Here is a 57,050-nt window from a genome sequence, read left to right on the forward strand (position 1 = left end):
AATCGAGAGATTCATAAGAAAACGTCATCCTTTCTAGTCTAGCTTTTTTAGAAAGAATAACGTTTTTTTACACTTGGGGGTAGTGAAGATTTTTAAGTTGATGGGCATGAGTATCCCTCCACAATCAATTTAAACGCTTTCAAATGTGATAGAGGTAAAATGAATGGCCATTCGTTTTTGTCAAAAGAAAAAGACCCACAGCTTGCACGCTTCTATATAAATTTATATAGAAACAATGAAATGTGGATCTCTACTTTTCTCCGTCACGTTTATTAACTTGTCTATAATGTTAACCGTAAATGAAAGCGGTGTCAACGAAAAAATTCACATTTTCGTCACTTTTTTTGGTAATGTTTCCATAATTCGCGTTTTGATGTCGTAATTGCTGTCGCACCAGCGTTTAAAGCTCTTTCCACATCTTCTACAGTACGAATAAAACCACCTGCTAAAATCGGTACACCAGTACGCTCTTTCACTTCAGCGATAACGTCCGTTAATGCTCCAGGAAGTACCTCAATATAATCCGGTTTCGTCTTATCTAAAAGATTGCAGCTCTTCTCCATCGCACTCGAATCGATTAAAAAGATGCGTTGTATTGCCACAACACCTTTTTGCTTCGCCTTCATAATAACGCTCGCCTTTGTTGAAAGTAACCCGTACGGTCTAAACTCCTGACATAAATATTCCGTCGCATGCCCATCACTCTGCAAACCATGAATTAGATCCACATGTAAAAACACCTTTTTACAATATTGCTTCGCAAGCGATATAACACTCTTCAATTGGCCGACATGAATATCTAAAATAACGATATATTCATACGAACTATGTAATAGCTTTTCCAAATCTTTAATTTGCCTCACTGCCGGCAAAATTTTCTGTTCATGAAATTCCATTCTATACGTCCCCTTCTTTATGTCATCCTATCCTTTATAGTACACAATTTAAGTGAAAAGAACAGCTAGTGTCGGGGATTTCTTTCAAATCTTTCTCTTATCTATATATTTTCTTCAACTTATCAGAACCTATACCACCTATAATCATGAATACAAGGGGCAAAAGATTCATTACATATGGCGCATCTGCTACAATTGTAATACTTGCTCCAGCAAACTTATTTAGCATCCATACAACGATTTTTGCAATAAATAAAAATACTCCTATTATAAATAGACTATCCAAAAACACCTTCCATTTTGGATACGCCAATTGCTTACTATCTTCAATTACTTTCTGCGTCAATTCTTCATCACTCCTTAGCAGTTCATCAATTGTAATACCGAACAGATCACTTAAATGAATAATAATTTCAATGCTCGGATAGTTCTTTCCCGTCTCTCATTTCGAAACAGATTGCCTGCTCACATGAAGTTTTTCAGCCAAATCATTTTGCGACCAATTTCTTTTTTCCCTTTCTTCTTTTAAACGCTCACTAAAAATCATACTGTGTTTATCACCTCTCTATGCCCATTATGTTCAAATAAATGATGAAGAGTAAAGCTAGTTATCGTTGCATTTCCTGCGCAACTTATGCGTTACAGCTTATAATGGCGCTATTTTATATGTATCTTCCCTATACTATGCTCCAATAATAATTTCCCGAACAATAATACAAGGGACGGATACTAATAAAGTGAAACTTTAATCAGCCCTCACCAATCGGACTTTTACGGACAGCCCGCCCCCCACCTAACTTCTTTACTTCAGCTGAATTTTGAGGTGGGGGTCTTACTACCCGGCAAATAGCGGGATAAAGACTAGATTAGGCATAAAAAATACGCCATCCCTTCTTATCAGTCTCCAGAAAGAATAACGCAATTTTTCATTTTTACTCATCACTTTTCGGACTATATGAAAACCCCGGATATTTCACAACAGGCCACTTCTCCTTACGCAGAGAATCCATTACTTGCGGGCCAACATGTATATTACTCTCCACTATTTCTTTAGGAGTCAGTGCCATCCATTGATTTAACGATACATCTTCAAAACGATTGCTTCTGAACATCTCTAAAAACCATAATGTTTCGGTACCTGTATTTTGAATATAATGCCCCGTCGCAAACGGTACATATCCGACATCGCCAGCTCTATAATCAAATGTACGAGCGGTACCATTTCCAAGAAACACAGTCATTCTCGCTTCCCCCGTCAAATAATATTGCCATTCATCATTATTCGGGTGCCAATGAAGTTCTCTCATTCCGCCAGGCTCAACCTCAACGAGCGCTGCTGCGATTGTTTTGGAAATAGGGAAATTTGTGGAATCTACAATTCGAACGCTACCACCAGGCGTCTTAATCGGCTTTTGTTTTAACAATTCATGTTTAAATGTTAAAGGAACTTCTCCTTTCGGTGATTGAACTTCCTGACTTTCAAGGGAACCTGGCACCTCTCCTTGATAAATATAAACTTGATCTGAAGGGATAGAACGAAAAGCACTCTCAGGTACTCCAAAATTAGCCGACAACACCTCTTTTGGCGTATGCGCAAACCAATCAGAAATAGCTAAAGTAGATAAATCAGAAAAATGTCCATCATCGAAAACGAGTAGAAATTCACAATGTTCCAATCCTTGAATGGAATGCGGAATACCAGGCGGAAAATACCAAAGATCACCTGGTCCAACATCAGCAATAAAATTCCGTCCATTTTGATCAACAGCCGTTATGCGTGCCCGTCCTAAAAGCATATACGCCCATTCCGCTTCTTTATGCCAATGTAGTTCTCGTACTCCACCGGCCGTTAAACTCATATTTACTCCTGCAATCGTCGTCGAAACCGGTAGTTCTCGAACAGTAATCTCCCGAGACCACCCGCCTTGTTTCAAAATCATAGAAGTGTCCGAGAATGAAAACTTCAAGTTAGGAACTAACCCTGCATCCGTTATAGGCGGAACAAGCATATTCGGATTTTGAATATCCCGCATAACATTACGAGGTCCAGAATCAATCGCACCTGCTCCGTCGCTGCGGATTGGTTGTGGCACATTCCTTCCTGCTTCATTAACAGTACGTTTCTTCATGATTACACTCCTTTTTCATCCGGTTATGAAGTAAAAAGCCTCCATCATAGTGTATGAATTGGGCTTTGAATGGTTACTTTTACTATAGATTCGGCAATTTTCGCTCTAACAGTCTACTACCCATTACTATTTAAAACAGAAGATGGACAACAACGACTTTCCTTTGTCATACTGATTACACCCTTTTTTAGAGGCCAATATTAACACTCTCTTTTTAAAATTCCATATCAAAATCCCTTATATTATTAACAGCGACAAAAAGGAATACCATTCTATCCAAATAGAACAGCATTCCTTTTTATAAACAGTATTTAAAAATTATTATTTAAGGTATTTCCCCAAATCATCTAAGTTTCTCGTATGATTTAGAATGATTACATACTCAACTTCAACTTCTGTTACTACCATTTCTAGTACTTGATGGACTTCAATATAATCATTTTCATATTCTTTTGCCGAAGATACAATCTCTTCTAAGGTTCTTACAAATGTTTCAGCACTCCAGTCTTTTGTTGACAACGCCACATAGGTTTGAAATTTTTTTGTATTCATGTTAGTTCTTTAAGTACAATGGGAATTGTGTACTTCTTGATGAGTCAGAATGATTGATTATAACCCTATGATGACTTGTTGATGAATCAGAAGTGCTTACATTACCATCAAATTGTTTAGCATAAGTTGTTGTTCTGTTACCCTTGTTATCCGTTTGACTCCACTTATTTTCATAATTATGCATTGTTTCCTCCCTTAACTTCTTCACGTCAACATCTCGACCATACTGAGTTTTGCTAGAAGTAGATTTTTCTTTTGGATTATATTTATGTCTATTATAAGCGTGTTCGTTAATAAAGTTAGATTTATTTGTTCCACCATTTAATTTATATGGTACCTTTGGACTCGAACCTTTCCCTGGTTTCCCTGGTTTTTTCTTTTTAACTAGAGAATCAACTAGGTTGTCATGTGTAGTGACTTCTTTTACGGAGGTTATATTCCCTCTAGCATCTGTTCGAACAGATAGATCAATTGATTCCTCTATACCTTGTGTATTTTTCCAATAAAAAGTTACCTGATTGTCAGTGTTTTTTGTAAATGTATCTTGAATTTGATTTAGTTGATACATATCAATTTTTTCAGATGTAACTTTATCTAAACTAATTTGTTTTGGACTGAAATTTTCTTCAGTAGCGGCGGATACAGCTCCTGTGAATAAAAGGCTTAAACTTAGTGTGGCGGCCGTTGTTAAATTAAGAAATTTACTTTTTTTCATAATACATCCCTCCTGATAACGTTAAAACTATATATTATATTATTTGAATATAAATTACTCTCTAGTAAAAATCAATTACATTTTCATTTTTACGTTAATCTATTTGATTATCTAAAAATACATATACTCAAGAAAACCAAAGTACATATAAAAACAGGCCATAATATAGATTTTTTCTATATTATGGCCTGTTTTTGTTTCCATTCGCATATGCACATTGGCTTTTTGTGATAGCTAACAGCATCCATTTGGTTCTTCCTCTACTAAATGAGATGCTTTTAAAACGATCCTATAATTCTTCAATATTACTACTTCATAATTGATCTAAATTCACTATAAAAAATGAAGTTAGGGTTTCTTTTCTATATGTAGTAAAAATATATTAAGTAGCAGGTGAGTTTGAAATAAAATCACGATATTAACAATGTAACTGGAACTGCAGCAGCTATTAGTTTCTTCACTTTCATACCTCATACTCCTTAAAGTAATTTACTCTTAGTTGGTTTTGCTACCGATACTCTTCGCTGCTTCTTCAAACAGTTTTGAACCTTCTTGTGCTTTACTTAATGATTGATGCATTTTACTCTCGTCTTCTTGGTCTAATGCATCAAAGAGAAGTTGGAAACAATCCGCATACAGTTCCATCGATTGCTTTATCTTCACTTGTTCTCCCTGTAATTCAGGAGGTGCTTGTAGATTCTTCAGTTTCGTTGCAGTTGCCTTTGCTCCACCTAAACTCAGTTGTACTTCACTTTTCTTTTGTTTGTATGATTTTACGTCTGAATCTGCTATTCCTTCAATTAATTTCATTGTATTTTCAATTTGAGTAGCACTATTTATGATTTCTGCCTTGTACCTTTCAACATCTGAACCAGTTACCTTGCCAGTTGAAGAACTAGAAGAAGTTGAATTATTTGAAGAGGAACTTTGTTGACTACTTGATGAACTACTATTTGTACCTTCACCTTTCGCTACAGATAAGCTATCCTCTTTCTTGCTATCAGTTGACTTACTCTCTTTTTCAGTAGCCTTACTCTCTTTCTCTACCTTTTGCGTTCCTTCTTTCTTTGGTTCAGCTTTCTTACCATCAGTTTCAATTGTAATACAACCACTCAATAACATAACTGGTAACGCCAAACTTACTAATTTCTTTGCTTTCATGATTACTAATACCCCTTTATTTGTAAAATGTAGTGCAAACAAGTTAATATACTTAACTAATAAATTTCCCCCGAGTAATTTATTAAAATCTACTATCCATAGATTTCCTGTATATTCATAATCTTTCCATATATATCATTTTACAAAGAATTACATATTTGGTCAAAGGGATTTATGTAGTTCTTAAAAGGAAATTTTAATCGCAAAGAAAAGAAGCTAACAATAAATTGTTAACTTCTCAGCTTAAGGAAAAAATAGTATCTTTCCTTATCTTCTAATATCTAGGTTGTGATTGAATATTTGTAAGATGAACATCGTACATATCAATGATTTCAAGAAATCTATCAGCTTCACGGAAAACATGGTCTGCCAATAATGGATGAATGATGCTCTTTATTTTACATTGCTCAATTAAATCACGTGCTGTTTTCTTAAAATCCCGAAGAGATGCAACTGACACGCGATTTTGATCTAAAAATTGATCTAAAAGAGGAGCTGTTTGGGATTGTGGTTTCATAGATTCTAAGTCAATTGCTTGATACATCAATTCATCAAAATCATTGCTAAAATTCCGTGCTGTATCTACAAGCTTTCTTTCTGATGGATCAAGAAGATGGCCAATAAATTTAGCATGGTCTGCCATAATCCTTAAAAAGAAAACATTTTCTTTAATAATAGCATCAGGAAGAGCATCTAATTTACCTTCATTTAATTGTATTAAACGTTTTCTAAAATAATCAGCTTCCCTACTTGTATGGTCAACTAAAAGTGGAAAGTTATTTTGTCCTGGCAATTTACATGTGAGAATTAATCCTAAAATTTTTCGTTTAAATCCCCAAATATTAGTTGCGGCTTGTTGTACTTCTGCACTAAACCTTTTGATTTGCTCAGGATCTGTTTCATTTGTATAGGAATGCGCTATTTGTTCAATATGTTCAAACAACCGATAAAATTGATTCGCCTCTTCAATTAATTGAGTATCCTCACATCTAAATCCCAATCGAAGAAAAAAAGAATGCTCCTTCATGATTCTAGACCAAAAACGAATTTCATTTAATGAACGCTCAACAAACATTACAGACGTAACGCCTGTATCAGGATGTAATGAAGTTTCATCCCTATGCATTGTTAATCCCCTCCCAGTAAAATCCCCGCTAGTTCCATTCTTATGAGGAAAAATATATATAAATGCCATCAATAAAAGTTTATGATGACTCTCTTATACATGTAAAATTAAACTAATATAACCTTAGCTTGATGAACATATACTGCTCCCCCAGAAGAAAAAAGCTACCACCTAGATGTAAAATCCTACTAGGTGGTAGCCTTTCAAAATTTCTATTAAAGCAATACCGAATCTTTATCCCTATCCTGATTACGTTTCTCGCGCTCTTCTTCTAAGCGCTTCATATACACTTCGCCTTCTTTTTCGATAAACTCATTATCCATATCTTGCTCTTTTTTCGAAGTATATAAAACCATGTAGCCACTTAGTACAATCCCGACAATTACAAGATAAACCCACCATGGTAAAGTTTCCAAATCACTTCATTCCTTTCCTTAGACAAGCCTTATTAGTTTCACTTTATGAGGAAAGAAGTGGATTTATGCTTAAAATTTTTATTGTGGATGCTTCGCGAAAAATGCTTGTACATATTCCATAAACTCAATTGGTTCCTGACGAAACGGTGCGTGGTATCCTTTTTCAATAATATGAAACGTACTATTTGCAAATAGCCCATGATACAGTTCACCATTTTTCCAAGAAACACTTTTATCATGTCGTCCCCATATAATTAAAGTCGGTACCTTAATTTTATCAGCTTCCATCGCAATGCGGCGCTCTCTCATTTTCGTAAGCTGATCATAATGCTCTTTATCATCACGACTATTTTTTACTTCATTTTTATTATACTTCGTAATCTCAGTTACAGTTTGTAAGTCCGTCGATAGCGGTGGTACTTCATAACTTTCTTTTTGTTGGAAAGACTCTATCCCTGTAGCATCCGCCAAGATGAGATGCGTGACTGCATCCGGATATAAATACGCTAAATTAAGGGACATCTCTCCGCCCATCGAATGGCCGAGCACCGCAAACTGATCGTATCCGAGCTTCTTCATTAACTTATAATATAAATTCACTTGCGCAGGAAACGAATACTGAAAATCAACCGGCTTAGAAGAACGCCCAAACCCTAAAATATCAACCGCAATAATCGTATGATCTCGCACTAGTTCCGGATAAATATCACTAAACCCATCAGAAGAACCACCAAACCCATGCAACATAAGTAAAGGAGGTTTTCCCTCACCAATTTGTTTAAAATAAATCGTCTGTCCATCAATTTGCGCCATACTCTCTTTCGTATTCAGCTTCATCATAACAGTATCTTTCACTTCTCCAACCTTCGCAATCGGCTTCTCAACGAAGTTACAAACAATTAACAAAACGAGCACAATACCGCTAATCATATAAAACTTAAACCTTTTCAAAGTTCCCGTCTCCTTTCTCTTGTTGCTATTTAAAGTTTTTACATTTTTTGGTTATTTTATGTTCTCTTTTTAATTGTAACTAAAACAGTTACAATTATACTAAAAAAATATAACTCATTTCTGTTACTAATGGTTATTCTGTAACCATTATAGTTACGTATTTAAAGTAAGTCAATTCTTTTCTCTACATGACCTGAAAATAGAAAAAGGGACTTCATGTTGAAGTCCCTTTCTTTGTTATTATAGTTGGCTTACTCCGCCGTCGCCTTTATTATCTGCTGGTGCTCCGCCTGTGTCACCAATGTTAACGTAGTCTGGTCTTGCTGGTGCTCCGCCACCATCACCTTTATTAAGTGCAACTGAATTAAAATCATGAAATCCTAGAGATAAAGTAAATGCGAACCCTATTACCGTTAATACAATTTTTTTCATTATTTTAACGCTCCTTTTATCATTTGTTTTTTTCTTGCTTCTTTACTCATATGATAATATTCGCTAGATTTTTCATGATTTTTTTCATAATAAAATTTATCTGCTAAGCGTTCCGTATACTCTTGAATACAATCAAATAATTCTTCTTTTTCAAAATAAGAAATCGCATCTAAAATAACATTTTCAAACTCACCAGTAGTCGCATTCATTTTATTTAAAATCATGAATCGGTATTGATACTCTTGATTTTTTAACTGATTACAAATACGTAACCCTTTATTTATTAACGACTCTGCTTTTTCTAATTCATTTAGTTTTAGGTATTCGTCTGATTCCAAGTATAGTGCTCGAAAATGATTAGGAGATTTCTTTGTTACTTCTGATAAGTGACGGATAGCTAACTCAGATAAATTTTGATTCGCGTACAATAAACCTAAATTATTTCTAACCATTAATATATATTTTTCATGATTAACTTGTTGGAAAACATTCAATGCTGTATTAAACGTTTCTTCAGCGAACTCGAATTGTTGTAAATCAATATAACACAACCCTAACATATTGTCGCACAACGCAAGATTAATTTCATAACCTGGTTGTTTTAAAAAAACCTCTTTTGCTGTTTTTATTTGATCAATCGCTAACATTTGTTGATATGATTGGTTATAAAGATATCCATAACGATAATTAAACTCCGCATGTTCTATCGGATCGGCAATATATTTCAATAACTTCTCAGCTTGCTCATACTGTTCTTTCGCTTCGTTATAATTTGAAATTAATGTGCAATGAAACCCTTTAAAGAAGTGATAATAATAAGCTAAAAAGCCCTCTGTTGGAATTTCGAAAGATTCCACTTTATCAAAACTATCTTCTCTAACTGAAATCCAATCAACTAATGCATCATATCTAAAATTCAACAACGCATGATAAAGCAATACCTCCTGATCCACATCCAACCCACTAATCTTACTTTCAATCTCCTCTTTCATTTCTGTGGCCTTCTCTATGTTTTGCTGCAACATTACACGATACCAATCATCTAAAGAATGTTTCATTTGCTCCCGCGTTACTACATCTGCTCCCATACACTCGCATCCCCTTTTCTCCAAAATTACAAAATTAGGATTTTTATACAATTATCAAAATTGTATATTACCACTCCTTTTCTATGCATTGAAAAACAATTATCAGAAAATTAAATATTCAAATTAATTATACCAAAGTTTTCCTTTTTGATAACTTGAGAAACAATTGTCAGAAAACTTACTAGAATAAATAAAAAAGCAAGTAGTTCCAGCAATCCGCTAAAACTACTTGCTCTATTTTTACTCTTTAATAAATTCCTTCGTACTTCTCACTGTATCAATTGGACGAACTAATTTTTCAATTTCTTCACGTTTTGGCTCTAGGAATGGAGGTAAAGATAATTTTTCACCAAGTGTTTCGTATGGCTCATCTCCCATAAATCCTGGGCCGTCTGTTGCAAATTCAAATAAAATTTGTGGTGCAACTCTTGCGTATAATGACTCGAAGAAGTGACGATCTACATAACCCGATGAAGGAAGCCCTACACTACTGATTCTCTCAATCCATTCTTCTAATACAGCGCGATCTTCTACGCGGAATGCCGCATGGTGCACTGTACCAAAACCTTGTTGTGCTTCAGGAAGAACTGTATTATGTTCTACGATGACAGATGCACCGTTTCCACCTTTATTCACTTCAAATAAATAGAATTCTCCTTCTTGCGCAACCTCTTTAAATAATAAAACTTTTTCTAACACTTCTTTGAAGAAACTAAAGTTTGCAATACGGATGAATACAGGCCCTAAACCAGTAATTGCATATTCTAATGGAACTGGTCCGTTTTGCCATGGTGTACCTGATTCGATCCCTTTATCAAGTTCATCTGAGATTAATTGATAGCGTTGGTCATCAAAGTCAACGAAAGAAAGAGTTTTCTTACCAAATTGCTCTTTAATTCCTGTATGTTCTACTTCAAGACGGTCAAAACGTTTTACCCAATATGCTAACGCTGCATCAGTCGGAACACGGAATGAAGTTTTTGAAATTTCATTTGTACCGTGTACTCCTTTTGGAATACCTGGGAAGTCAAAGAATGTCATATCTGTTCCGGCACTACCTTTATCATCTGCAAAGAATAGATGATACGTTTGAATGTCATCTTGGTTTACTGTTTTCTTAACTAAACGCATCCCTAAAACGTGAGTGAAAAACTCATAGTTCTTTTCTGCACTACTTGTAATCGCTGTAACGTGGTGAATTCCTTTTAATTGGTTCATTTTATATTCCTCCAATAGTTTTAAATTTTATTTTATCTTTTCTCTACTATTACTTCTCTTCAATAGGTGCTAAATTCGCTTCAATTTCTGCTCGCTGACCTTCTAAGAATGGTGGTAAATCAAGTTTTTCTCCTAAATGTTCCACATCTCCATCAACTGTAAATCCTGGGCCATCTGTCGCAATTTCAAATAGGATTCCGTTTGATTCGCGGAAATATAAGCTTTTAAAATAGAAACGGTCGATGATTCCTGAAGAATGGAAGCCTCTTTGTTTCACCTGTTCTTCCCAATAAGCAAGCTCTGCATCGTTTTTCACGCGAATTGCTAAATGGTGAATGCTGCCTCGGCCCGGCTTTTCAGTAGGACCATCTAAATATTTCACAACGATTTCTCCAAAAGCCTCTCCTTTAATGGACTGGAAAATTGCTTCTTGATCATTTCGGCTAACCTCTGTATAACCGAACATCTCTGTAAGTGTACTCGCCATTTTATCAAGTCTACGCACTGTCATTTCTACAGAACCCATTCCTTGAATTTGATGCTTTGCAGGAACTTCTGATTTCTCCCAAGTTTCCCAGTGCTCTACTTTTTCTCCGTTTGAAACGAGTAGTACTAAGCGAAGACCTTCAGCATCCTCAAATTGTAAAGCAGGACGATTTGCATATGTTGTCATTTCACTATGTTTCACATCAAATTTCTCAAATCGTTCTTTCCAGTAATGTAAGCTTTCCTCTGAAGGAACGAGTAATCCAATTCGAGTAATCGCATTCGTACCGCGATATGTTCTTCCTACTAATGGAATTTCAAAAAATGATAATTCCGTACCTGGACTTCCTGTTTTATCTCCATAAAATAAGTGGTACATTGACGGATCATCTTGGTTTACTGTCATTTTCACACGACGTAAGCCAAGCACGTTTTTATAAAAGTGATTATTTTCATTTGCATTTTTCGTAACCATTGAAATGTGATGATGCCCTTTAATTTCATACATTGGTTATTCCTCCGTTTCGTTTTACTAGTCAAGTGATAACTAAAAAAATAACATTTCCCACAACTAATATGGTTTTTAGCTTTTCAATTTATTCTTAATTATATTTTTGTAAATTCATCTTAGTTTTTACTGTATAAGTTACTTTGTTTTAATCAAAAACAACTGAGTGTATGTTTTCATATGACTCAATCGCTTTCGTTACTATCACTTTACACCTCAAGTGATTAAAAAGCAAGTGATTTATCTCAAATTCGAGATATTTTTTGTATCATATTATTTACTTCCTATAAAAACAGCCTCACTAAGCATATTAAAACTTAATGAGGCCACTTTATTCACACTTTTAATTATGGAACGACGGTTTATAGAACGAACGATTATCAAGAGCGAAGACACGCTCTGTATATTCGCCTGGTTTTGTGCGTCCTAATGCGCGGTCCATCATGTTCATTTTTGCATCTAAGTTATCGATGTAATGCAGAATTTCTGCTTCTTTTACTAATGGTGGTTTTGGACTACCCCATTCTGCTTTTCCGTGGTGAGAAAGGACGATGTGTTGAAGAATTAATACTTCTTCTGCATCGATTTGCAATTCGTCTGCCGCTTTACCAATTTCGTTCACCATAATCGAAATATGGCCTAGTAAGTTTCCTTCTAACGTATACGTTGTAGAAATTGGGCCAGATAATTCAATTACTTTACCAAGGTCATGTAAAATAACGCCTGCATATAGTAAGTCTTTATCTAATGATGGGTATAGATTTGAGATAGCTTTCGCTAAATCAAGCATTGATACGACGTGATAAGCTAGTCCAGATACGAACTCGTGATGGTTCTTTGTCGCTGCTGGATAGTCTAAAAATTCGTTTTGATGCTTATTTAATAAATGTCTTGTTAGACGTTGAATGTTCGGGTTTCTCATTTCAAATATGTATTGCGTAATTTTCTCAACCATATCTTCTTTTTTCACTGGTGCTTTTTCTACGAAGTCTGAGATGTCTGTTACTTCATTTTCATTCGCAACACGGATTTGTTTCACACGTAATTGAATACGTCCTTTGTAGTTTAAAATATCTCCAGCTACTTTCACGATTGTTTCCGCTACATATTGTTTCTCAACTTCTGGTGATACGTCCCATAACTTCGCTTCAATATCTCCACTTGGATCTTGTAAGATTACTGTTAAAAATGGCTTTCCATTGCTTGCGATACCTTTTGTCGCTGTTTTAATTAACAAGAAAATATCGACTTGTTCACCAACTTCATACTCTGCAATTTTCTTTTTCATTCGAATTCCTCCACCAAATCAGTTACTTTTAGTATAGCACACTACAACTCATTTTCTTTACGCATATGTGTTAATTTTATAATCTGTTTTTCTGTAAAATACGCGAGTAAATGCGCATGACATGTAAAGAATATGACTTGTCTATCCTTTGCAATTTCCTTTATAAGTTCAATCGTTCGATTCGTCCTTACCGCGTCAAAGTGCACGAAACTATCATCAATAATAAATGGATAATCATGCTCAAATGTTTTTGCTAGTGCAAATCTCAGCGATAAATACAACTGCTCCGCTGTCGCTTGGCTTAGTTCATGACTGTAAAAACGCATACCGTCGTTACGTTCAACGATGAACGGTTCTGCCTCTGACGGCGAAAAGATTTTACTATATCTTCCGCCTGTTAAATAGACGAAATACTCTTCTGACTTTTGTAAAATACGAGGAAGATGTACTTCGTGATAATATTGCTTCGTTTTCGTTAACACCGTTTTTGCGACCGCATAAGCAGCCCACTTCTTCACTTGTTCACGCACTTGCGCTTTTTTCATTTCCCATTCATGCATTAAATCACCGTACGTACTACCTTCTTCTAAATTCGCAATTTCCATACGATGTTTCGCAATACGCTCTGTCAGTTCTTTCTCTTGCGCCAGACAGTTTTGCACGACTGTCAGTTCTTGCTTTAATTTTCCGTCATAACCGTCAGCTTCGTAATGTTCAGCTAATGATAAACTCGTTAAACGCTGTTCTAACAGATCAATTTGCGGTAATAAACGCCCCACTTGTTTCTCTGCATCTTCACGTTTTTCCGCTAGTTTACCCGCTTCTAAAAACATCTCTTCATCTGTAGACGCTGCAATATGCCATAAACCATCTCGTTCTATTAGTAATTGCTTTAATTGTTCTTGCATAAACTCATATTCTTCTTGCCATTCCGCCATTTTTTCTTTTAACTGCTTACAAGTTTGGCGCTTCTCTTTCTCATTTTGCATACGGCTTTGTGCCTCGTGTAGCTTACTATACTCCGCACTACCGATAACAGTTTCTAGTTTATGTTCAAATTGTGAAATCATTTCATATAATGAAGATTTTCGCGTGCCTTGTTTCTCTAATTCACGATATAATTGCTGCATTTTTTCAATACGCTCAAACGCCGGCAATATGTGTGCATACGTATAAAATTCAGGAAACATATAGCGCGTTTTATATGCATCGACTTGTTCTCCCGCCTGGAACGTTTCTCTCTCCCATTCCTCATACGATGAAACGACTTTATCATACGCTCGCTCCAACTGCTGTAACTTATAAGACTCACGCTCAAATAATTTACGTATCTCTTCATCTTTTTCTAACTGATAGCGTACAGACATCGCTTCTTCACTTTGTCTCCCGCCGGCACTTTGCTGAAGTGTAAGTAGCTCTTCTTGTAATCCATTTGATGGATCTTTATATAAAACAAGAGCGAGAACAATTCCTACAAAAACAATGACACTAATAAATAAGAGCGCTCGGTTATCTATAAATAAGCTTGTGAATAAAACGCCTGTGTTAATAAGAAGTAACAGAAGACAAACTCTTTGCCACTGCTTTTTCTTTTGCTTAGCTGCTCCTGCTTTCTCTTCATACTTGCGCTTCATTCTCTCTGCGCCCATACCGATAAACGCCGCATCTTGGAACGATTTCTCTTTCTCAACTAACACATTTCTCTCTTCATCCACTAACATTTGTTTCTTAATCTGTCTTATATTTTCTTCTTGTTCTTCTAATTGCTCTTGCGCTACTTTAAAACGATCATCGAGCTGTGCTTTTTGCGTTTCTAATTCGCGCGCCTTTTGCACTGTTTGCGTAATTAACTCTTTCGTTGCCAAACTCATATCAAATGAAAGAACTGTTTCCTTTTCAAAAGTAGCACCAATTTGTTGTTCTAGTTCTGCCAGTTCTTCTTTTATATTCGTAATATTCCCGCTCATATCACGCATTTCTTGGCGTGCATTTTCGTAAGACATATGCTGCATACGAAGTTCTTCTACATAACTTTCTTTTTGTAAAAACTCTTCATCTATTTGAATCGAGGCAATTTCCGATTGCACTGTCTGGATTTTCTTGTGGAGCGAATCAACTTGTAACTGAAGCGGCTCCATTTTCGCCTTCATTGCTTCATAACGCGCCATTCCGTTTACAGGAAACTGCCCGCTCTCGTTCTCTAACACTTTCTCATGCGCACGTTTTTCAATAACGAGTGGCTCAAGCGCTGCTAATATTTCATAATCTTGCTTTCGTTTTTCTGCACTCTCTTTTTCCCCGCGAACAGAAGCAAGCTTCTCTTCACTTTCTTTTAACTGCTCCACTTGTTTTTCATACGTGCCAATTTTCCCTTACCACTCTTTCATCTTCTCTTCAAGTTTCTTCATCTCTTGCAATGACACGTTAATTTCTGGTTTACGACCACTCGGCTTGAAGCGCTGGTCCATTTCTTTTTCTAGCTTTTTATCTAACTGCAATAGCGCATCACTTCCGACTGCACTTGCCGAAAATAAATAATTGCCAATATCCGCTTCGCCAAGCTGATGAATGTTTTGAAGGCCATGCATATCAAATGAAAAGACAGATTCAAATAAACTTTCATTCATCCCGCTTAATATATCGTTTAAAATTTCTTCTCCGCCCGTTTTCCCGTCTTCAAAATAAACGGTCACCTCGCCAGCTGCCGTCTTTGGCAATCGCTCAATTTTCAAACGACCGTACTGCTCTGTTTGCACAGTGATCGCACCGCCATATTTCCCGCCTTCTTTCGGCTCATAACGGCGCTGTCCTCTCGTCGGAAAACCGAATAAAATACTTTTCATAAATGAGCGAATTGTCGATTTCCCCGCTTCATTTTCACCGTATAACACTGTCAGCAAGGAAAGATCCATTTCCACATTTTCTAATTTTCCGTACCCATAAATATGGAGTTTTTCAATTCTCATTTTTTATCCCTCTCTTGCTGGAATAATTGCTCTAAAATAATATTTTCTGCTTCCTTTTGAATCTCTTTCTTCTCTTCTTCTGTAAAAGATTCAATACTATTACGCGCTACAGGAGATGTCCAAATAGTGCGCAATACTCCGTCCATATTGCTGAAAGCTTCTAACTCCTTTAGCACACTACCTACGAAATGATTTTCCGCTTTCAAACGTTCGATTTCCGCAAAAGAAACCGTCTCATTTTTCCACTTCATCGCATATACAAAATCTTTTCGCTCTTCGCCAGATGCTAAAATGTGAAAAATCTCTTCCACGCGCTTTTCGTCACGCAAATAAGGTGAAAGTGGACCTTGTCCTGTGAATACGACAGTTAATAGCGTACCTTCCTCTTCTCTTCGGCATTCATTCATCGCAGTAGATAGGCTCGTCATAAGTTCATCAACAGTTTCAAGTCTATCAATACAAACTTCGATTTCATCCCATACAACATCTGCCGTATGGAAAAATGAACACTGCGTTCCTTGTTTCGTAAGTTCAATAAGGTACGCACCCTTCTCGCCTGTTTCCTTACGATGACGACCTTGTATGTTCCCTGGATAAATAATGCATGGTTCTTCTGATAAAATTTCACGTTTATGTATATGGCCAAGAGCCCAATAATCAAACTGTTTTTCTTTCAACTCACGAATTTGAAACGGTGCATAGCGATTATGCTCTGCATCTCCTTCCACACTTCCGTGAAGCATGCCAATATGAAAAGGCGCATCACTCATTTTCGTATACTGCGCTGTCATATTATCCGTTACCGCTTGCTGCAAATAACTAAAACCATAAATAGAAGCTAATAGCTCACCATTTTTATAAAATGATTTCTCTTCTACATAAGGCTCAGTAAATACATGAACATTTTCCGGAAACTCAATTGCTGCCCAGCTTCCTCCTAAATGATCATGGTTACCGTGAATAATAAAAACAGGGATATCGTACTGCGAAAGTCTCTTCATTTGCTCACGCACAAACACTTGCGCCCTCAAACTTCTCGTCTCCGCATCATACAAATCCCCAGCTAGTAATACGAAATCAACGCGCTCTTGAATTGCTTTATCAACAATACGCTCAAATGATTCAAACGTACTTTGCTTCATTCTCTCCCAAACAGACTGCGCAACATTCATCTCCATCCCTTTAAACGGACTATCCAAATGCAAATCAGCCGCATGTATAAACTTTACTTGTTTCACAAATAACGATCCTTCCTATCTTTCAAAAGTTTCATTTTATCAAAATTAAAATCGCTGAAAACTAATAATCATCGAGAATAAAAATATTCTCGATGATTAAAGTTTCATTCTATTTTACCACGCAATGTCATATATTTCTTTGCATATTGTAGCATTTTATGTCAAAATAATTATAAGATTCTGATTTTAATTATTGGAGGGAATTTTCATGGGAGTATACGTTCTAACAGTCTTTGAAAAAGATGGTTCAAAAGCATTAGACGAATCATTCGAGGCGGCAACTGAAAAAGAAGCAAAAGCAAAAGGTGAATCTATCTTACAAGAAAAAGGATTGTATGAAAAAACACATCGCTGTACATCTACTGCAGGTAAGCTCGTTTTATTCCAGCGCTAAAAAAAAGAAGCGTCATCCGCTTCTTTTTCACTCTACTATATCTTCGTCACACCACGTAAACACCACATCTAGAATGCGATTACCGATACGTACGCGTTTATTCCATTTACCTGTTTGGATCTGATGTTGCAATTCAGCTTTCATCTTTTCCGTCCAGTCGTGAATCGTTTCACTACCGTCGTACGGATATACGCTCGGAAACTCTTTCTGCAGTAGATGCAAGCTCTCTGCATCAAAATGAAAATGGAAGAAGTAGTTTGCTGTAAGCGATGGTTCTTGCAATCGTAAAAAATGATCATCAATTTGCTTTCTATTTCGATAGAAAGTAAAGATATTCACTTTACCGCTAGTAATTTGGTCAATTTGAATTTCGTGCTTCTCTATAATCACGTCTTGTCCACCTCGTTGTATACTATCTTTAGTATATATGTCTTTTGCAACAAAGTTAACCATTTTCGCGCGAAATTCATTTCCTTCATTATAATTCCTGTACCTCCATATGCAATCAGGATAAATAAAAACAAAGTTGAAGGGGAGCGATCACATGTATTTCGGAAGCAAAGGTTGGTATGTAAAAGAACTTAAAAAATTAGGTATCCGTACTTATGAAGGTAAAAAACTAGAATCTTATCGTACGCATGTGTTGTCTAGTTTACTTGAGAGAATGAAGAGAGCTTCGGCTTAATAGAAAAGTAAAAAATGAAGTGAACACGAATAGTGGTATATGATAAAAAACACCTCCTAAATTCGCATACTAAGTATGCAAATTAAATGGAGGTGTTTTTATCAGTTTTCATAAAAGATTTTTTGCTTCCGCTGGAACGGATACGTTTTAATCTCAGCTGTATCTAAATCTTCATTGAATAAATGAATAGCTATAATTTGTCTACAATCGTAAGTATGGTAATAATATGTTCCAGACTCCATACACATTGCACTTGTATAGATCGTATTATCTAATATACCGTCTTCTGTTATTACTGCCCCCTTAGGAACCTCACAGTTTGATAAAATATGAAAAATAGCCGATATCCCCTCTTCTTCGTTCTCTATACTTTGAATGTTTTGTTTGCCATATGCTGCCCGTACAAATCTTGATGGCGGGGTGAAATCTCCAGGAAGCCCCATCGTTCCTGAACCTTGGCCAAAAGCACTTAATGGTACATCTCCCCACTCCGTTGGCGCAAATGGCTGCGATTTAAGACCAATATATTGTCTTAAATTTTGTAAATGCCAATTAAACTCGGGACTATTAGTCATCACTCCTATTGGATTGTCATACACTTTTATTCCATCAGCTGTCGGCTCAAGTACAATACACGCTCCCGATTTATCTGCTAAAATCCAATGTAGCGGTGGCGTAATTCCTAAAACTGGTAATGGCACATCTATAAAGGCAATGTTATCAATAGATTTTCTTACCTCTTCAACAGAATTGAACTGCGTGAGGCTCCAAGTCACAAAATCAAATGGCGCTACATTCGTTTTATTGCTATCTATATGATTACTATAAGTAGCGAATCCTGGGAAATAGAGAGTTGCACATGTCATACCAGTTTCATTTACTCCGTCCGCCATCATGACCCTTCCTCCAAAATTAATTCCCATTCCGACAACAGCCTTTTTCGCTCGGATCGTTTCACCAGTTATATTGTTCCACTGATAACGCCGAGGAATGATTATTACTTCTTGATTCATATCTAATGTGAAATCCATTGTTCTCCCAAAAAGATGCTGGAAATTTTTTGTTTGTAACGTCAAACTAGTACACATGAAGAAATCCCCTCCATTTCATAGTTATATACACATTTTATAAAATTCTGATAAATACGTAAATTAAAATCTATTTTACTTACCATTGTACAAACCCTATTTATCATTAACAAAATAACCACCCAAACTAAAAATGCTATAATAAACCCAATGAAACTAAGGGGGCAAATTACTTTGCTTGGAACATGCATTCAATTTCATAAGTTTGGCAATCCAAAAGACGTATTACAAGTTGAATATAAAAATATAGAACCACTGAAAGATAATGAAGTTTTCGTTCGTATGCTAGTTAGACCGATTAATCCATCTGACTTAATTCCAATAACCGGAGCGTACGCACATAGAATCCCTTTACCTAACATACCTGGTTATGAAGGTGTTGGTATTGTAGAAGATGTAGGAGCTTTTGTTTCTAGAGACCTTATCGGTAAACGTGTGTTACCGTTACGCGGGGAAGGTACTTGGCAAGAATATGTGAAGACATCAGCTGATTTTGTAGTCCCTATTCCCGATTCTATTGATGATTTTACCGCGGCACAAATGTATATTAATCCCCTTACGGCTTGGGTTACATGTACGGAAACGCTAAACTTACAACGGAATGATGTTTTGTTAGTGAATGCTTGTGGATCCGCTATCGGGCATCTTTTTGCGCAGTTATCGCAAATTTTAAATTTCCAACTCATTGCCGTGACAAGAAATAGTAAACATACAGACGAATTACTTCAGCTTGGCGCTCATCATGTAATTGATACTTCGACTGCCCCGCTTTATGAAACCGTTATGACATTAACGAACGGGCTCGGCGCGGATGCTGCAATTGATTCTATCGGGGGACCGGATGGAAATGAATTAGCTTTCTCCTTACGTCCCAATGGGCACTTTTTAACTATAGGACTTCTGTCAGGAATACAAGTAAACTGGGCAGAGATTGTCACGAAAGCAAAAGTGCACGCGAACATATTTCATTTACGACATTGGAATAAAGAAATGTCACCTTATAAATGGCAAGACACGTTTCGTCATTTAATTCGCTTAGTAGAAAATGAGCAATTACGTTTTATGAAAGTCCATTCTACGTATGAATTAGCGGATGTGAAAGCGGCAGTTGATGTTGTACAGTCCGCTGAGAAAACGAAAGGGAAAGTTTTTTTAACGAATTATTAAATTGAGTACATTCAACTATCAATCCATTTAGTAGCATAGAATTTTAAGTAGCTTATGTAATTTAATTAAAAAAGCGAAAGGAGATTCTAACATGTGGTTACTCAAAGCAATTGCGCCTGTTGTAATAGCCGGAGGAATTGTAGTATATGTGATTGGTAGCCTTAAACATAAATATAACAACGGTAACTTAGGTAAGAAAAAATCAAAAAACGCTCAAATTTTATTAGACAGTTTAATACCTATGGGAATGCTTGTTGGCTGTATAATCGGTTTAATTTTCGGCATGTTTTTCCCAGATTATTCACTTCTTGCAGTGAGTTTAGGATCTGGAATCGGCTATTTATTGGGGTTTTTCGCCTATGAAATTTATAGCAAGACAGGAAACAACCTCTCATAATCCAAAAAGAATAAGCGGAACAGTACATAGTAGTCATATACAATATGTACTGTCCTTTATTTTTGTATCAACACTATCACCTTACCTTTCGCCTACTATACACCTTTTTGATTGATTTTCCTCTCCTCCACCTTTTGCATATCCGCTTTTTTATTTTCATTGGATCTATATCCAAAGTAAAGTAGCGCACATGTAATAATAGAACCTACAATGTATCCTAAAAAACATCCTAACCAAAACATAGTGTAACCGCCTCCATTCATAATAAATTTTATGTAATATAACTCTTTACATACTCCATCGTTTATTTCTATTAACTATACACTTTCTAAAATTATTCATACCACTAATTCTCTTCGTACCTCAAATAGCAATTTTATTATTTGTCATAAAGTTAACACCTTCTTCAAATACAAAAAATTCCATTTACTTGCTTTTTCTCAAGAAATAATATACTACATTTGAAATAAGCGAGCGAGTACGTCGGCTCTTCTCTATTTTAACTTTAGTCATGAACAAAAGAAAAATAAAAAACCCCCTCAAAGCATAAACTTCAAGGGGTGAGCCTGTTTTTTATTTACTTATATACGTACAGCTGTACCACTTACAGCAACCATTAACATTCCATCACGAACTACTTCGTAATCTACGTCAACACCAACGATAGCGTTCGCACCTTTTTGTTTTGCAAGTTCTTTCATTTCGTCCATTGCGATATCACGAGCTTCTTTTAGCTTACTTTCATAAGAACCAGCACGACCACCGACAACATCACGAACAGAAGCGAATAAATCGCGGACAATATTTGCACCCATAATAGCTTCACCATTTACAATATCGATATACTCAATAATTTCTTTACCTTGAATTCCAGACGTTGTTGTTACAATCATGACTGACACTCTCCTAATAAGTTGTAGTTTTAATTAGCTTTCTTATGTCTTTATTATGACACGGAACAAACAACTAATCTATTGAATTACCTTACAGGAATGTGACAGTTTTGTAAGAATGAAACGCGCATTATGTTTCATTTTAATAAAGCGCTTTAAAATTAGGATACATAAACGACTCTTTATTTTCTTTCCAGTCCTTTTCTACTTCTTTGAAAGTTGGTCGTCCTAATTTTTCATTGTTTTCATGTTTACGAAACCATTTCTTCACATACTGGTCTCCATTTTTATTTTGAACTGTACAAAGGAAACTATTACTGCTATCCTTTAATATTTTTACAATCACGAAAAGGCACCTCTTCCCTTTTAAATAACAGAATAGAACTTGATCTTTTACTATAAGCCCTTCCTCTCTTATAGTCATACGACTCCTCGGCCGCGCCAAAGTTGTAAGATCAAAAAATGATATTCACTTTGTTTACATTTTATTTAAAGAAATCAGAGTTATAGGCATTATGCTTATCAAATATTTTATAGATTTCTAACTTATCATCTAATTTTGCATCTACTAAAATTAATATATTGCCATCGTAAATATATTCTTCATACTTTTTAGCATGTTCTTCTGGAATTCCTAACCCTATAAATGCTCCTATTAAACTTCCAGCTCCTCCGCCAATACCGGCTCCTCCAATAGCTGCTGCGATCGGTCCTGCTGCTACGATTGGACCCATTCCAGAAACGGCAAGTATACCAAGACCTGTTAATAAACCACCGAGTCCGCCTGCTACTCCTCCTGCCACAAGCCCTGTTGCTGAAAAGATATCTGCTTTATGTGCAGTTTCATGATTTACTTTTTCACCCGATTTTTCTTCAAGGTGTTCAATTTCCTTCTGATCTTTTGCAATAGCTGAAATGTTATCTGCTGAGTATCCTTTATCATTTAATTCATTAATAACGAGTGCCGCATCATCAATTGTTCTAAAAACACCTACTATTTTTCTATCTACATTCATAACTATTAACCTCCTAAAGTTTTATATAATATATTTTTATTTTTCTTCATTTCTGTATACACTAATTTTCTTATTAACATAACCATTTATGAAAAAAGCGAATAGTAAAAGCACTACAAGTGAACTACTTAACAAGTAAATTAAATCAAATGTAATATTAATCATCATTTCATTCATGTATACCAGGCTCCTTTTTATTTAAAGTAAAAGTATATTTTGATAGACTAATCTACTAAACATAGACATCTTACAATTCATCTTCAGTCAATCTCTTTGTAGTATATGTATACCCTTCCTAACCTTTTCTAAACGTAAAAAACTATAATTATATTTTTTCTTATTTATATGTTTAACATTTTTTAAAACGGGTATGTTTATATTGTTATGCTTACTATATGGAAAGGAATATTACGATGAACGCCATTCACTCTACTACTATTTCTTATAATGAAACACCTACAATAACTCAAATTCATCATTTTTATGCTTTAATGACAACATTTCAAACAAATGTATTTATAAGTAAACACGGAACACTTACTTCTATTAAAAACTTAAGCACTCTAGTATCCTTTTTCCTTACTGTAAAAAAGAGAGATTTTGTATTATTTATTTTTGAAGGAATAGATGCAAAAAGAGCTTTAAGAACACTCTTCCCTTCTTAAAAGTTTTGTTATCCCCTATTCCCTCGATTGTTACTTTTCATATATAGTTTTATATTTCAAAATGATTTCCTCTATTAAAAAAGAACCCCCTAATACAATAGGGGGATTTCTAGTTTAGCCTTATGAAAACTGATATAATATATATTACGTTTTTCATTCTTTAAAATAGAAAAGTTTTAATAACCTTGAAGGTAGGAATTTTTAATGAACTCGAAAGCAAAATTTAGTATTCGCTACAAAATTATGGCTGGTTATTTAGTTATCATTTTGTTCTTACTTGTTTCTTTCATTATGTTGAACAATGAGATTTCTAATTTACAAAAATCTCGTAATTTTATTATTGATCACGATTTTAAAGTTCTCAATTTAACAAATCAAGTGGAGAAAGATTTACTAACAATTGAAAATAAAGCGAAAGGGTTTATCATTTCTAATAATCCAAATTACGTACAATCTCTTAATTCTGCGGAAAAGGATTACGAAAAGCATTATCAAGATCTTTTCTCATTATTAGAGGATAACCCATCTCAGCAAGAAAAATTAAAACAGATTAACGAAAATATTATTAGTTGGATAAATAAAGAGATTCACCCACTCATTGCAAATAATAATAGTAATAATGTACAAACAATCGACACGACTCAAATTCAGTCATTACAGTCACAGGTAACTAACTTCCGTAGCACTGAGGAGCAATTAACGAAAAAAAGAGCAGCACAATTAGATACTGAAAATAATAAATTAGAGATTTGGTTATACAGTTTATTGTTCTTACTTTCTTGTATTTCTATTATCATTTCACTCTATATTTCGAATTCCATTACAAAAACGATTAAAAATGTAATTCAAGTTATTAAATCCATTTCTTCTAAAGAAAAAATCACGGAAAGAATTCATGTAAACACACGTGATGAAATAAAAGATCTTGCTCATACAACGAATCACCTACTAGACGAAATATCGAAAAGAGAGTGGTTACAAACGGAGCTTGCAGAATTAATTTTAATGTATCAAGGTGTATCTTCTATTGAGATGTTAGGTAAAAAAATTCTTAGTGGAATTATACAAAAAACGCAAACTTCTTGCGGTGCATTTTATGTACGTGAAGAATATGAAGAAACTGTCTACTATGTGAAAAAAGCTTCTTTCGCCGATCAAGGTGCTGATATTGGGAAACAATCCATTCAAATGGGTGAAGGTTTCATTGGACAGTCTGCCTTAGAAAAGAAAAGTTTTATTCTCAGGGATATACCCGAAGAGTTTCGTTATGTCACTAGCGGAGTATTAGAAATACGTCCTAAAAATTTACTAGTCATCCCTATCTTATTTGAGGATGAAGTGATCGCAGTAATGGAGTTAGTAAGTGTAACTGAGATTTCAGATTTACATCAAGATTTAATTCAACAAACCGTTGATAATCTAGGTTTAACAATCCATAGCATTATGGGACGTATGCGAATTCAAACTCTTTTACATGAATCACAAGCAATGACAGAAGAGTTACAATTTCAATCAGAAGAATTGCAAACGCAAGCGGAAGAACTACAAATGCAAGCAGAAGAATTACGAACAACGAATGAACAATTAGAGTCTAGAACTGAAGAGGCTGAGCAGAAGACAGCTGACTTACAAATTACCAAATCAGAATTAGAAGAAAAAGCAAGCGAGTTGTTACGCAGCTCAAAATACAAATCTGAGTTCCTAGCAAATATGTCACATGAATTACGCACACCGTTAAATAGTATTTTACTATTATCTGAAATGTTAAGAGAAAATCATGATAACAATTTATCCGACGATGAAATTGAATTAGCAACTGTCATTCATTCATCAGGGAAAGACTTACTTACTTTAATTAATGACATACTAGATTTATCTAAAGTAGAAGCAGGCAAACTAGACATCATTTTTGAGGCAACGAACATAAGTGACATGGCAGCCAATATGCATCAAAACTTTTTACATATAGCTGCACAAAAAAATGTCGAATTTACTATTGAGGACAGTGATACGATTCCTGATCTGTTTTATACAGATGCAAAACGGATTGAGCAAATTATTAAAAACTTATTATCCAATGCATTTAAATTCACAGAAAAAGGATCCGTTTCTTTACATTTTGATTCGATAGAAACAACCAATTTGAGTCATGATATGCAGTCTATAAGTAAAGATTGGATTACAATTTCAGTAAAAGATACTGGTATTGGTATCGCTAAAGAACAGCATCAACTTATTTTCGAAGCCTTTCAACAGGCAGATGGAGCAACGATTCGAAAGTATGGTGGTACAGGATTAGGTTTATCTATTTGTAAAGAGTTTGCGAGATTATTAGGTGGTTGGATTACGTTAGAGAGTAATGTAGGAGAAGGTAGTACTTTCACGGTATATATTCCTAACCTTCCAAATGGATTACATGATATACAGTTATCCAATTTAGAAGTCGCAGCAACGATAGAAGATGTTATTCCTGCTGAAGTTGTTGAAGAAACTATCGTTACTCCAGAAACAAATAACGTCTTCCAAGAGAAAACAATTTTAATTGTCGATGATGATCATCGAAATATATTTGCGTTACAAAACGCATTAAAAAAACAAAATGCCAACATTATTACTGCCCAAAACGGCATAGAGTGTTTAGAAATACTACAAAGCAATACAAATATTGACCTTATTTTAATGGATATTATGATGCCTAATATGGACGGTTATGAAACGATGGAAAATATCCGAATGAACTTAGGGTTAAATGAAATACCTATTATCGCATTAACTGCTAAAGCAATGCCAAATGATAAGGAAAAATGTTTATCTGCTGGCGCTTCAGATTATATAAGTAAACCATTAAATCTACATCAACTCTATTCGGTAATGAGTGTATGGTTAATAAAATAAGTGAGGTTTAGTTGGAGTGAAAAATAAGTATTATAATTTTGATCCATCAGTAGATACGGATGAGCGCACGAACTTAGAAATTGAATTACTATTGGAAGCGGTATTTAAACTATCAGGATTTGATTTTCGCCAATATGCTCGCACATCTATTTATAGAAGGATTTGTAATCGAATGCAGCTCTCTAATATCCCAACCATTTCAAAATTAATTGAAAAAGTAATTCACGAGGAAGGGGTTTTAGAACAGTTATTAAATGATTTCTCAATTAATGTAACTGAGATGTTCCGTAACCCTGCCTTTTTTAAAGCGCTTAGAGAGCATGTTATTCCTGAATTAAAAAAGCATCCCGAAATTAGAATTTGGCATGCTGGATGCGCAACTGGTGAAGAAGTATTATCAATGTCCATCTTACTTCACGAAGAAGGATTAAGTGAAAAGTCGGTTATTTACGCAACAGATATGAATACAAATGTGTTAGAAAAAGCAAAACAAGGTATCCTCCCGTTAAATAAAATGCAAACTTATACGAAAAACTATTTACAAGCTGGCGGTACACAAGCGTTTTCTAACTATTATTCAACAGATAATCGTTTTGCTTATTTTAATCCATCACTTTTACAAAACATTATTTTTGCACAGCATAATTTAGTAACCGATCAATCTTTTAACGAATTTCATATTATACTTTGTCGTAACGTTTTAATTTACTTTACAAGTAAACTTCAAAATCAAGTGCAGCAACTATTTTATGAAAGCTTAGGTCACAATGGTTTTCTATGTTTAGGGAATAAAGAAACTCTTCGTTTTTCAAATATAATGCCGCATTATACTCAATTTAATCCTAGCGAACAAATTTATCAAAAAATACAATAAAAAGCGTATGAAATCCTCTGTTTGGATTTCATACGCTTTTTATTTCGCATTCGTTTGTATCATAATGAGACACATATCATCTGATTGCGCTTTCTTTTGTTCTTCCTTGTAAAACCCTTCTATCTCGCCTTCTAAATCTCCCCATTTTCTTTCTGTAAAAGTACGTAATTTCTCTTCAGCCTCAAATTCATCATTTGCAATTGCTTCAAGAACACCATCTGTAAATAATACGATTTGAGCATTTTTCTCAAAAGGTATAACTGTCTTTTCAACTTTTATTTCATCAAAAAATCCTACCGCACAACTCCCGCGATCTAGTTCAACTACATTTGTTTCATCAACTAAAACATATCCAGAAGGATGCCCTGCATTTACATATTCAATCGTTCTATCTTCTGTATTAACAACTAAGTATATGGCCGTAAAATAATAGGGAATATTATCATTTTCATTATGTAAAAGGGTCATATATTTATTTAATTCTTTAATAACGAGTTCTGGATCAATTAAACATTTAATTGTTTCACGTAATACAGACGAAATAAACATACAAACTAATGAAGCAGATATACCATGTCCCATCACGTCTAATAATATAATACCGTAGCGGTTTTCATCGATTTTATACCAATAATACATATCTCCAGCTAATTTAAATGAAGGTAAGTAACTTGCTTCAATTTTTATATGCTCTTCTCTTAATGGGCTACTTAATAAGTTTCTTTGTACTTGTGTAGCTAAATCTAGTTCATTCCGAAGGTTTTCTTCCTGTTCTTTATGCCAATTTAATTCTGATTTCAAGCGTAATGCCACACGCATACGCGCTAACAATTCAACTTTATTTATAGGTTTCGTAATATAATCCATTGCCCCCATATCAAGAGCTTCAGCTAATTTATTTGCATCTTCTAAAGCTGTAACAAAAATAATAGGAATATCTTTAAACTTCTCCTCTTTTTGTAATCGCCTACAAACTTCAAGTCCATCAATTTCAGGCATCATAATATCTAATAGTATTAAATCAATTTCATTATGCCTGGAAGAATCTTTTCCAAAATGGATGTATTCGAAAAGCTCTTGTGCAGAATTAAGTGATACAAGATCCTGATATCCGGCTTGTTTTAAAATCTTCTTAATTACAAAGATGTTAACCGGATTATCATCTACAATTAAAATGGACACAAGTGATTTCCCCTTTTCTTATATAAAATGTAAATCGATTATCATTTTCTATTTTTCTAGTATTACATACTCAGTTACAAAATGAAAATTTCCTACTCAAACATATTTTTTATATAGCAAAAGAACAAACCCCCAGAAATGAGAGTTTGTTCTTTCACTCTATAAGTTTCCACTTTTAATTTAACACCATTGCTTTATCACTTAAAAGACGATCCAACTCTTCCATATGATTTGTTTCATCTGCGATCATATCTTCTAACTTTACAACTAACTCTGTCATATTTAATTTCGCTGCTTGTTCTTTTCGCTTTTCATAACGCTTAATTGTTTCATATTCTGATTGTCTAGCGTATTCTAACATTTCTCTAACATCTTCTGCTTGTTTCACTCGTAAAGGGATTGTAGTAGGTGTACCACCTAGCGTCTTAATTTTCTCCGCTAAATATAGGGCATGTCCTTGTTCATCACTAATTTCAGATTCAAAGAAAGGTTTTAACACTTGTCTATATATACCAGAAACTGTAGCTGCATTATGGTTATACATAATAATTGCTGAGTATTCTCCTGCTAAATCTTCATTCAAACCTTCGATTAGTTCTTTCACATCGTGTGACATTTCATATCTCCTCCTATACTTAATAAGTACCCCTTTTCTCATGTTTTAAACATCATTATTTTAAATTTTTTATGTATCTAAAAATGCGGCTTGTTTCAACTTACTTATCGCTTGTCTTTTAATACGAGAAACGTGCATTTGTGAAATACCTAACCGTTCCCCTGTATCTTTTTGATTTAAATTTTCTCCAAATATATAATGAATAACACTCTTTTCCGTATCATTTAATACGTTAAAAATATCCTTTAAAACGAGACGCCTTTCTGTCTCTTCATATCCTTGCTCTACTTCACCTACAGATTCAATTCTCGCTACCGAACTGCCATCAGATGCATTTTCAACTACATCATCTAAGGAAGATACTCGATAATTATTTTTCGCATCCATAATTTCTAGCACTTCCTCTTCGGATAGTCCTAAATGATCCGCAATCTCTATAATCTTCGGTGAACGCTGCAAATGATCTGTTAGTTCCTCTATCGCAAGTTTAATTTTCCCGCCCAAATCTTTAATTCGCCTTGGAACGTGAATACCCCAAGTTTTATCACGTAAATACTTCTTTATTTCCCCTACTATCGTAGGTATTGCAAAAGGCTCAAAAGCATTCCCTATCGAATAATCATACCTTCTTATTGCGCCTAAGAGCCCTAACATGCCTACTTGTATAATATCCTCATGCATCGGCCCGCCTTTTGAATAGCGATATGCAATGGAATATACGAGATTTTTATAATGCTCAACTAACCTTTCTTGCGCTTCATCACATTGGTTTTGTTGAAATTCTGCAATTAGTTTAATAACGTCTTCTTTAGTAAGAGTTGTAGGTTGAGATTGGATTTCCATCATTCTCCACCTGCTCTCTTTGTATATATTTTGTCATTAAAACTGTCATGCCCTCATCATGCATGATTTGTATATCATCCATTAACGTATTGATTAAATATAAACCTAAACCATTTTCCGGCAAATGTTCTACTGGTTTACTAATATCATACGGGCCAACCTTACTTCTTAAGTTATTAAAATCAAAGCTAACCCCATTATCCGCAACCATAATTTCTAATCGATCTTCATATAGTCCAAAGACAATTGCAATTTCTCCAACGTCTTCTTTGTATGCATGTTGTACAATATTTGTACATGCTTCACTAATAGCAATTTTCATATCTTCTATATCGTCATAAGCAAAGCCCATTCGATTTGCAACACCAGCCATTGTTAAACGAATAATAGCCACATATTCTGCCTTTGCAGGAATTTTCATTTCTATCTTTTCAAATCTCTCCATCATCCCTAGTCACCTTCTTTCTACTTTTTCAAAATCAGAATTCAAATTTAATATTTCCGTTAATCCTGTAATATCGAATAATCTTTTTAATCTTTTAGATACACCGATAAACTCTAGTTTTCCATCATTTTTCTTAACCGCTTTTAATAGAGCTATAAAAACACCTAAACCAGTACTATCCATATAATCTACGTTATGAAAATCTACTACAATCTGAACCTCTTTTTCGCTTGCAATAGGCATAATCTTATTTTTTAAATCTGATGCCGTATACGCATCAATTTCACCATTAAGTTGTACCGTATAACCTACATCATTTTGCAAAATATTTATTCCTAAATTCATCATTTCCGCCCCCTTATCTCGAACTTTTACTATTTAATTACCCATAAAAATTAGTTTTAAACATATTTTTTTATTTTCATTATAAATAAATTTTCTACACCTTTCTCGGCTTAACACGTAAAAAATACTACCAAATGTTTAAAACTTATAAATTTGTGTATGTATAATGTATAAACATTATTTTTAGGGGGATCTATCTATGGAAGAGCACAACTTTAAAAAGGGAGATTTTGTTCAATTTTCTTATCGACACGATCATGCTACAAAATTAGTTGGTTCCATTATTAATATACTAACGAATACAATTGTAGTTGATATAAGTAATAGCGAGGACTTATCTCATATAGAACCAAGGCAAGTCGTAAGAATAAATAATTGTAAAAAGGTAACGATGGCTTAATACATAATAGAAAGTGTAATGTTAATAAGTGGGGGGTTCTTCATCCTCCACTCATTCCTATGTAAAATACATAAAAAAGCATCCAAATTAGTTTAATTGGATGCTTTTTTATGTATTTTTATCAGTTCATTAACTTTATAACTATATATAATAAACTTAAGATTACTATTTATTATCATACTTACGCTTTCCGCAGCATTCTAGAGAAGAATGTAACGATTAAAATAAAGACGATTGCACCTAATAACGCTGGAAGAACAAAAATGCCTCCCCATTCAGGACCCCAATGACCAAATAACGCACTACCTACCCAAGATCCGATTAATCCGGCAATCACGTTTCCAACTATACCTAACGGAAAGTCTTTTCCTGTAATCATTCCAGCTAACGCACCAATAAGTCCACCTACAATACACGTAATAATAAGTCCCACAATTAAACCTCCTATATTCGTTTTATATTGAATTCATCAAGCTTTAGTATGTAACTAAAGCTTGATGAACATATATTATTCTTTATTATCCAATTCATCACTTATCTTTTGTTTCACTTTTCCGACTTTTTCTTTTATCATTCCCTTCGTTTTTTCCCACTTACCTTCATTTTTCAACTCTCTATCTTCTGTAACTTCACCAATTCCTTCTTTTACTTGTCCTTTTTTCTTTTCAACTTTACCTTTAACTTGTTCTTTTAGTCCGTTCTCACTCATATTTACAATCTCCTTTTCGTAATAGATTTATAGATTTAAAGGATACAAATTTAAATAGAATACATGCATCTTCTTTCTTGTAACCATTCACCGACTCTTTCTAAATCCTTAACGAATAACAAGATTTTCCCTTCATCCAGTTTTTCTTCATAAAAGTTCGCTTCTTCCTCATTAAGCCCTAACTCTTGCATTTTATTTCTTAACTGATCTCCTGTTTTTTGAAAGACGTTAATAATGCTTGTCCCAAGTCCCTCCTCTTTTATCCCAATTGTATTCACGTCTGCATTGTCCGCAATTCTATCTGTCCTATCTTTCTCATGCGTTAATACGTAAATATCTTTTTGGGCTATTCCTTTTTTCACGAGATCATTCGCCGCATTCATGACCTCTTTCTCCGTAATAAATTCATATACAAAAGGTTTACTATACTTCGTTTCCATCTTTAACTTCCTCCTTTAAAATGAATTATTTGTTATATTATATGTAGTACACCCATTTTCGAAATGTTAAACATAAAATATGAAAAAAGTTATGTGAATTTTGATTTTAATAGAGAATGAACATCATCATTTACCACTTTAAAACATCTTCTCCTTACAATAACTACCTAAATTAACAGAAAATTGTTATAATTAAACTTGAGGAGGGATACTATGAAAAAAATCATATCTATATGCGCTCTAACCGCTCTATCTTTCAATTTAATAGGTTGTACAAGCACCTCGGCTACAGATAAAGCTTCACAAGTTAAGCAAGAACATAAACAAAATACCTTTCAATTAAATTCTGCTAATATTACAGACATTGAAATACTGAAAACAACAAATCATACTACTTCCAAATCTCAAACAGACAACGAAAAAATGATACAATCTATCGTTTCAGCAGTCCAAAAAGGCACTCCTAAACAAATCACACTAGATCAAAAAAAGAGAGAATCTGCACATTCTACTATTACTGTTACATATAAAGATGACTCAAAAGAAGAATTTCTTGTGTGGGCTGATAATAAGGAGCAAATTTCGATTGCTAAAGATGAGAAGAAAGATAAGGTAGAAGGTGTGATAGTGAATATTAAAGATGCTAAAATAATGAAGGATTTCTTTTAAAATTCTAATTAACGTTAAAAAAAAGTAGGATTACATCCTACTCTTTTTTTAATCATGCTCAATAAATAGACCTTTATAAAATCTATTTAAGGTCTAATTTTGCTAAATCATGTTGTAAAACATTATTTCCTTCTTGTGGGTTAAATACGATTGCACTAAGACCAAAAACATTCGTAACAACATCTCTATCTTTCGGACGAATGATTCTTACTTCATAAGCAAAAAGTGCTGGAGGAAGAGCTGCTGAACGAAAAGTAACATATCGATTAGGTGGCAATGTTTGTGTTGAAGGGTCTATTAATGGTAATAATACCGGAGAACCTGATGACCAATCAAACATTTCAACTGTTACTCTACGAGTATCATCTGGATCAACATTCATAGCTTCAACAGTAAGAAATAACGTAGCGGAATGTCTACGTAATACACCCGTTGATAAAGTTTCATTATGATGTTCAAAGCATTTTTTTGGAGGGTGACCATAGCCATAACTCATACCAATTCCCCCCTTTCATTTACAATTAAGGACAAGTATTCCTTATAATATATAATGCTATTATTCTTTTATTGAAAGGTATAAAAGCGGATTTCTATCTATATTATTAGATATTTTATTTTTCATTTATTCGCTCTTAAATAATAAAGTGAAACTTTATTCCAAACAATATTGCTATTGCACCAAAGTAAAACAAACTGGACAACCTAGATTTCAAACTGTAAGATTAGATGTTGGTGAAATCGGGCAGCAAAGCATATATAGAAAATAGGTGTTAATGTTGAAAATCAATAAAAAATTTGAACCATTAATTTTTAATATCTTTATGATTTTAGGCATATCTAGCATTATCTCTTTCGTCATGGTTTCAATGAATGTTGGATATACAGCTTTATTTCTCAAATCATGGATGAAAACATGGGGAATTGCTTTCGTACTTGCATTTTTAGCTTCTAAATTATTACCCTTTGTAGTTAAAAAGATAATGAAAATCTTCACTTTTGTTGAGAATGATGCTTAAGAATAAAGTGATGTACTGCGTAGGTTCATTCCAATTAAAAGAGTTTATTATCACAAAAACTTAACCTAGTAAAATGTTTCAAATCGAAGGAAGACACCTTAAAGGTTGTCTTTTCTTTATAAGTAAAAAAAGCCCGCCTATTTCCGTAGGCGGGCTTTATCTTTATTACACAATACGAAAGTATACTCTCTTTTTCACTGAAATTTCATGTAATTATACATATTCATGAAAATAGCAGAATTAAAATATGCCAAAATAAAAAATGAGCTAAATCCCCTAAATAGCTATATAGAGATGAAGTTGTTATGACAACATATTTTCCACTTTCAACTTAGTTATCATTAGAATGTTTTTCTACAAAATCAAGGATCCTAGCATTAACTTCGTTAGAGAACTCACCATTGATTGCGTGAGATGCATTTTTCCAATTAACTATATCAATATCTTTAACGTATTTTTTTCCAGTTTCAACTGCTTTTACCGAATTGTGCATTGTACTTTTTTCAGCTATAAGTGCAAGCACTGGAATATCAATATTTTTTAAGTCTTCTTTACTAAATAAATCAGGCGCTGGCGTTTTCAGTTTATAGTTACGCATACCCGACTCGATTAACTTAGCGATAGGCTCATCGTCACTTGCTTCTGCTCCTCCAGCAACATAGCTTAACATCTTTTCTCTTAAAAACTTAGGGACAATAGGAACGGAAGCTGGAATAGATGCCAGAATCATTTTTATGGATATTTGCGCAAATACAAAGACTGGATCTAATAAACTAGCCGTAGCAATATGCTCAGGATTATATCTGGCCAAGTTCATTGTTGTCCACCCTCCAATGGAGACACCTACGATATGCACTCTTTCTAAACCTAATCCTTCAATTACTTCATTTAACCATTCTGCTTGTTGTTTTTGGTTTTCAATCACCTTCGTTTGCACACTCATCCCAGGTTCACCTAGTAAATCTATCGTATAAACAGGCCTTTTTTCTCTTAGACCTTCTAAATTAGGTACCCACATTGGAGTAGATGCACCACGTCCAGGGAGTAAGAGTATTGGTTCCTTATGTTTGTTTTCCTCTTTAGTAAAATAATAAGCACGAATTGTGCCATATTTCGTTTTTATATTTTTCGTATCGTTAGGTTTTGGAAGGAGTGCCATTGATTCATCGTAGGCAATTTGAAAGTCTTCCTTTCCTTTTTCAGATGTAAAGTGACCAACCTTATTATCATGTCTCTTCATTTGAATGCCTCCTTTCTACAAATATATGGATGAACTTTATCTATATATTCATGGTAATTATCCATTGAATTTTTATCTTCTTTAAGACAAGACTCTCATTTAGAAAAAAGAAAATCGTACGTTTAGATACAATTTGGCAACAAACTAACTGTTTTTTGTACATTAATAGACAACTACTGCAAGAATTATAGTTTTTATGTTTTCACTTATCTTTTTAATCAGATGAATGCTTTTTTAGTACATAATAAAGTGAAACTTTAATCAGTGGGGGGTTCATCGACCACTGATTATTAGCTCACACCAATCGTGCTTTTACGGTCAGCCCGCCCCCCACCTAACTTCTTTGCTTCCGCTGAATTTTGAGGTGGGGGTCTTACTACCCGTTAATGCGAGATAAAAAATATAAAAAAATATCCAGAAAAACTGTCACAAAATCCGTTTTTCTGGTTTCTCTATAATACAGGTATCAAATTGAAAGTGAGGTTTAAACGAACATGTTAACCATAGAAAATAAAGAAAGTCATGCTTCTAATATGACCTTTGAAGATTTATTTAAGCAGTACTATGCTTATGCTGTGAAACAGATTATATGGATTGTTAAAGATCAATCTATCGCTGAAGAGTTAGCACAAGAAGTATTTTTACAATTATATCGTAGCGATTGGAAAGGAATTAAAAATATACCTGGATGGTTGATTAAATCTTCTACTTATGTAGCTTATAACCATTTTCGATTTGAAAAAAGGCAGCAAGCGAAGATTGATAAGGAAATACAATACCATGAAGTACAAAATGTATCATCATTAGACGATGATTGGATAAGAAAAGAAGAAATTACAAAGGTCCAAACGACACTAAATAAAATGAATGATCGAGAACGAACCCTTTTACTAATGAAATTCTCTGGTTTTCAATATAAAGAAATTGCAGAAGTACTTCAAATTGAAATATCTTCTATAGGAACATTATTAGTCCGAGCCAAAATGAAATTCCGCAAGATTTATAAACAAATAGAGGAGGCATAACAAATGAAATGTTATGATATCGGGTTTATTCAAACATATATTGATGGAGAACTTTCTCATGATATAAGAAAGGAATTTACAAAGCACCTAGATACATGTGAAGCATGCCAAGATTTATTAGTAGAAATTAGTAAATTAAATCAATGGGAAAACGTAATGCTAGATGAAGAATCTGCAAATTCACCACAAGAAATCAAAATTGATATAGAACAAGCATGGAAAACATTTGAAAGTCGTTCCAAGTTAGACAACGTTTCTAATATAAATTACAAAAAACAACAAAAGAAAGGCATCTTTACAAACATGAGTAAAAAATCAAAATGTTTCATTTATACAGCAGTAGCTGCAGCTGCACTTTTCATAACAGCAATGATTCCACAAGTACAAGTGGCGGCTACAAATGTCGCTTCATATTTTTCTGATGCAATTACAAATGATAAAGTTGTAAATGAAGGAATAAAAGATGAAAATGGTATCACACAAGATATGATGAAGAATGGTAAATATATTCCTATTGATGAAAAAATTACAGATCAAGGTATTACTGTACATCTCAAAGAATTATTTATCGCAGATTCACGTATATCAGTTCATTATAGAATGGAAAAAGCTGACGGAAGTTTAGTACCATTTGAATTTGATACATCAGGATTAGATCTCCAAAGTGATGGTATAATTAATGGACAACAAGAGGAAAACCCTGAGATTAAACATGATGGGAGACTATCATTTATCCATGATTCAGATGATCGTCTTCCTTTTGAACTTATGGCAGCAGGTAAAAAATTAAATGAAGTGGGCATTCGTGATAATGATAAACCCGAAGGTGTCGCTACATTTGTTATAGTTCCTGGAGGAAAAGACGATTTTAAACAGCCCCTTACTTTAGATGTAAATATAACTAGAATTGGAAAAGTAATTGGATCTTGGAAAGCTCAAATTCCAATTGATACTTCACATTTGAAAAATAATACGAATTAACATGAAAAAAAGAATAGAACAATATGTATCTAATTCTCAGTTTATATGTTTTCTTGTTTTCGTTACATTTATTTCGTATATAGTTTTTACTCTATCTTTTATTTATGATTTAAGACCATTATAAGAAAAAGCCCTCTAAAAAAGTAGGAAAATAAATAACCGGTTTCTTAACGTATAAGGAATCGGTTATTTTGTATTTAAAATGCGTCTAAACGTACAATTTTCTTTTTATAAAAAAGAATAGACACCCTAAGGTGCCTTCCTCCGACTTGAACCATCTTAATTTTAATAATATGTATTGGACTCCCGTCCAACTATTATTTTACCACGTTAAGTTGTTTTGTTTATTGAGAAATACAATGTTTTATTTATGCTAATCTTCTGTATTAGTTCATTTTGTAGTCCGTGCAGCGGTTAACAAGAAAATAATAGCATTGATGACACCTAAAAGTCCCTGCTTAATCCACATAGATAATGCAGCATTTGTGCCAATGGCTAGAAAAATAAGCATTACTGTGTATCTATTGAATCTCAGTATAGACAACCTCCCGATGGGACTATATTTAAGGAAATTTCATTATTTTTTTGTTCCGTAAAACATTGTACTTCCTAGTGAAGAGAAATTCAGTTTTACTTCTATAACTCGCCCTGTTTCCACTCTTTATTATGGATATCTAATCCTTCTTGACCAAAGAAATGGAGAATAAATTCTTTTTCATCACTATCAATTTTTTTAGCTAGTTTAGATCCCTCCATACTTTGCTTTTTTCCTGAACGTAAATAATGAATTTCTTCAAAGTCTTTAACTACAGATTCGAACTCTCCATCATACCATTTGTTCAGAATAGATTCATATTTTGGTCTTTCATCATTATTAATAACATTTAAGTTGTTTTTTAAGTATTGAATGTTTTCTTTCGTCATTTGAAATCGCCCTACATCACGGGTACCGGAAACATGAAGATTATTCCCATTGAATTTGAGTTTTTGTAAAGACATATGTATCATCATATCATTTATAGTTTGCTCGTTTTGAATTTCACCAATCGACTGTGCCGCTTTAGAGAGTTCATCTTCACTTACTATATAACTATCTTTTTGCTGCTTTTGAATGGTTTGAACTTTCGGTTTTTCCTGAACCTTTTCTTCTTGTTTAGGTTTTGATTCAGTTGTAGTCTTCTCATTTGAGCTACAAGCAGCCATTCCCATAAGCAATGTACCGCATGTTAAAGCCATTAGTAACTTTCGGTTCATTTTTTTCCGCCTATCTGCATTAGTTATTTTAAACAGTTTTTTAATGTAAGATTTCTCATCTCATAGTAGCAAAGAATGTATCTATATATTGTCATGTTTTGTCGAAGAATAATAAAAAAACAACCTAGATCCTATAGGATCTAGGTTGCTTTTAATACGTAAACGTAATCGTCACTACAGAATACCCTTCTTTCGCATTATAAGGCTCCGCTTTATAAGAAACTCGATTTGCCCCTTGCGGATAATCGATTTCGCCAATTGCCTTTTTCACATCTTGCAGTGCACCATTCATTGATTGCTTGTATAGCACTTCAATTTTCTCTGGTTTTGCACTATAGCGTTGCTGCATTTTATTTTTTAATTCGGTATAGTTATTTGCGATATATTCATTTCCTAAATAGTTTAACTTTGTATCTTTTAATATTTGTTGATATGCAGGCGTTTTCGTACTACCTGCCGCAATTTTGTTTGTCAGTGTACTATAATAATTCGTTGTAGCTTGCGGGTAGTCTCCGCGGTTCCACTCATGATTTCTTGCGATTTGTTCATCTGATAAATTGAAATACGAATACGTGACGCGGCCCTGCTCATCTGGCACTGGATCATCGAATGTTGTATCAAGGTGATACCATTTGTTTTCGATTTTCACTAAATTCCAAGCATGAGGTTGTCCGTCCCCAGTTCCTGTCACAAAATGATTTTCAATTCCTGCTTCTTTTAATAATTGATAAGTTAATAGTGCGTAACCTTGGCAAACCGCAGAACGATTTACAAGTGCTTCATATGCTGTGTAAGCTTTATAAGACGTATCATAAGAAACATGCTTTACTACGTAATCATGAATCGCCTTCACTTTTTCGTGATCATCCATTCCAACTTGAGTAATAGAAGAAACGATTGCTTTCGCTTGTTTCATGACATATTCCGTCTGTTCTTTCGTTTCACGATATGTAATCTTAAGCGTAAACGTATAATTTCCAGGTGATCCAGAAAGTCCATATGAAACATTCGATCTATTATTATTTGTATACTCATTTTTACTTGCAACTTCTTTATATGCGTTAAAAAGTGTATTCATCACTTCTTCTGTATTATTATTTTTCGTTTTATATGGAAGTGTAATATTTGTCTCGTATGTATTAATACGCTTTTGTACTTCCTCTTTAAAAGCTGTTAATAATGCCGCATCTCCTGTGTCTTTCACATCGGCATTTTTATATTTCAAAGTTTTATATAAAAACTGCGCATACTGTTCACGTGTTACTGTGCCATACGGTTCAAAATTCCCGTTCCCTGTGCCATCTGCGATTCCATTTGACTGCACCGCACTAATTGCATTTTCTGCCCAAAATGGATTTGGAACATCCTTAAAGGTATGTTTTTGTTTTGCCGCAAGATGGAAAGCATTTGTAAGAATTTGTGCCATTTCCGCACGACTCACAGAAGCTTTCGGTCTAAATTGGCCATTTTCATCACCTTTAAAAACTCCTAAATTCGTTAAAGTTAACACCTCTTCTGGGAACATTGTAGAACTTTGATTAATATCACCGTAAGGATTTTTAAACGTAGATCCATCCTTTAATACGTAACGAGTTCCACCATTACTAAACGAACCGCCTTGTTTATTTGGTACTAACACTCGATAAATTAAAGCCGCAACTTGCTCCCTTGTCGCAACATCTCCAAAACCAAATATCCCATTTCCATAACCGGAAATAATATTCTTACTCGCTAAATCTTTAATCGCAGGATATGACCAATGTGATGTCGGCACATCAGAAAAAACACCCACTTCAGCAGCTTTTACATCGCTGCCATTTGTATATAACAACGCACCACCAATCAGTGATAATGATGTAATTGATTTTAATAGTTTTGTATACATAATGTCTTCTCCCAATACGCTCTCTATTTTTGTTGGTTTATGTCAAAAAATCTAAAAATATGACAAAATATATTATACAATTAAAAGTTTTTGAGGGATATATTGAATTTTAAAATATGCAAAAATTCATATTAATATATTTTTCCGTATTAATATTATGTTGTTTTGCTTGTGAATATATATAAGTAGTCAAGTCAACACAAATAATAAAAAGACAGCTATCCATAGATAGCTGTCTTTTTATTGAATCCAATTTAATTATTTTGAAAATCTAGCATACCCCAAGAAGTGCTTTTGAGTGTATGAACTATTTATCTTACTTTTAATTACACCTGTTGTTTCGTCAGCAGCATGAATATATTCACCATTCCCTAAATATATTCCTAAATGAGAAGGACCCGCTTTATATGTATTCTGTAAGAATACTAAATCTCCTGGTTGAGGATCACTTATTTTTGTAACCATTCCCCAGTATCCTGCAACACTTGTTCTCACAATGTTATATCCATTATTTTTAAATACGTAATAAATAAAGCCACTACAATCAAATCCATTTGGTCCTGTCCCAGCTTCAACATACGGCTTTCCAAGTTGTTTTAAAGCTAAATCAATTACTCCAGAAGAACCAGAATCTGTTTGGTTTAGGTTCATCCACTTGTCGCCTTCCCATGTTTTAATCTTCAACCATCCACTAGTTGTCCCATCTATTACTCTAAAATTCTGCGGACTATATAATGCTCCAGCGTTTGCTTTGCCTGAACTAAATGAAGGCTCGTTATACGCATAGAATGCTTTTTCTATGAACCTTTCTTCTCCATCTAGATTCAGCCATTTCTCGCCTTCCCATGTTTTAACCTTTAACCATCCATTAGGTGTCCCATCCACAACTCTAAAATTCTGCGGATTATATAATGCTCCAGCGTTTGCTTTTCCTGCATTAAATGAAGCTTCGTTATACGCATAGAATGCTTTGTTTATGAATCTTTCTTCTCCATCTGGATTGATCCACTTATAACCTTCATAAGTACTTACCTTCATCCAGCCATTTTCTTTTTTTTCTACTACTCCCCAATTTTGTGGGTTAAATGGTGCTCCATAATTTGCTTTCTGTGCATTAAATGAAGGCTCATTATATGCATAAATCGTTTTGTTGACGGTAATTTGTTCAGCCGCAGGATTCATCCATTTTTCGCCTTCCCACGTCTTAAATTTAAGCCAACCATCTGTTGTTCCATCTACTATTCTAAATGTTTGTCGCCCGTACTTCGCTCCAGCATTCGCAACCTTTGATGAGAGAGAAGGTTCATCATATGCATAGAAATCTCCCATGACACGTTCTTCCCCATTCAAGTTAATCCAAACTGGACCTTCCCATGTTTCAATCTTCCACCAGCCATTATCTCTTTTTTCCATGACTCCTACATTTTGAGCACCATACTCTGATCCGCCATTTGTTTTAGCTGAATTAAAAGATGGTTCTTTATACCCATAGAATGATTGATTCACGTATTCTGAACTATTAGCAGCGTGAGTTACCATACTGAATGTCGAGATAGATAGAATAAAAAACAATAAGATTCCTATACTTTTCTTAAACATAAAAATATCCTCCCTTTTATTTTGTCTAATATATAATTTTCGAAGCAAAGAATAGATATATCCTATTTCATTATTTTAATTCTCACTTTTTTACGTCCCCATTCACGTGCTTGCTTTTCTGTAGGAAACAGAACATCAATTTTATTGCCTTTAATAGCCCCACCTGTATCTCCAGCAATTGCATCACCGTATCCTTCAACCCAAACTTTCGTTCCTAGTTTAATAACTTTAGGATCAACTGCAATTAACTTGATGTTAGGATTTTTTCCTATGTCTATTCCAGACGCCGTAATCCTTTCATTTGGTGGACTACCTTCTACACTATATGCAGTAGCTTCCACGTAGAATTCTACGCCTGTATCTTCCGCATTTAAATTCATCCACTTGTCGCCTTCCCATGTTTTAATCTTCAACCACCCACTAGTTGTCCCATCTACAACTCTAAAATTCTGCGGACTATATAATGCTCCAGCGTTTGCTTTGCCTGAGCTAAATGAAGGCTCGTTATACGCATAGAATGATTTGTTTATGAATCTTTCTTCTCCATCTAGATTCAGCCATTTCTCGCCTTCCCATGTTTTAACCTTCAACCATCCATTAGGTGTTCCATCCACAACTCTAAAATTTTGTGGACTATATAATGCTCCAGCGTTTGCTTTAGCTGCATTAAATGAAGCTTCGTTATACGCATAGAATGATTTGTTTATGAACCTTTCTTCTCCATCTGGATTGATCCACTTATAACCTTCATAAGTACTTACTTTCATCCAGCCATTTTCTTTTTTTTCTACTACTCCCCAATTTTGCGGGTTAAATGGTGCTTCATAATTTGCTTTCTGTGCATTAAATGAAGGTTCATTATACGCATAGATTGTTTTGTTGACAGTAATTTGTTCAGCCGTAGGATTCATCCACTTGTCGCCTTCCCACGTCTTAAATTTTAGCCAACCATCTGTTGTTCCATCTACTATTCTAAATGTCTGTCGCCCGTACTTCGCTCCAGCATTCGCAACCTTTGATGAGAAAGAAGGTTCATCATATGCATAGAAATCTCCCATGGCACGTTCTTCCCCATTTAAGTTAATCCAAACTGGACCTTCCCATGTTTCAATCTTCCACCAACCATTATCTCTTTTTTCCACGACTCCTACATTTTGAGCACCATACTCTGATCCGCCATTTGTTTTAACTGAATTAAAAGATGGCTCCTTATACCCATAGAATGATTGATTCACATATTCTGAACTACTAGCAGCGTGAGTTACTATACTAAATGTAGAAATAGATAAAATGAAAATTAATAGCAATGATACGCCTTTTTTAAACATATAAACTTTTCACCTCTTCCTTTTTTTAACAGTATATTACCATAAGTACATTAACATAAATTTCTTTATTTATCTATAATTTACCATATTAATTGGTAAACAATTTAGATTATTATATTTCTTTTAAACCCTCTCTATTCAAGGCATAATTGGGTTCAATGTAATATGAAATACAAGATATGCAATATTGCATATCTTGTATTTTTTATATTAAATTATTAATCTATTCCTTTCTTATACAAAAGTATCTAATTTTTGCTAGTTTCTCTTCTTTTTAAAATAACTATTTAGAGATAGTTTTATTAAATTTTTCACTACTAGTCACAAAAATATCTTATAATCTTTATATAATAAATTAATGTATTAGGGGTAGATAAAATGCCAGTTACACTCGAACTTATTCTTTTCATTCTTATAGCAATTAGTGCTGTTGGCTATTTAATAAAAGAATTTCAAAAAACTAGGAAACGAACACTTGGAATTTCACTAGAATTTTTAGTTCTTTTCTGGTCAATATGGAGAATATCAACTATCATAATCTAATTTATAAAACATGAATTCCTTCGAATGAAGTGAAACTCTAATCAGCGGGGTTATAGGATAAATTTACCAGTATTTTTACCACAACATCCATGTTAAAATCCCTTGTGAGTACGACATAACTCGACCTTATGAAGCTCCGCAGCTTTTATCGCGGAGCTTTTTTTATTTAAAATAACTATTTTGTTCACTTTTTTGATACATTTACGAAACATTCATATGTTACGTTATATAAGTCCTTTTTTAAATCTTATTCATTCTAGCAAAAAGTCCTAGTCCCCCTAGGGCTTTTTGCATTCAAACAATGAGTTGTATTTTTTCTCAATAACCGAAACTACTTAAGGTGGTAAAATAATAATTGGACTGGCATCCAATACCATATTACAATGGAGCAAATCGCAAGAAGGCACCTTAGGGTGTCTTTTTTGTACATAAAAAAATCTCACCATCTTATAGAAACGATAAGCCCTTTAAAACAATAATTGCAACTATATTAATTTTACATTACATTAAGGTTAGAGAATGTTCTTATTTTAATAAAGTGCTAAATAGTAGGTGGAAAAATGGAATTTAACGATTTGGGTATTACCATTAAAGAACTTAGAATCAAAAAAATATATCACAATCCGAATTATGTCATGGAATATGTTCACAAAGTCAAATTAGCAAGATTGAAAAAGGTATGATTTATCCATCTAGTATATTGTTATATCAATTATCAGAAAGACTTGGTATTGACCCAAATAATATATTTGCACTAACTCAAAACAAAAGATTAAAATATGTAGAAAATGTAAAATACGTAATAAAAGATTGCTTAAAGCAAAAACAATATAAAGAACTTTATGAAATAGTAAAAAAAGAGAAAAACTTAAATAATTTTCAAACAAAAGATGAGAAACAATTTCTAATGTGGCATGAAGCAATTGCTGTATTTATGGTGGATAAATCAATAAAAACTGCTTTAGATTTTTTAAATCATGCATTAAAACTGACTTTAACTAATTCTGATTTTTTATCAGAAAGAGAAATAGATATTATGCAAACAATGGCTATATTTTATGCAGAAAATAAAGAATATGAAAAAAGTATTAATATATTCAAAAGATGTTTAACTAATTTTAATAAATTAGATTTTCCTAGAGATAAAGAAATTAAATTAAAACTCATGTTAAATTTAGCAAAATGTTTCGACTTCACATATCAATATGAAGAGGCAATAAAGTACATTGATAAGGGTATCAAATTAGCAATTAATCTACATACTTTATACCTACTAGGTGAACTATTCTATTTAAAAGGTCAGTGTTTATTAAAAATGAAACAACATAATGTAGAAGATGTTATTTATAACTGGAAAAAAGCATTATTTATATTTGAACTAACAGAAAAAGAATATTATACAAAAGTGATACCAGATGAACTTATTGAATTACAAAATAAAAAACACTCATAATTTCATAAAAACTACTTACAAATCCTATAGAAAAAATCCTTATAGCTTTTAAACTTAGATCGATAATATTAAAATAATTTAAGCCGGCGGAAGGCACCTTTAGGTGTCTTTTTTTTATTTTTACAAGGACCTGCTCAATTAATTCTTAAAAACATAATAGGGAATATTGTTTTATTTATCTCATTTTCATTCATGCTATATATAAAATTCGTTAATAAACCCACCTCAAATACTAGTTCCTTTTATAAGCCGTTTTTTTGATGTAGATGACATTATTCTCAATACAATAGAATGAATTATTGGAACATACTTAGCAATATATATCAAAAAAACATAAAAAAAAACCCTTCACCTTAAGGTAGAAGGGATCTTCAAATTTCCGTAAAGATAACCCAAAGCGTATGTGCACCTGCATCTGGATATCCTAAACTTCTTTCGCCAACTACCGCTCCTCTGCCGAACAATCTTTCACCGATAGATTGTATGCCGTGAAGTGCTACTTGTAACATTTCAATTCAGATATACGACAGTAAAGAATACATCATTACAGTGTCAGCAAGAAAAAGTGTATTCTGCATTTCTGAAAACAGTAGATGGCAGATTATGACCTACTGAATCTGCTAAGAAAGAATATACAAGAACATCCTTAACATCCTCTCTATTTCCACTAATGATGACATCAAGGAAATCTTCTACTTGAAATTCTGGAGTAAACAACACAATCTTAGTTGTTCTATTTGGTTCTAAAGAAACAAAAGTACGAGAGATTTCAACTAATTCATTTTGAGTTGGGAAAAAAGTGTTTCGACTTCTCTTAACAGTTACCGTTACATTACTAGTATGGCAACGTGAATCATTGTTTAACATAATGTTGAGAGCAGTTGGAATAATCCCATTTTCAGAGACTGGAACTCGAAACACTCCAGTAGATTTATGAGCCATATAATCACATCCTTTCAAAATAAAATATATTTACAATATATTAGATGCAAAAAACGTTCATTTTGATATGGACAAATTACATGATTAATATATCTATAATAACCCTCGGTATTACTAAGCCAATGTTTTAAAAGATTAACAAATATCGCGAGAACCAATCAAATGTATATTAAAAGTAAAAAGAATAAGTTGTCTAAAAGACCCCCTATTTTGAGCCAATAATGAGACATTATGTTAATCTTATATGTATAGCTGCACAAAATTTAGAAACTTAAGGAGACAGATAAATTTTATGAGAAAATTATCTATATTACTTACTTTCATTCTAGTATTAGTCAGTGTTACGGCTGCTTGCACACAAGATAAAACAGATAGTGCCGTTGAAAATGGTCCAATAGAAGAACCAACCGCAAAAAATGAAAATGAAGAATTAATAAATTTTGAAGAAAAAGAAGATATGAGCCGCTTGGAACAAGGTATTTTATTAGTTGGTGAGAGTGTTAAGGGAGGCTATTACTTGACCGCTGTTCAAAGTGCCTATTTAAATGCTAGCAACAATTCCGTCATTGTTAATGTCTCTGTAAAAAATGTACGAGGTCAAACGATTGGACTATCAGAATTAAAATATAACTTAAAAGATGAAAAAGATGGAAAGATTTATAAAGGAAAGGTGCTTGATCAAAACCCTTCTGATATACAAGTTAAACCAAATGAAACGGTAGAATTGAAAATAGCTTTTGAAGTACCACGTACCGCAGATGAATATATGTTTTATATTGAAAGCTCTTTAGACCCTCTACAAACATACTGGAAAATTGATAAGCTGCAATCACAAACAAACTAAGTCTAAAATAAGCAAAAAACAATAAAAAATTTAATATATATACAAATGAATACTATATAAACGTAAGACCATCGATTTAATGAATCGTTGGCCTTTTTCAAAAAATGCCCCATTAAAAACTAAGAGATAAAAAAGAACTAATCTCGAGAAGAGATTAGCTCAATATATCCAAAGCTATTATGGTACATAGTTTTATGAGCAAACGTTATATAATGTTGTATGGGATACATAACCTGTCATCCCTTTATATGTAACTTTTAACCACTGTTTAGAATTACTGTAATGACCTTGAACATATTCACCAGTTACCCATGTTCCAGTAATTTTCGTACCATCATTAAATGTATGTAAGACAGGTGAATCGACAGTATAACCACTGCGCATCTTTGCACCATATACACCTACCGTACCTCCCTTTGCACAAGCTGCTACTACATTTTGATTTTCAGTAGCATTCGTAGCCGCGAAAGCAGAGCCGTTAAATGTAAATAAAGTAAATATAAAAGCTGTTAGTACTGTACAAATAGATAAACGACGTAACAAAATAAATTCCCCCTTTTTTTATAATTTACTTCTTCACAAATGATTATCTTAAATATTCTAACTATTTTCAATATATTAATGTTGAGAAATATTAGTTGTATTTTTGAAATAAGATTTTATCAAAAATAGTAACAAACTCATATTTTACTGAGAAAGAACCGAAAGAAGTCTTCTACATATCAACTATATAAAAATCCCTCCACCTTAAGGCAGAGGGACTTTCCAATTCCTATTTCAAACTACCCGCAATCTCCGTAAAGATAACCCCAAGTGCATGTGCACCTGCATCTGGATATCCTAAGCTTCTTTCGCCAACTGTACCAGCGCGGCCCATGCGAGCTACGATTTCTTTCGTGTACTCTGCTCCTTTGACCGCTGCTTCTGCTCCTTTTTCAAAGGCAGTTTTTACGTCTACTTCGTTTGAGGCGCTATCTAACCAAGAATCTACACATGGAGCAAGTGCGTCAACAAGTGTTTTGTCACCAACTACTGCTCCTCTGCCGAATGATCTTTCACCGATCGATTGGATGCCTTGCAATGCTGCTTGCAGCATTTCAGCGAATTCTTTCACTGTTAACTCACGCTTCTCGCCTGCTGCTTTACTAGCTGCGCGGAATGCTCCGCCCCAAATTGGACCAGAAGCGCCGCCGCAATGTTCCATAATAATCATCGAACAACCGTCAAGGAATGATCCGATCGTTACGTTCTCTTGATCTACAATCGAATGCCACTCACGTTTTAATTGCTTAAATCCTTTTGCTACACTCATTCCGAAGTCGCCGTCACCAGCATGCGTATCTAGCTCACAGAACGGTACTTCATTTTTAATAATAATATCGCTCATTTTATCAACGAGATAAATCATGTTGTTTAATGTGATAACATTATTTTTTATCACAGCGTGTTCTTCCGCCGTTTCTAGTTCAAATGAAACTTCCTTCTCTTCTGTCTCTTCAAGTACATTTACGTACTCTACACTTTCAACTGGACCGTCTACTTTAAACGCTGGTGTATTACATTCTTTTGATAGTAATGTTTTTAGCTCTTCATCTAACTTCATTACCGTTAAAGACATACCAGCCATATCGATACTCGTCATATAGTTGCCGACGAATACTCTATTAATTTTAATGTTTCTAGCAGCTAATTCTCGCGTCACTGCATTGTTAAATAAGTAAAGTTCCTGCAGTGGTGTTCCGCCAAAACCGTTAACTAGAAGTGCGATTTCCTCGCCATCTTTTACTCCTAAATCTTTCATTAAATCATTTGTCATACGGTTAGCTAGTTCATCTGCTGACAGCATTTTTTCACGCTTAATTCCTGGTTCGCCGTGAATACCTACGCCGTATTCCATTTCATCTTCCGCAAGTGTGAAAGTAGGTGATCCGCTCGCTGGAACTGTACAAGACGTTAACGCTAAACCGATTGTGCGCACGTTAGCCGCTGCTTTTTCTGCTACAGCTTTCACCGCTCCTAAATCCATACCTTCTTCCGCTGCTGCGCCGGCAATTTTATGAACTAAAATAACGCCCGCAACGCCGCGGCGTCCTACTGTATATAGGCTATCTTCTACCGCAATATCATCGTCCACCTTTACGTAGTCGACTTCAATTCCATCTTCCGTCGCTAAATGCGCACCGTTTTTGAAATTCATAATATCGCCGCTATAATTTTTAATAATTAATAACGTACCTTTTTTACTAGCTGTCTCTTTAATCGCTTGGTATACCTGAATTTGTGAAGGTGACGCAAACACATCTCCGCACACTGCCGCATCTAACATTCCTTTTCCGACTAATCCTGCATGTGCCGGCTCGTGACCACTACCGCCTCCACTAATTAACGTTACTTTATTTTCGTTCATTTCTTTCTTCTTAATTACTTTATATTTTTTCAAAAGCTCAAGCTCTGGATGAGCCATAACCATTCCGTTACACATTTCCATTACTAATGTTTCTGGTTTGTTTATAATCTTTTTCATTGTAGTTCTCCCTCAATTCCTTTAATATATTGTGATATATTTGAAATCTTCTTCTTACTACTCATGTTAAAATGAAAGCGTTTTATAGTAAACGGACAAAATGGACAATCTGTCTAAAGACACCGCTCTCATTTATAGATAGGATTTTTATATTACTAACATTCTAGGGATGATTCAGATGACCTCTTCTATAATTTCTAAAAAGATAATCGCGAACTCATTGAAATATTTAATGGAAACAGAGTCGTTTCATAAAATATCAGTGAGCGATATTATGTTACACTTTCAAATGCGTAGGCAAACTTTTTATTATCATTTTAAAGATAAATTTGAACTACTAAGCTGGATTTATAGAGAAGAAACGAAAGAAAATATTATAGACTTTCTCGATTATGAAAAATGGGAAAACATTTTCGATTTATTATTTGATTACTTTTATGAAAATCAAAAATTTTACCGAAATGCTTTTAAAGTCATTGAGCAAAACTCGTTTAATCACTATTTATTTGAGCATACGAAAAACTTATATATGAAGATTATTGATGAATTATCCGTGAGCTGTGGATTCAGCCTTTCTGATGAGACAAAAAATACGATTGCCTCTTTTTATAGTCACGGCTTCGTTGGAACGATAAAAGATTGGATTGAAAGTAAATGCGAAGTAAACCCGTCCATTATGTCTTCTCTCATGAAAAATATGATAAACAATCAATTACTACTATTACTTGAGCAATCAGCAAAGTAATTAAAGGGTGGCAAAAGCAATGAAAAAGATTATGAATGATGTACAAAATATCGTTCAAGATATGCTGCACGGCTTTTATTTTGAACATAATGACAAAGTAAATTACGACGAAACAAATAACATCATTTATGTAAAAGATATCGAAAAACTGGAGCAAGACGTCGCTATAATAAGCGGCGGTGGTAGCGGACATGAACCTGCTGATATTGGTTATGTAGGAAAAGGTATGCTTACAGCGGCAGTAAACGGCAATATTTTCACTCCGCCTACAGTGGAACAAATTGTAGCGGCAACTCGCCTTATGCCAAAAGATAAAAGTATACTATTCATCATTAAAAACTTTAAAGATGACGTTGAGAACTTTCTTGCGGCTGAGCAGATCGCTAAAGAAGAAGGAAGAAAAATTGACCATATTATCGTAAATGACGACGTTTCAATTGAAGATGATGCTTCTTTTAATAAAAGAAGACGCGGCGTAGCTGGTACTGTTTTCGTTCAAAAAATACTTGGTGTGGCCGCTCTTGAAGGCCATTCTCTAGAAGAACTAACAACACTTGGCCGCTCTATCACTGAAAACTTACACACATTAGGAGTTGCCCTTTCCCCTGCCAACGATCCAGTAAAAGGAAAAGCTTCATTCACATTAAATGACGATGAAGTGTTTTATGGCGTCGGCATCCATGGCGAAAAAGGTTACCGTAAAGAAGCACTATCCTCTTCTGAAATATTAGCGATCGAACTAATGAACAAACTAAAAAGCATTTATCGCTGGAGAAAAGGAGACAACTTCGCTATCCTCATTAATGGACTCGGCGCAACTCCATTAATGGAACAATACATTTTCGCAAACGACATTCGCCGTTTGTGTGAACTTGAAGGATTGCAAGTGGCATTCGTAAAGATTGGTACGCTGTTAACTTCTTTAGATATGAAGGGTGTTTCGCTTAGTTTGCTTAAAGTAGAGGATTTGGATTGGGTGAAGTGGTTGAAGGCGGATGTTAGAGTGGGTAATTGGTAAGTAAAAATTATGATGATAAAAGCCTTTAACTATAACAAGTTAAAGGCTTTTTGCAAATTGAAATATCGCTCGAGCGTTCAAAAGAAATTCGTAATTACCTCACTGAATGATTACAGGTCTTCCAAATAAAGCTGGATGATAAATTAACATCGCCCCTACAAATGAACACACTAAACAAAAAATAGCCTCGTATTTTATAACTAGAGAAGAGTTTGTATCCAGCTTTTTTTCCTCTCTTTTATATATCATTTTAAATAATGCTTTATATAATAAATACCCAATAATCGCCCCGAGGGTGTTCGTAAATAAATCATCAATATCTGTAATTCTATTATTTAGTAATTGATTTAACTCAATAGCCAATGAAAAAAAGAATCCCGCGCATACCGTGTTTTTCATTTTTCTAAACTGAGGCCAAATAGTCGGTAATAAAAAACCTAATGGCATAAACAGTACAATATTTAAAAGATACGTCGTACTACCTGCCGTATCAAATAGAGTCAAGTTGATTTGATTTACACGAATCCACGTTTCATATCTACTTATATCCCATACAGTCGCGATTTGCGTCACCTTATACACTAGCGAAAGATAGAACAGAAAAACATACACCCACAAAAAATGCAGAATAGATATAGTTCTTTTCGCTTTAAAATAAAATCCAATTTGAAACACAACACAAAACATAATAGTAAAAAAATAAGTATACAAATAACTCATCAAAACTCCTGTATGCATGTGGAATCCCCTAACTTTACATTTTCATCTATTATTTAGAACATAGTTTAAGAATCGGTACTTTGTTCATATATTTAATCTTCTACTTTGTCTTCGAACATAGGGAATATATTAAAAATAAAAAATCCCCACTTCTTCATTTTCAGTCTCCTCCTTGATGTAACTTGTTTATAGGATAGGAAAAACTTTTAAAATAAAAAGTGGGGTAAATATAAAATTTTTCTTAAATTTTATGTTAGTTTTTATTATTACTCTAATTACTAATCCGCTATTCGTTGTTAGGCAACAGTATGCTTAAACTTAGTTTTCACTTTACTCCTTCTCATCCCTCATACTGTAATACCCCAAATTAATAATAACCAAGAAATACCCACTCATAATTCCAGCAGCAAATGTCCACATGAATTCATGGTGTTCAATTTCATACATAATAATTGCGCCGAGAATTGCGGCTGCGAACCGGTTCATCATTCCGAGCATCGGTGCTTTTTCTTTTTTTACAATGCTATCTCCGAACTTTTCAATACGTCTTCCTAAAATCCAGGCGCAGTACATACTTACTAAAAGGCCAATGCTTATCCCTACGAACTGTGCTGAAAAAGGTGTCACAAGCCATCCCAATAACATTACGCCTAGCAAACAATACATTTGTATGTTGAACGATCTTAATGCCATACGAATCATGTTATTCTCCTTTATCTTTCTCATTGTAATTCCGTATCATCAATCCAATCTCCCAGGCTTCAAGCTTTCAGCTATATCTTTTTTAAAATGAGGGAATTTGATTTTGCTCACCATTAAATAAGCGAGTACGCATGTACCAAACGCCACAGAAACTGGATTCTTTAAAAAACATAAAATGAGGAGACACATTGCCGCGAATGGGATTGGCATGCCGATAAAGGTCGGGAGTTTGCTTTGCTGCGTGTTAAATCTCGCAAGCCGAAGCATTCCGCAAATACTATAAGCAAGCGCACATATCATCCCGATAGACTGCAAATCTTTTAACGCGACACTATATGCAAGAATAGACGGTGCCACACCAAAAGTAACTAAATCCGCAAATGAGTCCAACTCTCCACCAATTTCCGAAACAGAATCAAGTTTCCGAGCGACCATACCATCTAAAAAGTCAAACAACATACCCGTAATAATAAAAACTGCTCCCAAATAAATATCGTGAACGAAAACAGCGTAAATAGCTAAAAGTCCACATACAAAATTTGCTATCGTAATCATATTTGGTATGTAACTCATAACACGCTTCTCCTCCTTTCTACTAATTGCTTCATCTACGTTCTTACTCATTACAATTAAGATCCTTCTGTTTTTCTTCCAATATCACTTTATTTATTTTCGTTAACGTCTCGGTCATTTGCTCAAGGGCATTTATATCGATTTTAGAAAAATATTTCTCAATTAATACATCATCTAACTCAGACAACCGCTCTATATACTTACTACCGTTTGGACCAAGTGTAAGAAAATACTCCCGTTTATTATTAGGGTTTACTTGTTTTGAAATCATCTTCTGTTTCTCCAATTTAGATAAAACTTGGCTAACGGCACTTTTGGATACATTAAAGGTAGTCGCAATGTGATTTGCTGTCGTGTTTTCATTTAAATTAATATGAAATAGCATGCTCTCTTGCTGTCCTGTAAGACCGAACTCATCTTTTAACTCCTGGAATAGTAAAATGTAGAATTCATTATAAGCTCGGTTCATTTCATTAATTACTTCTTTATACGTTCTAGTCATAGCGTTATTCCTCCATGCTTTTATTTCGTTTCGTTTAATAGTTAAGTTTACTTAACTTAACTATAGTATACCGTTATGTTCGTGTAAAGGGAAATATAACGCTACACTTTACTCACAATGATACAAAAAAGAAGACACTCTTCTAAAACAAGTTAAGTCCCTTCTTCCTCACTGCTTCCTTCATCCAAATACCCAATTAATCGTTCTGAATAATCAAAAAGAAAATCAATTAAATTCCATATAGACCCATTACTGGTTAAAATGTTATAATGGAATTACCCTACATAGTTACTCATAGCCAGACTGAGGAACTAGCGTCTTATTAAGTAATGCGCATAACTAAAATAAAAAAGACACTTTACGGTGTCTTTTTTATTTATATTCATTGCAATTATCTCTTTTATAAACAAACTCTATCAAACAGTAAAGGAGACTAACAGATGGAACATCCTGTTGCAAGAGAATTACGTTTTATACGGGTATGTCTTATCATTTTGATTATTGTCATTGCATTCTGGGATCGTGAGAAAACTGTGGAAATTACTGATCACGGTAGCGATCCTATCTTAAACACCAGCAATATGACCCAAGTTGGTGAGAATACATTTGCATACAAAGATGAATCGAATCAAATTAAAATATTTAAGTTTAATCCAGATACAAATGAAATAAAATTAATAAAAGAGTTTTATGCTAACGAATATTAATTACATGAATTAAATAATTCAAATCTGTAGAAGACACTTTAAAGTGTCTTTTCTTTATGAACTACAAAGTATGAGGCCCCAAGCCATTAGCTGCAATTACGACTAAGGCTTTTACTATATAAAAAATAAAACATAGTAAGAATAGAATACTCACTTAAATTTTTTTTCACTTCACAAACTACATCCAAAAAGTTGGATAACTTCTTTTACTACTCATATTATTAATGAATAAAGCAATAACTACAATAACAACGGAGCCAATTAAAACTGGTGTTACTAAATAACTCCAACTATTTGCCCCTAAAATAACGATAATCGGATCGGCGCCTGCCGGAGGGTGCGTCGTTCTCGTTAACATCATAACGGCTATTGACATCCCCACCGCTAAAGCAATTGTCCAATATTCATTCCCAAACAAATGATATATTGATAGACCAATGAAAGTTGAAATCAAATGTCCTCCAATAATATTACGCGGCTGAGATAATGGCGCATTCCAAACTCCAAACGCTAATACACAACTCGCACCAAATGGAGCCATTAATAATTCTGTAGAGGTTATGCTCGTTAAATATGTTAAGGTAAGAATTGTTAAAAATCCCCCTAGTAGTCCCGTTAAAGAGTCCTTTACATTTACTTGTAATGGACTTCTTCCTTTCCCTTTCATTTTTGTAAAATATCGTACACTTATTGGTTGAGGGTCTTTTTGCTTAGTTGCTGTTATATTATTCATCGTTCTCCTCCTTTATTTACCAACCATTATAACTCGGCAATAACTAACCTGTAAATATTAATTTTAGAGGTTAGTTATAGAATGCAAAAAAAGAATCAACTATTATAAGTTGATTCTCTAAACTTCCTCAAATTTTCGATCCTGAAATTTTGCTACCTTTTTCCGGTTCCCACATATTTTCATAGAACACCATTTTCGTTTCCCACTCTTATCTATAAATAATAAAACACATTCAGGATTTGAACACCTTTTAAGGGAAATCAGCTTATTTTCTGCTATTAAGGTTAAAGCATCAAATGCAATTAACGATGCGAGTACATCCTCGATTTCTCCAACCGGGATAGATACTAGCTGTTGTTCAATGATTTTATATGTAAATGGTGCCTTCTCAATTTGTTTTTCTAAATACGTAATAAAATCATTAGAAATTTTTTGCTGATCAGCAATTGCCTCAAACTGTTTTCTCAGTACTTCTCTTATTTCTAATATACTAGATGTAACTTGATTCATTCGCTTCTGAATTCCTATAAGTGTTTTTTCATTCCAAAAAGGAAGATTAACCTTTATTACATATAACCATTCTAATACATCTTCATCTGTTATTAATAAATCATAACGTTGTCCACGCCTAACTAGCTCTGTATTTACTAAATCTAATGAGAGATTTCCAGATATAAGCGGGAATTGTTTTTTGTCCTGCATGTACTCATCACCTTCTCTTTAAATAATCATATTCCAAATTAATACAGCAGTGCAACTTTTTTATAAACTAAAAAGTATGAAGATCAAAGCCTTTAGCCATAATTACGACTAAAGGCTTTTTGTATGTAAGTAAATGAAAAAGGAGCTAATTTTATGGAACATAATAAAAATGGAATACTTGCTTTAATTGTTTTATTTGTAGGACTAGCATTTTTTGTCAGTGGAATGGTTTATCATTTATGGGGCTCATTTTAATTTCAAATTTTAGACAGATAAATAATTCGACTCAGAGAAATGCGCATTTTTCCCCTTTTCCTTCCAAAATTAATATAATAAGATATAAAATGTAATACATATACAAATATATATAGCACTCATTAAAAGTGCTTCTATTTTGGAAGGAAGAAACAAACGATGAACAAAAAGTTATTAGCATCATTATTATGTAGCACATTCTTGTTTGGAGTATCAGCGTGCAGTTCACATGATGCGCCTGCGAAAAATGAGCAGGCGACTTCTAAAAAAACAGAGAATGACAAACTTAGCAACAAGGATTCGCAAAAAGAACTTCCTACCAATGTAGATTCCTCTGATGTATACATGTCAATGGGATCTGCCGAGTCAATAGATGTTCTAGGGACTGGAGAAGTTAAAGCACAAGGTGTCTTTAAAGTATTAGACATCGCAGTTTATAATCGTAAAGAAGAACCCATTACACTAGATATCAACAACTTTAAATTAATTGATGGATTTGGAAGAGAATATCACATTTCCAATGAATATCAGTCAGTACTTAAAGCTGCGAATATCTCCACATTCAAATTTAATATTGTTAATCCTAATGAAAGTTCGGAAGGAAACATTGTATTTGATGTACCGAAAAACACGCAAGGATTAACTTTAAAAATTAATAATGATAAGTTAGATAAAGAACTCCAATTAAAAGTGGAATAGGCCAATAAATGCGTCTCCCTTCACATTCTCTACTAACATAAAAAAGTACAGTCTTTTGGTCATCTCCCTGTCAAGTAGACAGTAATAAAAAGAGTATTATGCCACGGCCTTTTCCCGATATTCTATCGGGGAAAGGCCGTGAAGTTTTTCTTGGAATCTTTCTGTAT

63 protein-coding genes and 3 pseudogenes are annotated in these 57,050 nt (G+C 34.0%); 18 read left to right on the top strand and 48 right to left on the bottom strand.

The window, feature by feature from the left end; translation table 11 throughout:
• Positions 1–335 precede the first annotated feature (335 nt).
• The 16 genes and pseudogenes from glpP to MR168_RS10815 all read right to left on the bottom strand — a co-directional run bounded on the left by glpP (position 336) and on the right by MR168_RS10815 (position 17,170).
• Complete coding sequence (glpP, locus tag MR168_RS10740; RefSeq protein ID WP_000394285.1) at positions 336–896, bottom strand: glycerol uptake operon antiterminator GlpP; 561 nt, start codon at positions 894–896, stop codon at positions 336–338.
• 97 nt (positions 897–993) lie between these two features.
• A pseudogene (locus MR168_RS10745) lies at positions 994–1,443 on the bottom strand (helix-turn-helix domain-containing protein).
• A gap of 385 nt (positions 1,444–1,828) precedes the next feature.
• Positions 1,829–3,025 (bottom strand): oxalate decarboxylase family bicupin, encoded by a 1,197-nt coding sequence (locus tag MR168_RS10750; protein WP_000747529.1) that lies wholly within the window; start codon positions 3,023–3,025, stop codon positions 1,829–1,831.
• Between the two features lie 321 nt (positions 3,026–3,346).
• Positions 3,347–3,577: a hypothetical protein gene (locus tag MR168_RS10755; protein WP_001093032.1), complete on the bottom strand. Its 231-nt coding sequence runs from the start codon at positions 3,575–3,577 to the stop codon at positions 3,347–3,349.
• Between the two features lies 1 nt (position 3,578).
• Positions 3,579–4,292: a hypothetical protein gene (locus tag MR168_RS10760; RefSeq protein WP_086412145.1), complete on the bottom strand. Its 714-nt coding sequence runs from the start codon at positions 4,290–4,292 to the stop codon at positions 3,579–3,581.
• 495 nt (positions 4,293–4,787) lie between these two features.
• Positions 4,788–5,453, bottom strand: coding sequence for a DUF7018 domain-containing (lipo)protein (locus tag MR168_RS10765; protein ID WP_242291257.1), 666 nt, complete (start codon positions 5,451–5,453; stop codon positions 4,788–4,790).
• Positions 5,454–5,727: 274 nt separating this feature from the next.
• On the bottom strand, positions 5,728–6,579 hold the full coding sequence (locus tag MR168_RS10770) for a DUF2935 domain-containing protein (RefSeq protein WP_086412147.1): 852 nt from the start codon (positions 6,577–6,579) through the stop codon (positions 5,728–5,730).
• A gap of 215 nt (positions 6,580–6,794) precedes the next feature.
• Entirely contained in the window at positions 6,795–6,995 is a 201-nt protein-coding gene (locus MR168_RS10775; protein ID WP_242291258.1) for a sporulation YhaL family protein, read from the bottom strand.
• 78 nt (positions 6,996–7,073) lie between these two features.
• Positions 7,074–7,946, bottom strand: a complete 873-nt coding sequence (locus MR168_RS10780) for an alpha/beta fold hydrolase (protein ID WP_000819487.1) — start codon at positions 7,944–7,946, stop codon at positions 7,074–7,076.
• Positions 7,947–8,186: 240 nt separating this feature from the next.
• Positions 8,187–8,378 (bottom strand): hypothetical protein, encoded by a 192-nt coding sequence (locus tag MR168_RS10785; RefSeq protein WP_049107796.1) that lies wholly within the window; start codon positions 8,376–8,378, stop codon positions 8,187–8,189.
• Complete coding sequence (locus MR168_RS10790) at positions 8,378–9,466, bottom strand: response regulator aspartate phosphatase (RefSeq protein ID WP_049107795.1); 1,089 nt, start codon at positions 9,464–9,466, stop codon at positions 8,378–8,380. Before MR168_RS10790 ends, MR168_RS10785 begins: the two co-directional genes overlap by 1 nt.
• Before the next feature lie 240 nt (positions 9,467–9,706).
• Positions 9,707–10,684: a ring-cleaving dioxygenase gene (locus tag MR168_RS10795; RefSeq protein ID WP_016122046.1), complete on the bottom strand. Its 978-nt coding sequence runs from the start codon at positions 10,682–10,684 to the stop codon at positions 9,707–9,709.
• Between the two features lie 49 nt (positions 10,685–10,733).
• Positions 10,734–11,678, bottom strand: coding sequence for a ring-cleaving dioxygenase (locus tag MR168_RS10800; protein WP_086412148.1), 945 nt, complete (start codon positions 11,676–11,678; stop codon positions 10,734–10,736).
• A gap of 343 nt (positions 11,679–12,021) precedes the next feature.
• On the bottom strand, positions 12,022–12,966 hold the full coding sequence (gene yhaM / locus MR168_RS10805; protein WP_000726638.1) for a 3'-5' exoribonuclease YhaM: 945 nt from the start codon (positions 12,964–12,966) through the stop codon (positions 12,022–12,024).
• A 41-nt stretch (positions 12,967–13,007) separates the two neighbouring features.
• Positions 13,008–15,932: pseudogene (locus MR168_RS10810) on the bottom strand (ATP-binding protein).
• Positions 15,929–17,170 carry a metallophosphoesterase family protein gene (locus MR168_RS10815; RefSeq protein ID WP_061113541.1) on the bottom strand — a complete coding sequence of 414 codons (1,242 nt, stop codon included), beginning with the start codon at positions 17,168–17,170 and terminating at the stop codon, positions 15,929–15,931. The pseudogene MR168_RS10810 and the gene MR168_RS10815 overlap by 4 nt, the downstream one beginning before the upstream one ends.
• Before the next feature lie 208 nt (positions 17,171–17,378).
• On the opposite strand from MR168_RS10815, the gene MR168_RS10820 reads away from it, so the two are divergent.
• Entirely contained in the window at positions 17,379–17,564 is a 186-nt protein-coding gene (locus tag MR168_RS10820; protein WP_000539552.1) for a YhzD family protein, read from the top strand.
• A gap of 27 nt (positions 17,565–17,591) precedes the next feature.
• On the opposite strand, the gene MR168_RS10825 is transcribed toward MR168_RS10820, so the two are convergent.
• The gene (locus tag MR168_RS10825) at positions 17,592–17,954 is read right to left on the bottom strand and encodes a hypothetical protein (RefSeq protein ID WP_000582785.1); all 363 of its coding nucleotides are present in this window, start codon (positions 17,952–17,954) and stop codon (positions 17,592–17,594) included.
• Between the two features lie 154 nt (positions 17,955–18,108).
• On the opposite strand from MR168_RS10825, the gene MR168_RS10830 reads away from it, so the two are divergent.
• Entirely contained in the window at positions 18,109–18,249 is a 141-nt protein-coding gene (locus MR168_RS10830; RefSeq protein ID WP_000273537.1) for a YflJ family protein, read from the top strand.
• Between the two features lie 101 nt (positions 18,250–18,350).
• Here MR168_RS10830 and bsh read toward each other — a convergent pair whose 3' ends face one another.
• Positions 18,351–19,337 (bottom strand): choloylglycine hydrolase, encoded by a 987-nt coding sequence (gene bsh / locus MR168_RS10835; protein ID WP_086412382.1) that lies wholly within the window; start codon positions 19,335–19,337, stop codon positions 18,351–18,353.
• A gap of 174 nt (positions 19,338–19,511) precedes the next feature.
• Here bsh and MR168_RS10840 point away from each other — a divergent pair, with 174 nt between their 5' ends.
• Positions 19,512–20,504: a zinc-dependent alcohol dehydrogenase family protein gene (locus MR168_RS10840; protein ID WP_086412381.1), complete on the top strand. Its 993-nt coding sequence runs from the start codon at positions 19,512–19,514 to the stop codon at positions 20,502–20,504.
• Positions 20,505–20,595: 91 nt separating this feature from the next.
• Positions 20,596–20,901, top strand: coding sequence for a hypothetical protein (locus tag MR168_RS10845; RefSeq protein WP_086412380.1), 306 nt, complete (start codon positions 20,596–20,598; stop codon positions 20,899–20,901).
• A 95-nt stretch (positions 20,902–20,996) separates the two neighbouring features.
• On the opposite strand, the gene MR168_RS10850 is transcribed toward MR168_RS10845, so the two are convergent.
• The 5 genes from MR168_RS10850 to MR168_RS10870 all read right to left on the bottom strand — a co-directional run bounded on the left by MR168_RS10850 (position 20,997) and on the right by MR168_RS10870 (position 22,987).
• Complete coding sequence (locus MR168_RS10850) at positions 20,997–21,143, bottom strand: hypothetical protein (protein WP_016122040.1); 147 nt, start codon at positions 21,141–21,143, stop codon at positions 20,997–20,999.
• Between the two features lie 339 nt (positions 21,144–21,482).
• The gene (locus MR168_RS10855) at positions 21,483–21,794 is read right to left on the bottom strand and encodes a YbjQ family protein (RefSeq protein WP_000637511.1); all 312 of its coding nucleotides are present in this window, start codon (positions 21,792–21,794) and stop codon (positions 21,483–21,485) included.
• Positions 21,795–21,936: 142 nt separating this feature from the next.
• Positions 21,937–22,140, bottom strand: coding sequence for a DUF4028 family protein (locus MR168_RS10860; protein WP_004403363.1), 204 nt, complete (start codon positions 22,138–22,140; stop codon positions 21,937–21,939).
• A 139-nt stretch (positions 22,141–22,279) separates the two neighbouring features.
• Positions 22,280–22,810 carry a general stress protein gene (locus tag MR168_RS10865; protein ID WP_001100088.1) on the bottom strand — a complete coding sequence of 177 codons (531 nt, stop codon included), beginning with the start codon at positions 22,808–22,810 and terminating at the stop codon, positions 22,280–22,282.
• Between the two features lie 36 nt (positions 22,811–22,846).
• On the bottom strand, positions 22,847–22,987 hold the full coding sequence (locus MR168_RS10870) for a hypothetical protein (RefSeq protein ID WP_001004570.1): 141 nt from the start codon (positions 22,985–22,987) through the stop codon (positions 22,847–22,849).
• A 236-nt stretch (positions 22,988–23,223) separates the two neighbouring features.
• Between MR168_RS10870 and MR168_RS10875 the strand changes: the two genes are divergently transcribed.
• From MR168_RS10875 to MR168_RS10885, 3 genes are all read left to right on the top strand, one after another.
• The gene (locus MR168_RS10875; RefSeq protein ID WP_140159399.1) at positions 23,224–23,475 is read left to right on the top strand and encodes a hypothetical protein; all 252 of its coding nucleotides are present in this window, start codon (positions 23,224–23,226) and stop codon (positions 23,473–23,475) included.
• 204 nt (positions 23,476–23,679) lie between these two features.
• A complete protein-coding gene (locus MR168_RS10880) occupies positions 23,680–26,370 on the top strand; it encodes an ATP-binding protein (RefSeq protein WP_242291259.1) in 2,691 nt (896 codons plus the stop codon).
• Positions 26,371–26,386: 16 nt separating this feature from the next.
• Positions 26,387–27,244 carry a CheR family methyltransferase gene (locus MR168_RS10885; protein WP_086412378.1) on the top strand — a complete coding sequence of 286 codons (858 nt, stop codon included), beginning with the start codon at positions 26,387–26,389 and terminating at the stop codon, positions 27,242–27,244.
• A gap of 39 nt (positions 27,245–27,283) precedes the next feature.
• Here the strand turns inward: MR168_RS10885 and MR168_RS10890 are convergent, their stop codons facing one another.
• From MR168_RS10890 to rsbV, 5 genes are all read right to left on the bottom strand, one after another.
• On the bottom strand, positions 27,284–28,426 hold the full coding sequence (locus tag MR168_RS10890; protein WP_086412377.1) for a fused response regulator/phosphatase: 1,143 nt from the start codon (positions 28,424–28,426) through the stop codon (positions 27,284–27,286).
• Positions 28,427–28,601: 175 nt separating this feature from the next.
• Positions 28,602–29,042 carry a ferritin-like domain-containing protein gene (locus tag MR168_RS10895; RefSeq protein ID WP_000017763.1) on the bottom strand — a complete coding sequence of 147 codons (441 nt, stop codon included), beginning with the start codon at positions 29,040–29,042 and terminating at the stop codon, positions 28,602–28,604.
• A 69-nt stretch (positions 29,043–29,111) separates the two neighbouring features.
• On the bottom strand, positions 29,112–29,888 hold the full coding sequence (gene sigB / locus MR168_RS10900) for an RNA polymerase sigma factor SigB (protein ID WP_044792629.1): 777 nt from the start codon (positions 29,886–29,888) through the stop codon (positions 29,112–29,114).
• Positions 29,851–30,333 (bottom strand): anti-sigma B factor RsbW, encoded by a 483-nt coding sequence (rsbW, locus tag MR168_RS10905; protein WP_000970575.1) that lies wholly within the window; start codon positions 30,331–30,333, stop codon positions 29,851–29,853. The genes sigB and rsbW overlap by 38 nt, the downstream gene beginning before the upstream one ends.
• Before the next feature lie 6 nt (positions 30,334–30,339).
• Positions 30,340–30,678 (bottom strand): anti sigma b factor antagonist RsbV, encoded by a 339-nt coding sequence (rsbV, locus tag MR168_RS10910; RefSeq protein ID WP_002023450.1) that lies wholly within the window; start codon positions 30,676–30,678, stop codon positions 30,340–30,342.
• A 196-nt stretch (positions 30,679–30,874) separates the two neighbouring features.
• Here rsbV and MR168_RS10915 point away from each other — a divergent pair, with 196 nt between their 5' ends.
• Positions 30,875–31,075 carry a hypothetical protein gene (locus MR168_RS10915; RefSeq protein WP_000391011.1) on the top strand — a complete coding sequence of 67 codons (201 nt, stop codon included), beginning with the start codon at positions 30,875–30,877 and terminating at the stop codon, positions 31,073–31,075.
• Positions 31,076–31,256: 181 nt separating this feature from the next.
• On the opposite strand, the gene MR168_RS10920 is transcribed toward MR168_RS10915, so the two are convergent.
• The 3 genes from MR168_RS10920 to MR168_RS10930 form a co-directional block, all read right to left on the bottom strand.
• Positions 31,257–31,508, bottom strand: coding sequence for a GlsB/YeaQ/YmgE family stress response membrane protein (locus MR168_RS10920; protein WP_000522903.1), 252 nt, complete (start codon positions 31,506–31,508; stop codon positions 31,257–31,259).
• A 75-nt stretch (positions 31,509–31,583) separates the two neighbouring features.
• The gene (locus MR168_RS10925; protein WP_086412376.1) at positions 31,584–31,784 is read right to left on the bottom strand and encodes a CsbD family protein; all 201 of its coding nucleotides are present in this window, start codon (positions 31,782–31,784) and stop codon (positions 31,584–31,586) included.
• A gap of 50 nt (positions 31,785–31,834) precedes the next feature.
• A complete protein-coding gene (locus MR168_RS10930; RefSeq protein ID WP_086412375.1) occupies positions 31,835–32,224 on the bottom strand; it encodes a YflT domain-containing protein in 390 nt (129 codons plus the stop codon).
• Between the two features lie 213 nt (positions 32,225–32,437).
• On the opposite strand from MR168_RS10930, the gene MR168_RS10935 reads away from it, so the two are divergent.
• Entirely contained in the window at positions 32,438–32,893 is a 456-nt protein-coding gene (locus MR168_RS10935; RefSeq protein ID WP_000720832.1) for a hypothetical protein, read from the top strand.
• 82 nt (positions 32,894–32,975) lie between these two features.
• Here MR168_RS10935 and MR168_RS10940 read toward each other — a convergent pair whose 3' ends face one another.
• Positions 32,976–33,389, bottom strand: coding sequence for a hypothetical protein (locus MR168_RS10940; protein WP_000120217.1), 414 nt, complete (start codon positions 33,387–33,389; stop codon positions 32,976–32,978).
• Positions 33,390–33,669: 280 nt separating this feature from the next.
• Between MR168_RS10940 and MR168_RS10945 the strand changes: the two genes are divergently transcribed.
• Positions 33,670–33,909, top strand: a complete 240-nt coding sequence (locus MR168_RS10945; RefSeq protein WP_000700224.1) for a DUF2798 domain-containing protein — start codon at positions 33,670–33,672, stop codon at positions 33,907–33,909.
• Between the two features lie 331 nt (positions 33,910–34,240).
• Here the strand turns inward: MR168_RS10945 and MR168_RS10950 are convergent, their stop codons facing one another.
• Positions 34,241–35,149 (bottom strand): alpha/beta fold hydrolase, encoded by a 909-nt coding sequence (locus MR168_RS10950; protein WP_002023421.1) that lies wholly within the window; start codon positions 35,147–35,149, stop codon positions 34,241–34,243.
• A gap of 494 nt (positions 35,150–35,643) precedes the next feature.
• On the opposite strand from MR168_RS10950, the gene MR168_RS10955 reads away from it, so the two are divergent.
• Positions 35,644–36,174, top strand: a complete 531-nt coding sequence (locus MR168_RS10955) for an RNA polymerase sigma factor SigX (protein WP_086412374.1) — start codon at positions 35,644–35,646, stop codon at positions 36,172–36,174.
• Between the two features lie 3 nt (positions 36,175–36,177).
• The gene (locus tag MR168_RS10960) at positions 36,178–37,155 is read left to right on the top strand and encodes a DUF4179 domain-containing protein (protein WP_000650417.1); all 978 of its coding nucleotides are present in this window, start codon (positions 36,178–36,180) and stop codon (positions 37,153–37,155) included.
• 636 nt (positions 37,156–37,791) lie between these two features.
• Here the strand turns inward: MR168_RS10960 and MR168_RS10965 are convergent.
• The 4 genes from MR168_RS10965 to MR168_RS10980 form a co-directional block, all read right to left on the bottom strand.
• A complete protein-coding gene (locus MR168_RS10965; protein ID WP_001080422.1) occupies positions 37,792–38,409 on the bottom strand; it encodes a DUF6241 domain-containing protein in 618 nt (205 codons plus the stop codon).
• Positions 38,410–38,560: 151 nt separating this feature from the next.
• Complete coding sequence (locus tag MR168_RS10970) at positions 38,561–40,294, bottom strand: S-layer homology domain-containing protein (protein ID WP_086412373.1); 1,734 nt, start codon at positions 40,292–40,294, stop codon at positions 38,561–38,563.
• Between the two features lie 258 nt (positions 40,295–40,552).
• Positions 40,553–41,893: a C40 family peptidase gene (locus MR168_RS10975; RefSeq protein WP_000474055.1), complete on the bottom strand. Its 1,341-nt coding sequence runs from the start codon at positions 41,891–41,893 to the stop codon at positions 40,553–40,555.
• Positions 41,894–41,955: 62 nt separating this feature from the next.
• Positions 41,956–43,221, bottom strand: a complete 1,266-nt coding sequence (locus tag MR168_RS10980; protein WP_086412372.1) for a 3D domain-containing protein — start codon at positions 43,219–43,221, stop codon at positions 41,956–41,958.
• A 1,103-nt stretch (positions 43,222–44,324) separates the two neighbouring features.
• Between MR168_RS10980 and MR168_RS10985 the strand changes: the two are divergent.
• Positions 44,325–45,217, top strand: a pseudogene (locus MR168_RS10985) (helix-turn-helix domain-containing protein).
• 371 nt (positions 45,218–45,588) lie between these two features.
• Here the strand turns inward: MR168_RS10985 and MR168_RS10990 are convergent.
• Together MR168_RS10990 and MR168_RS10995 are read right to left on the bottom strand one after the other, a co-directional pair.
• Positions 45,589–45,726 carry a DAK2 domain-containing protein gene (locus MR168_RS10990; RefSeq protein ID WP_000942237.1) on the bottom strand — a complete coding sequence of 46 codons (138 nt, stop codon included), beginning with the start codon at positions 45,724–45,726 and terminating at the stop codon, positions 45,589–45,591.
• A 43-nt stretch (positions 45,727–45,769) separates the two neighbouring features.
• Complete coding sequence (locus tag MR168_RS10995; RefSeq protein ID WP_000940665.1) at positions 45,770–46,159, bottom strand: hypothetical protein; 390 nt, start codon at positions 46,157–46,159, stop codon at positions 45,770–45,772.
• 292 nt (positions 46,160–46,451) lie between these two features.
• Here MR168_RS10995 and MR168_RS11000 point away from each other — a divergent pair, with 292 nt between their 5' ends.
• Complete coding sequence (locus MR168_RS11000; protein ID WP_086412371.1) at positions 46,452–47,003, top strand: DUF4352 domain-containing protein; 552 nt, start codon at positions 46,452–46,454, stop codon at positions 47,001–47,003.
• A 192-nt stretch (positions 47,004–47,195) separates the two neighbouring features.
• Here MR168_RS11000 and MR168_RS11005 read toward each other — a convergent pair whose 3' ends face one another.
• The gene (locus tag MR168_RS11005) at positions 47,196–47,546 is read right to left on the bottom strand and encodes an SH3 domain-containing protein (protein ID WP_000946193.1); all 351 of its coding nucleotides are present in this window, start codon (positions 47,544–47,546) and stop codon (positions 47,196–47,198) included.
• 229 nt (positions 47,547–47,775) lie between these two features.
• Positions 47,776–49,527, bottom strand: coding sequence for a dihydroxyacetone kinase subunit DhaK (gene dhaK / locus MR168_RS11010; protein WP_006917963.1), 1,752 nt, complete (start codon positions 49,525–49,527; stop codon positions 47,776–47,778).
• A gap of 178 nt (positions 49,528–49,705) precedes the next feature.
• Between dhaK and dhaS the strand changes: the two genes are divergently transcribed.
• Both dhaS and dhaQ read left to right on the top strand, forming a co-directional pair.
• Positions 49,706–50,272, top strand: a complete 567-nt coding sequence (dhaS, locus tag MR168_RS11015) for a dihydroxyacetone kinase transcriptional activator DhaS (RefSeq protein WP_242291260.1) — start codon at positions 49,706–49,708, stop codon at positions 50,270–50,272.
• 19 nt (positions 50,273–50,291) lie between these two features.
• Positions 50,292–51,290, top strand: coding sequence for a DhaKLM operon coactivator DhaQ (gene dhaQ, locus MR168_RS11020; protein ID WP_086412370.1), 999 nt, complete (start codon positions 50,292–50,294; stop codon positions 51,288–51,290).
• 99 nt (positions 51,291–51,389) lie between these two features.
• Here dhaQ and MR168_RS11025 read toward each other — a convergent pair whose 3' ends face one another.
• The 4 genes from MR168_RS11025 to MR168_RS11040 form a co-directional block, all read right to left on the bottom strand.
• Complete coding sequence (locus MR168_RS11025) at positions 51,390–52,028, bottom strand: VanZ family protein (protein WP_025710322.1); 639 nt, start codon at positions 52,026–52,028, stop codon at positions 51,390–51,392.
• Between the two features lie 312 nt (positions 52,029–52,340).
• Positions 52,341–52,712 carry an ATP synthase subunit I gene (locus MR168_RS11030; protein ID WP_006917967.1) on the bottom strand — a complete coding sequence of 124 codons (372 nt, stop codon included), beginning with the start codon at positions 52,710–52,712 and terminating at the stop codon, positions 52,341–52,343.
• 39 nt (positions 52,713–52,751) lie between these two features.
• A complete protein-coding gene (gene pssA, locus MR168_RS11035) occupies positions 52,752–53,336 on the bottom strand; it encodes a CDP-diacylglycerol--serine O-phosphatidyltransferase (RefSeq protein ID WP_000042263.1) in 585 nt (194 codons plus the stop codon).
• Positions 53,329–53,787, bottom strand: a complete 459-nt coding sequence (locus MR168_RS11040) for a MarR family winged helix-turn-helix transcriptional regulator (protein ID WP_000198944.1) — start codon at positions 53,785–53,787, stop codon at positions 53,329–53,331. The genes pssA and MR168_RS11040 overlap by 8 nt, the downstream gene beginning before the upstream one ends.
• Before the next feature lie 440 nt (positions 53,788–54,227).
• On the opposite strand from MR168_RS11040, the gene MR168_RS11045 reads away from it, so the two are divergent.
• Entirely contained in the window at positions 54,228–54,494 is a 267-nt protein-coding gene (locus MR168_RS11045) for a YmzC family protein (protein ID WP_000400965.1), read from the top strand.
• A gap of 178 nt (positions 54,495–54,672) precedes the next feature.
• Here MR168_RS11045 and MR168_RS11050 read toward each other — a convergent pair whose 3' ends face one another.
• Both MR168_RS11050 and MR168_RS11055 read right to left on the bottom strand, forming a co-directional pair.
• Positions 54,673–55,227, bottom strand: coding sequence for an HPP family protein (locus MR168_RS11050; protein WP_086412369.1), 555 nt, complete (start codon positions 55,225–55,227; stop codon positions 54,673–54,675).
• A gap of 117 nt (positions 55,228–55,344) precedes the next feature.
• Positions 55,345–55,929 carry a CGNR zinc finger domain-containing protein gene (locus MR168_RS11055; RefSeq protein WP_006917969.1) on the bottom strand — a complete coding sequence of 195 codons (585 nt, stop codon included), beginning with the start codon at positions 55,927–55,929 and terminating at the stop codon, positions 55,345–55,347.
• A gap of 414 nt (positions 55,930–56,343) precedes the next feature.
• Here MR168_RS11055 and MR168_RS11060 point away from each other — a divergent pair, with 414 nt between their 5' ends.
• Positions 56,344–56,883 carry a DUF4352 domain-containing protein gene (locus MR168_RS11060; RefSeq protein WP_086412368.1) on the top strand — a complete coding sequence of 180 codons (540 nt, stop codon included), beginning with the start codon at positions 56,344–56,346 and terminating at the stop codon, positions 56,881–56,883.
• A 96-nt stretch (positions 56,884–56,979) separates the two neighbouring features.
• Here MR168_RS11060 and MR168_RS33645 read toward each other — a convergent pair.
• Positions 56,980–57,050: IS3 family transposase (locus MR168_RS33645; RefSeq protein ID WP_325782447.1), on the bottom strand; the 71-nt coding region annotated here is incomplete at its 5' end.

Source organism: Bacillus cereus group sp. BfR-BA-01356, assembly GCF_022663635.1.
In the GTDB taxonomy this organism is placed as follows: domain Bacteria; phylum Bacillota; class Bacilli; order Bacillales; family Bacillaceae_G; genus Bacillus_A; species Bacillus_A cereus.

What these genes read in the sequence shown, in the direction of transcription:
- MR168_RS11040 (WP_000198944.1), bottom strand. Translation starts at nt 53,787, where the DNA reads ATGACTAGAACGTATAAAGAAGTAATTAATGAAATGAACCGAGCTTAT.
- MR168_RS10955 (WP_086412374.1), top strand. Translation starts at nt 35,644, where the DNA reads ATGTTAACCATAGAAAATAAAGAAAGTCATGCTTCTAATATGACCTTT.
- MR168_RS10770 (WP_086412147.1), bottom strand. Translation starts at nt 6,579, where the DNA reads ATGCATAGGGATGAAACTTCATTACATCCTGATACAGGCGTTACGTCT.
- MR168_RS10965 (WP_001080422.1), bottom strand. Translation starts at nt 38,409, where the DNA reads ATGAACCGAAAGTTACTAATGGCTTTAACATGCGGTACATTGCTTATG.
- MR168_RS11060 (WP_086412368.1), top strand. Translation starts at nt 56,344, where the DNA reads ATGAACAAAAAGTTATTAGCATCATTATTATGTAGCACATTCTTGTTT.
- MR168_RS10930 (WP_086412375.1), bottom strand. Translation starts at nt 32,224, where the DNA reads ATGGAAACGAAGTATAGTAAACCTTTTGTATATGAATTTATTACGGAG.
- MR168_RS10765 (WP_242291257.1), bottom strand. Translation starts at nt 5,453, where the DNA reads ATGAAAGCAAAGAAATTAGTAAGTTTGGCGTTACCAGTTATGTTATTG.
- MR168_RS11055 (WP_006917969.1), bottom strand. Translation starts at nt 55,929, where the DNA reads ATGCAGGACAAAAAACAATTCCCGCTTATATCTGGAAATCTCTCATTA.
- MR168_RS10800 (WP_086412148.1), bottom strand. Translation starts at nt 11,678, where the DNA reads ATGTATGAAATTAAAGGGCATCATCACATTTCAATGGTTACGAAAAAT.
- MR168_RS10990 (WP_000942237.1), bottom strand. Translation starts at nt 45,726, where the DNA reads ATGTTACAAGTAGCACTTCACGGCATACAATCTATCGGTGAAAGATTG.
- MR168_RS10795 (WP_016122046.1), bottom strand. Translation starts at nt 10,684, where the DNA reads ATGAACCAATTAAAAGGAATTCACCACGTTACAGCGATTACAAGTAGT.
- MR168_RS10995 (WP_000940665.1), bottom strand. Translation starts at nt 46,159, where the DNA reads ATGGCTCATAAATCTACTGGAGTGTTTCGAGTTCCAGTCTCTGAAAAT.
- MR168_RS10935 (WP_000720832.1), top strand. Translation starts at nt 32,438, where the DNA reads ATGAAAAAAATCATATCTATATGCGCTCTAACCGCTCTATCTTTCAAT.
- MR168_RS10975 (WP_000474055.1), bottom strand. Translation starts at nt 41,893, where the DNA reads ATGTTTAAGAAAAGTATAGGAATCTTATTGTTTTTTATTCTATCTATC.
- MR168_RS11000 (WP_086412371.1), top strand. Translation starts at nt 46,452, where the DNA reads ATGAGAAAATTATCTATATTACTTACTTTCATTCTAGTATTAGTCAGT.
- glpP (WP_000394285.1), bottom strand. Translation starts at nt 896, where the DNA reads ATGGAATTTCATGAACAGAAAATTTTGCCGGCAGTGAGGCAAATTAAA.
- MR168_RS10950 (WP_002023421.1), bottom strand. Translation starts at nt 35,149, where the DNA reads ATGAAGAGACATGATAATAAGGTTGGTCACTTTACATCTGAAAAAGGA.
- MR168_RS11050 (WP_086412369.1), bottom strand. Translation starts at nt 55,227, where the DNA reads ATGAATAATATAACAGCAACTAAGCAAAAAGACCCTCAACCAATAAGT.
- MR168_RS10875 (WP_140159399.1), top strand. Translation starts at nt 23,224, where the DNA reads ATGAACGCCATTCACTCTACTACTATTTCTTATAATGAAACACCTACA.
- MR168_RS10755 (WP_001093032.1), bottom strand. Translation starts at nt 3,577, where the DNA reads ATGAATACAAAAAAATTTCAAACCTATGTGGCGTTGTCAACAAAAGAC.
- MR168_RS10845 (WP_086412380.1), top strand. Translation starts at nt 20,596, where the DNA reads ATGTGGTTACTCAAAGCAATTGCGCCTGTTGTAATAGCCGGAGGAATT.
- MR168_RS10880 (WP_242291259.1), top strand. Translation starts at nt 23,680, where the DNA reads ATGAACTCGAAAGCAAAATTTAGTATTCGCTACAAAATTATGGCTGGT.
- rsbV (WP_002023450.1), bottom strand. Translation starts at nt 30,678, where the DNA reads ATGATGAATTTAGGAATAAATATTTTGCAAAATGATGTAGGTTATACG.
- rsbW (WP_000970575.1), bottom strand. Translation starts at nt 30,333, where the DNA reads ATGATGGAGAGATTTGAAAAGATAGAAATGAAAATTCCTGCAAAGGCA.
- MR168_RS10850 (WP_016122040.1), bottom strand. Translation starts at nt 21,143, where the DNA reads ATGTTTTGGTTAGGATGTTTTTTAGGATACATTGTAGGTTCTATTATT.
- yhaM (WP_000726638.1), bottom strand. Translation starts at nt 12,966, where the DNA reads ATGAAAAAGAAAATTGCAGAGTATGAAGTTGGTGAACAAGTCGATATT.
- MR168_RS10790 (WP_049107795.1), bottom strand. Translation starts at nt 9,466, where the DNA reads ATGGGAGCAGATGTAGTAACGCGGGAGCAAATGAAACATTCTTTAGAT.
- MR168_RS10940 (WP_000120217.1), bottom strand. Translation starts at nt 33,389, where the DNA reads ATGAGTTATGGCTATGGTCACCCTCCAAAAAAATGCTTTGAACATCAT.
- dhaK (WP_006917963.1), bottom strand. Translation starts at nt 49,527, where the DNA reads ATGAAAAAGATTATAAACAAACCAGAAACATTAGTAATGGAAATGTGT.
- pssA (WP_000042263.1), bottom strand. Translation starts at nt 53,336, where the DNA reads ATGAGTAAGAACGTAGATGAAGCAATTAGTAGAAAGGAGGAGAAGCGT.
- MR168_RS10760 (WP_086412145.1), bottom strand. Translation starts at nt 4,292, where the DNA reads ATGAAAAAAAGTAAATTTCTTAATTTAACAACGGCCGCCACACTAAGT.
- MR168_RS10855 (WP_000637511.1), bottom strand. Translation starts at nt 21,794, where the DNA reads ATGATTGTAACAACAACGTCTGGAATTCAAGGTAAAGAAATTATTGAG.
- MR168_RS11030 (WP_006917967.1), bottom strand. Translation starts at nt 52,712, where the DNA reads ATGATTCGTATGGCATTAAGATCGTTCAACATACAAATGTATTGTTTG.
- MR168_RS10865 (WP_001100088.1), bottom strand. Translation starts at nt 22,810, where the DNA reads ATGAATGTAGATAGAAAAATAGTAGGTGTTTTTAGAACAATTGATGAT.
- MR168_RS10820 (WP_000539552.1), top strand. Translation starts at nt 17,379, where the DNA reads ATGGGAGTATACGTTCTAACAGTCTTTGAAAAAGATGGTTCAAAAGCA.
- MR168_RS10750 (WP_000747529.1), bottom strand. Translation starts at nt 3,025, where the DNA reads ATGAAGAAACGTACTGTTAATGAAGCAGGAAGGAATGTGCCACAACCA.
- MR168_RS11045 (WP_000400965.1), top strand. Translation starts at nt 54,228, where the DNA reads ATGGAACATCCTGTTGCAAGAGAATTACGTTTTATACGGGTATGTCTT.
- MR168_RS10785 (WP_049107796.1), bottom strand. Translation starts at nt 8,378, where the DNA reads ATGAAAAAAATTGTATTAACGGTAATAGGGTTCGCATTTACTTTATCT.
- MR168_RS10895 (WP_000017763.1), bottom strand. Translation starts at nt 29,042, where the DNA reads ATGTCACACGATGTGAAAGAACTAATCGAAGGTTTGAATGAAGATTTA.
- bsh (WP_086412382.1), bottom strand. Translation starts at nt 19,337, where the DNA reads ATGTGTACTAGTTTGACGTTACAAACAAAAAATTTCCAGCATCTTTTT.
- MR168_RS10870 (WP_001004570.1), bottom strand. Translation starts at nt 22,987, where the DNA reads ATGAATGAAATGATGATTAATATTACATTTGATTTAATTTACTTGTTA.
- dhaS (WP_242291260.1), top strand. Translation starts at nt 49,706, where the DNA reads ATGACCTCTTCTATAATTTCTAAAAAGATAATCGCGAACTCATTGAAA.
- MR168_RS10830 (WP_000273537.1), top strand. Translation starts at nt 18,109, where the DNA reads ATGTATTTCGGAAGCAAAGGTTGGTATGTAAAAGAACTTAAAAAATTA.
- MR168_RS10925 (WP_086412376.1), bottom strand. Translation starts at nt 31,784, where the DNA reads ATGAGTGAGAACGGACTAAAAGAACAAGTTAAAGGTAAAGTTGAAAAG.
- dhaQ (WP_086412370.1), top strand. Translation starts at nt 50,292, where the DNA reads ATGAAAAAGATTATGAATGATGTACAAAATATCGTTCAAGATATGCTG.
- sigB (WP_044792629.1), bottom strand. Translation starts at nt 29,888, where the DNA reads ATGATGGAAATCCAATCTCAACCTACAACTCTTACTAAAGAAGACGTT.
- MR168_RS10970 (WP_086412373.1), bottom strand. Translation starts at nt 40,294, where the DNA reads ATGTATACAAAACTATTAAAATCAATTACATCATTATCACTGATTGGT.
- MR168_RS10915 (WP_000391011.1), top strand. Translation starts at nt 30,875, where the DNA reads ATGGAAGAGCACAACTTTAAAAAGGGAGATTTTGTTCAATTTTCTTAT.
- MR168_RS10960 (WP_000650417.1), top strand. Translation starts at nt 36,178, where the DNA reads ATGAAATGTTATGATATCGGGTTTATTCAAACATATATTGATGGAGAA.
- MR168_RS10980 (WP_086412372.1), bottom strand. Translation starts at nt 43,221, where the DNA reads ATGTTTAAAAAAGGCGTATCATTGCTATTAATTTTCATTTTATCTATT.
- MR168_RS11025 (WP_025710322.1), bottom strand. Translation starts at nt 52,028, where the DNA reads ATGCATACAGGAGTTTTGATGAGTTATTTGTATACTTATTTTTTTACT.